Source organism: Alteromonas sp. 07-89-2 (assembly GCF_013113925.1).
Lineage (GTDB): Bacteria > Pseudomonadota > Gammaproteobacteria > Enterobacterales > Alteromonadaceae > Alteromonas > Alteromonas macleodii.
Map to the genome: position 1 here is coordinate 57672 of NZ_VTYM01000007.1, position 57671 is coordinate 115342.

Consider the following 57671-nt stretch of genomic DNA (forward strand, 5'->3'; position numbering starts at 1 on the left):
AATTCATAGCTCAAATCTTCCGTATCGCAATCAGGCAAAATTCTTAGAACATGGGAGTAGTTCAGTTCGCAAAGCGCCTGCATGGAAGGAAGATGAGGTACATATTTTCGTTGGTTGCGTTGAGTCACGATGTCTGCCACTGCTCCAGAAGTTGTGTTTTGTGCATAAAGAACCATTGTAGCGCAATTACCGCTGCGGCGTTGTCAATATGGCCATTCTCCAACCATTCAAGGGCTGTGTTCTCTTTAATGCGATGCACTTTAATATCTTCAGACTCACTTTCCAGGCCGTGCACACCATGCGCTTGGCTAGCGTCGGTCTTTGCAATAAAAATATGTAATCTTTCTGTGGTCCCGCCCGGACTAGACAAATAGCTCAATGCTTTCGTTAATTTATCTAACGTGATACCCGCCTCTTCCATAGACTCTCTATGGCATACCGCTTCAGGTGTTTCACCTTCATCAATCATGCCAGCAATAATTTCTATCAACCAAGGGCTTGAAGATGTGGCTAATGCCCCAATTCTTACTTGCTCGATTAGCACAAACTCTTGAAGAACTGGATCGTAAGGCAAAACGCCTACTGCATGACCGCGTTCAAATATTTCTCGCGTGACGGTATCACTCCACTCTCCATTAAAACACTTGTGCTTAAATTGATACTGATTCATGGTAAAGAAACCACGATACACTGGCTTAATGTCAGTGATTTCGACGTCATTTGAGGTAAATGAAAGGAATTCCTTGCTCATTTGCTGACACTTATGGTTCAAATAGATTTATCATACATAGTACATTTACACACCAACCATGTATATGCGTTAAAAATGCATAACGGGGTGTGAGCGAATAACAGAAAATCATATTACAAGTCGTCTATTACTATAATAATCGCGTGGGTAGATCACATATTCTGTTACAGTTAATCAAATACTGTTACGAGTTTGGACTTTCGGTTTGTGGTTGAATTTTCATACACTTGGTTTTATTAAGTCGTCCCTTAGAGCGAATGACGACGCAACTTGAACACAACAGGAAGACGTAAGCATGAAACGAACACTTCTGTCGCTGGTTATCGGAGTTTCGATGACAACGGGTGCGCTGGCCGATGACCTTATGCAGGTATATCAACAAGCACTGGCGAACGACCCATTGGTAAACCAAGCGAAAGCGCAACGTGATGCAGCGTTTGAAGGGATTAGTATTAGCCGCGCAAACCTTCTACCACAGATATCTGGCTCGGTAGGCTATACAACTTCTACAGCTGAACGTGCACAAACGTTAGGTGCTAATGCTGATGACCTTCAAATTGTGGTATTTGAAACAGACGTAGACACTATCGATTATGGTTTGCAGGTACAAATGTCACTTTACGACCACGCAAACTGGCTAGGGCTGGATCGCGCTGAAAAAGTGGCCGAGCAAAGCGACGCCCAGCTTGCCGCTAGCATGCAAGACGTTATTGTGCGTACGGTTACTGCTTATTTTGACGTACTACGTGCACGTGACAATGTTGAATTTGTGGGCGCTGAAAAACGTGCCATTGAGCGCCAGTTAGAACAAACTCGCCAGCGTTTTGAAGTGGGTTTAACGGCTATTACTGACGTACACGAAGCTCAGGCCAATTACGACAGCACGGTGGCGCAGGAAATCCAAGCAAAGAACCAGCTTGAATTTGCTCTTGAAGCGCTTCGCGTAATTACAGGTAAATATCACGATCGTTTGTTTGGGCTAAACACAGAGAATTTTGCCGCAACTATGCCTGTGCCAGCGGCTGTCGATGAGTGGCTAAAAACTGCGCAGGATAAAAACTTAGCACTTCTGGTTGACAGACTTGCTATGGATATCGCGAAAGAAGATATTTCAATTGCGCGCTCGGGTCACTTACCTACCCTTGGTTTAACAGCTAACGCATCGCGAAGCAAAGACGATATTTCAAACCCGTTCTTACAGTTTGAAACACCTTATCTTGATAGTCAGTCAGTTGCGGTTCAATTGAATGTGCCTATCTATCAAGGCTCTCGCGTTTCATCGCAAACCGACCAAGCTAAGTTTAACTATGTTGCAGCAAGCCAAGCAGCTGAACAGACTTATCGTCAAACTGTGCAGTCTATTCGCAGCTCGTTTAACAATGTAAAAGCGTCAATCTCAACGATTCGTGCTTTAGAGCAGTCAGTGGTCTCAGCAGACAGCGCCCTTAAAGCAACAGAAGCAGGTTTTGATGTAGGTACACGTACCATTGTTGACGTGCTAGACAGCACACGTAACCTGTTCGATGCACGTCGTAACCTTGCGGGCGCACGCTATGACTTTATTCAGTCAGTGGTTACGCTTAAGCAAGCGGCAGGTACATTGACAGGTGAAGATGTGGCTATGATCAACCGTGGTCTTAAGCCAGCAGAAACCAACACCAATGATTAGCATTGGATAGTTGAGCGTTTAGTACATGCTCAATAGTGAAAGAAAGGGTAGCCAGTGCTGCCCTTTTTTATGCCTGAGATAATATGACACCTGAAGAAATGCGATGCTGAGTCGCGAAAAAGGGCTATGTTAATGATGATTAAGTTGGCGATGTAGGTGTATATTTCTTAAGTGCGCTTAGCAGTTGGCGATATTCCATACGCAAGGCTTCTGCATTTTGCTTTGTGGGCGCGAAGTTAGACAAGCGTTCCGCTACACGATGCAATTTCTCTTGCAACAACCGTAATTCATCATCCATGATTATGCCCTTTATTTTTAAGCCTGTGTATTCGGCTTGATAAACGTTTAGGTAACGTGCGACGAGACAGGTTTAAAACGCCCGTTGTGCCCCTACATTTGTATGCAATAAGTGCGCGTACGCTGCACTTCTGATTATTTAGTATACAGCCAATGGCGCTTACCACAAGCCCTTTGGCTATTCGGTTTTTCTTTGAGTGATAAATAGAAATGCAAGCCTCTGAACTTCAAAATAAATTTGAGCGCATTCGAGCCAATAAATGGTTCGAAGCCTTTGTAATAAGCGTTATTGTTATTTCAGCGCTACTCGTAGGTGCCAAGACCTATGAACTGCCAGCTGGCATGTCGTCAGTAACACTATTTTTAGATTGGTTTATCAGTGCCTTCTTTCTAACAGAAATCACCATTCGTTTTTTGGCTGAAAAACGTAAACGCTACTTTTTCAAGAGCTTTTGGAACTGGTTTGACACACTGATTGTGGTTATTAGTCTCATTCCGGCAGACGATACCGAACTGGCACTTATCGCCCGTTTGGTGCGTGTGTTCCGCGTATTGCGTATGATTTCGATCATTCCCGAGCTCAGGATCTTATTAGTTTCTTTGGTTAAAGCACTGCCCCAATTAGCATATGTCATGCTGTTGATGTTTATCATTTTCTACATTTACGCAGCTATAGGCAGTACTTTATTCGAAACCATCAATCCCGTGCTGTGGGGCGATATCACTATCTCGATGCTAACGCTCTTTAGAATTATGACATTCGAAGATTGGACCGATGTAATGTACGAGACTCAGGAGGTTTACTCGCTAAGCTGGATTTTCTACCTTACCTTTATTTTCTTTACAGCGTTCGCGTTCTTGAACATGGTGATTGGGATCGTGGTGAACGTGATGGAAAGAGAAAACGAAAAAGCACGAGCAGAAAAAGAAGCCGCCTTACTTGAAGAGCAAATTGCCCAAGGGAACGTAGAGCCAACCCTTCAAGATGTAATGAAAGAACTACGAGAGCTGAAGGCACAGCTTGCCGCTAATAATCAAAATAGCACGGTAAACAAAACCAGCTAAGTGCGTTCTGTCCGAATAGCGCAATTGAAAAAGGCCACAGTGATGTGGCCTTTTTAGTTTCTCAAAAATGGTGATGCCTAGATTTAGGCTAAAGCAAGATACGCCCGGGCGAGTCTAAAGCCCGTATTGCTGCTTAAGTGACTCCGCTCTTTGCTTGGCTGCCTCTGACTTAAACTCTCGGCTTGCCAGCTTGCGCGAGGCGAGCGCCTTTTTATCGAGTTCAAGTAATACACTCACATAATTTAAATATACGTCGTCGTTCGCAATAGGACGTGCAGCGACTTCCTCGTACAGTTTAAGCGCTGCGGCTTTGTCGCCTTTAGCAATGTATATTTGCGCTAGCGTGTCCGCGGCGTCTGCGTTCTCACGCTGCAGTGATACGGCCTTTTTAGCGAGCTCTTCTGCTCGGGTAAGTTTTTTATCTTCCAGCGCCAAAAACGCCAGGTTATTTAATACGACAAAATTATCTGGCGTTTTAGCTAGCACCTGTTCATAAGTTTTAATGGCTGCTGCTCGGTCTTTGCCAATTTGACGCTCGGCTAACAGCATTGCACTTGGGATGTCGTTGCTGTGCATCTGAACGTGTTTTTCAAGGAACGTATGGGCCTGAGCTTTTTTATCCGACATCTCCAACGCTGCCGTTAATAACAAAGCATTGTCAGAGTTTGGCGTGGCGTCATAAGCAGCTTTTGCATGCTCTACCGCTTGCTCTGGCGCTTTATCAATAAGATACAAACGCGCAATCACACCTCTTACAAACGGCAGCGCTCTCACCTCTTCAGCGGTACTATTTATTATGTCCCACGCAGGTTTAGCCTGACCCAGACGGCTGTGGAAGTATGCTTTCAATAAAGTTAGCTGTGCGTCAGGACGTTTAGCTAATACCTTATTTATTAATGTTAGCCCCTGTTCAAATTGCTTTTGCGAATCAACAATTAACAATTTCCCCAATACCGCGTTTTTATCTTGAGGGTAAAACGATAGCCAGCGATCAAAGAATGCTGTCGCATCTTTCAAATTGTTAGTTGCGATGAGCGCTTGGCCTTTTAGATTCCAAAACGCTTGCGGTGACGCTTCATTCCCTTCTACATCAGCTAAAAGCGAAACCGTTTTATCAAGCTGATTATTAAGCGAATACATTCTTGCAAGTAAAAGCCTTAAATTCAGGTCGCCTTTTTTAGCGTTAAACTGTTGTTGGGTATGTTTAATTACTTGCTCTGCGTTACCTTTTTCAGTGGCTAACGCAAACCACAACGCCAGCGCAGGCACATCGGCAGGGTTCTTATCAATGAACGCGCGAAGAGAGGAAATCGCGTCGTCTTTTTTGCCTTCTGCTACCAGTAGTTTTGCGCGAGAGTATACCACCTCATTTTCAGCACCTTTCAGTTTGCTTGCCTTATCAAGGTATTGGGCGGCTTCTTGATAAGCTCCTTCTGCGGTAGCGATATTGCCTAAGTAGATAAGCGGCGCGGCGGTGTCAGGCGATTGTTCGTGCCACTCTTTGGCAGCACTTTTTGCCTTTTCAAGCTGACTAGTAGCAATGTAGGCGCGAAGTAATGTGGCTTGTGACGTCACAGACTCTGGCGACTGCTCTACGGCTTGTTCAAGATTAACTAAGCCATCAATATCATTTAGTGACAACTGCAAAACACCTAAACGAGATAAATCTTCTGCTGTGGTACTCACCGCTTCAGACTTTGCCACCATTTGCTGTGCACCGACCACGTTACCGTCTTTTAAAAGCTGATAACTCGCCTTAGAGAATAGTGCGGCATCAATACCTTGCTCGCCTTCTACCCTCGCTAATACTTCAAGCGCTTCATCATTTTCACCGAGCTGCAGCATGCTGTCTGCCAGCATACGAAGACCAGGGTGATTATCAGGAAGACTAGAAGCCACCATTGTCAGGTGACGCTGTGCCGCTTCAAAGTCTTGTATTTGATATGCACTGAAGCCCGCAACCAAACGCACGACCTGATCACTTCTTCCATTTTGAATGGCAATTTCCAAGTGTTCGAGGGCCTTAGCATAATTTTCGCTGGCCGACTCAATAATTCCTTTAAAGGTGTTAAGCAGCGGATGATTTTCATTAAGAGCTAACAAGTCATCAACAATAGGCTCTGCTTTATCGAGTTCTCTTATCTCAATCAGTAGTGCTGCATAGGCAAATTTGCTGGTTACGTCGTCTGGATACTGACTCACATACACGCCGTAGACCTCGGCAGCTTTACTCGGCTCACCTTTTTGAAGATAAATTTTTGCTAGCTGTTGTAGCACGTCTTTATTGGTGGGGGCTTGTTCTCGCAGCTTCTCGGTGGCGGCTAGCGCTCCATCCATGTCGTTGTCTAAAACAAAGGCATAACTGTCAATAAGGCCTTTGTAGACTGAGCTCGTATCTAGGGTTGATAAATCAGCCAGTAGCGTTTGAGCTTCTTCGTTTTTACCTAGCTGCATTAAAGCCTGTAGCTTATAAAAACCCACTTCGGCTGATTCAACTGCTGACATCCCTTCTGCGCGATAATCTACTTCGGCCAGCGCATTTTCTGCCCCTGACTGTTGGTAAGCGACCGACAATAAAGGAATGACTTGGCTAACAGGATGCCCAAGTTCCATTGCCTTGTTGAGTTCTTTTTCAGCAGCTGAAAAATTACTTTGCTGCAAGTACAGCTTGCCAAGTTCGAAGCGCGGTGCTGCGGCATCGGGCGCTTTTTGAATGGCATTTTTATATTCAACAATGGCGGCGTCGATTTGTTGAGAAGAGGCGTAGTTCCTTGCATCTGCCAAATGGCTCTCCATCGACTTTTCGCTACACCCTGACAAAAGAGCACTGGTTAACATTACTGCTAACGTCGTGCGTTTAATTAATGTATTAGTTCTATGCTTTGTCATTGTAATTCCTTGCCCTTCCTCAAATTTTTATTGTCACTTTTTTGCACATTGTAAAAAGCACCCACCATACTGCTTATTATTTCATCGAATTTGTGCAATTTCGTGGCAACCTTGCCATTATTCGAATATAATATTGTTTTTTGCAACACTGCTGGCAAGCATATCGCGAAATACGCTACGAATACGCTTCATAAACTCGCCCGAAAGGCCAGTTCATCGCTGTATAGCGTCTTGCGATAATAAACCGAAAAAGTACGGTTTAATCGTATGCCGCACCCTCCTTACTTAATGCACCAGGACCCTTAATGACCACAACTGTCGACATGACATTTAAAGACCTCAATTTACCAGAACCTATCTTACAAGCCCTTGAAAAAGTTGGCTACGAGAAACCGTCTCCTATTCAAGCAGAGAGTATTCCTCTTTTACTTGAAGGGCACGATCTACTCGGTCAGGCACAGACAGGGACAGGAAAGACCGCTGCGTTTGCCCTGCCTATGTTGGCAAATATCGATCCTGAGCAACGTAAGCCGCAATTACTGGTATTGGCCCCAACCCGTGAACTAGCTATTCAGGTTGCAGAGGCGTTTCAGGTTTATGCGAGCTTTAGTCAAAAAATTAAAGTACTTCCAGTATACGGCGGTCAGTCGTACGACAATCAAATTCGCCAGCTTAAACGCGGCGTTCAAGTGGTTGTGGGTACACCAGGCCGTATCATCGACCACATTAAGCGCAAAACGCTAGACTTAAGCGAACTTAAGTTCTTAGTGCTAGACGAAGCTGACGAAATGCTTCGTATGGGCTTTATCGATGACGTTGAACTTATTCTTAGCCACGCACCAGAAGAGCGCCAAACCGCACTGTTCTCGGCAACTATGCCTGGCCCAATTAAGAAGATCACTCAGCGATACTTGAAAGACCCTAAGCACGTTAAAATTGCGTCTAAGGTAAGTACAGCTAGCACCATTCGCCAGCGTTATTGCCAAATTGCACCACACCACAAGCTTGAAGCGCTAACGCGTATCATGGAAGTGGAAGTGTTCGACGGTATGATCATATTCGTACGTACGAAAACCGCTACGGTTGAACTAGCAGATAAACTCTCTGCTCGTGGTTACGACGTAGAACCACTAAACGGTGATATTCCTCAGGCTGCCCGTGAGCGTACTGTTGAAAAACTTAAACAGGGTAAGATCGACATTCTTGTTGCTACCGACGTAGTAGCGCGTGGTCTTGACGTTGAGCGTGTAAGCCACGTTATTAACTACGATATTCCTTACGACAGCGAATCTTACGTACACCGTATCGGCCGTACGGGTCGTGCTGGTCGTCAAGGTGATGCGATCCTATTTATCTCTCATCGCGAAAAGCGCTTGTTATTCTCTATCGAGAAAACTACCAAGCAGCCTATTGAAGCAATGCCAATTCCTTCAATTAGCGAAATTAACGAAACCCGTTTAAGCCGCTTCAAACAATCGGTTGCCGAAGCAACCCAAGACGATAGCATTGAGTCATTAATGCCAATCGTTGAGATGATTAAAGAAGAAAACGAAGCTTCTCCTGAAGTTTTGATGGCTGCACTACTTAAAATTGCGCAAGGTGATGAGCCGTTAATTCTTAAAGAATCAGATCGCCCTGATATCAACAGCAAGCCTCCGCGTGATAGCCGCGACAGAAACTCTCGTGACGGTCGTGAGAGAAAGCCACGAGTACCTCGTGGAAACCGCAAACCTGAAGAAGGCATGCAGCGCTTCCGTATTGAAGTTGGTCATGTTCACGGCGCTAAGCCTGGTAATATCGTGGGCGCTATTGCGAACGAAGCGAATATTAATTCGAAGCACATTGGCGCTATCGAAATTTATGACAACTTCAGCACGGTAGACCTTCCTGAAGGCATGCCGAAGGAAACGCGCGATACGCTACAGGGCACCCGTGTTGCTGGTCAGCGTTTAAACATTCGCGAATGGTCAGACACGCCGCCGGCTAAAGGTCGTGGCGATCGTGGTAACCGTGGTGACAGAGCGCCTCGCGGCAATCGTGAAGACCGCCCTAATCGCGGAGACCGCGAAAACCGTAAGCGTAAGAACTAAATAGCAATACATTCAGCCTTTATATAACTAATTGCAATATAAAGGCTGTTTTCGTTGTTTTCTAATTAAAAAGAATTGGCGCAAAATAGTGTCAGTTCTTTTTTTGTATTTGAAGCTAAGAAAACCTTTATGGATTACTTTCCGTTATTCCTAGACGCCAGAAAACTCAATGTTCTAATTGTTGGGGCTGGTGAAGTTGCTGCCCGTAAGCTAGAGCTTATTATGAAGACACCTGCGACCATCACCGTGGTGGCGCCTTGGGTTTGCGATACGGTGAAGCAATTGGCGCAAAATGAGAAAGTGACACTTATTGAACGCGAGTTTGAAAATAGTGATCTCACCCATAAAGATATGGTCTTCATTGCCACAGATAAAGGCGATGTTAATCAACATATTCACGACTTAGCGCGCGCTAACAAAGTGTTGGTGAACGTGGTGGACAATACGCCGCTTTGCCAATTCATCACCCCCTCTATTGTTGACCGCTCTCCTATCGTTATTGCTATGAGTAGTGGTGGTGTAGCGCCTGTTTTGCTTCGTTATTTACGTCAAAAGTTAGAGACTGTACTGCCTGCTAACTTAAGTCGATTGGGCGCGTTTTCTGAAAAATTTCGCGACAAAGTAAAGCAAACGCTTAATGGCGTTACCGCTCGTCGATACTTTTGGGAAGACGTGCTCGATGGTGACATTGCTGAAATGGTAGAAAAGGGCCAAGACAAAAAAGCCGATGATGCATTTGAATTAGCACTGCAAGCCGCCGCTCAAGACAAAAAAGTAGAAGGGCAAGTGTATTTAGTAGGAGCAGGCCCTGGCGACCCCGACCTTCTCACCTTTCGCGCATTGCGCTTAATGCAAAAGGCCGACGTGGTAGTCTATGACCGCTTGGTATCGCCGCAAATTCTTGAGCTTGTACGCCGTGACGCTGAGAAAATCTATGTTGGGAAAGCTAAAAGCAATCACACGCTTCCCCAAGACGACATTAACCAATTAATGGTTGATGAGGCTAAAAAAGGCAATCGTGTGGTGCGTTTAAAAGGCGGCGACCCATTCATATTTGGACGTGGTGGAGAAGAAATTCAAACACTTATTCAGCACGGCATCGACTTTCAGGTAGTTCCCGGCATAACCGCCGCAAGCGGGGCGTCTAGCTATGCTGGCATTCCACTTACTCATCGCGATCACGCACAGTCTGTGGTATTTGCCACCGGTCACCTAAAAAATGGCACTATCGACCTCAACTGGCCTGCCCTTGCACAGAAAAATCAAACCGCTGTGTTTTATATGGGTTTGACAGGCTTGCCGATTATCTGCGAAAAGCTCATTGAACACGGTCTTGATGCCAATACGCCTATCGCTTTAGTTCAATCGGCGACTACCGAAAAGCAGGCGGTACTAACAGGCACGCTGAGCAATATTGTGGCTAAGCAAGAAGAGGCGCAATTACAGCCTCCTACACTTATTATCGTCGGTTCAGTTGTTAGTTTACGTGACGAACTAAACTGGTACCAATAATCCCTTCCTGCCCCTTTGTGTAAATAAAGGGGCTCTGTACCAGCTTTGCCGTTTATGAACGTCGGCTTCTACTTACCTCCTCTTCAACATTGCTCTGCCGCAATTTCCCAACCGACTACCAACATCTGCCCCAATAATTTCCCTCTGTATTATTGGCAGTAAACAATGCTGCCTGTACTCGTAGTTAATTGCGTTATTTCCTGACTACCGACTAATTATGTAAACGTTTCCACTTACATTTAAGCCCCATTTAATATACATTTAAGAAAAACCAAATCGTTAACATTTTGTTTTCATAAAGTAGGCTTTGGGAAAAATATGCATCAAGCGAATAGCCCCCTTCGTCGTATTGTTGTTGTAGGTGGTGGTGCCGCTGGCTGGTTAACCGCTTCAATCATCGCTGTAACGCACAAGCACGATGACAATATTAGTGTCACCTTAGTTGAGTCACCAGATGTCAGTATATTGGGTGTAGGCGAAGGGACGTGGCCTACTATGCGCAGTACGCTTCTTAAAATTGGTATCAGTGAAGAAACCTTTTTAGCTCAGTGCAATGCGTCTTTTAAGCAGGGTACCAGTTTTCACAATTGGCGCTCAGACACCATTGAACATCAGTACTACCACCCTTTCAGCCTGCCATTTAGGTACTTTGAAAGCGACGTAGCAGCATGGTGGCAAAGCTACGCAGCAGAGCAAGATTTTGCACATGCTGTATGTTCCCAGGCCGCGTTATGCGACCATCACCTCGCACCCAAGCAGCGTCAAACGCCTGCGTATGCTGGCATTGCAAACTATGGTTATCACCTTGACGCAAACAAGTTTGCAGCCCTACTTCAAAAGCACGCGACAACGGTTTTAGGTGTTCAACATATTGTGGATGATGTGGTTGGCTCATCTTCAGAACCTATTGCTGCAATAGTGGGTCGTGAACACGGTAATATTACTGGTGATCTATTCATAGATTGTACAGGCTTTGCGGCAAGGTTAATTGGTCAGCACTATGGTGTCCCCTTAACATCTTGCTCCAACGTACTGGCCAACGACAGTGCTATCGCAATCCAAGCTCCCTACGTTGACAGCTCAGTTGATATTGCCTCTACCACACACTCAACAGCTCAAGACAGTGGCTGGATTTGGGACATTGGTTTGCCTTCGAGAAAAGGTGTGGGATACGTGTATAGCTCAGCGCATTGCAGTGAAGATGAAGCAAGAGCAACACTGGAGACCTACTTAAAGCACGACAAGAAAACCGCTGATGTGGATGTTAGCAAAGCGAGAAAGATCACATTCTCACCGGGCTACCGTAAAACGCTTTGGGTAGAGAATTGTGTCGCCATCGGCACATCTGCTGGCTTCCTAGAACCTTTGGAAGCGTCGGCGCTTGTCATGATTGAATTATCTGCCACCCACATAGCAAAACAACTGCCTAGAACATATAAAGAATGCCAAGCGGCTGGTCGACAGTTTAATCAGGCTTTCGAAAAAAAATGGGAAAGAATAGTCGACTTCCTAAAGCTTCATTATGTGTTGAGTGAACGTGAAGCTTCTGCGTACTGGCGTGATATGCGGAACCAAGAGAGCTGCTCCACCCAGTTACAAGATTGGTTAACCCTGTGGAAAAGCCGCAGTCCTATTTCATCTGATTTTGAACTTCGTGAGGAATTGTTCCCCGCGGCCAGCTATTTGTTTGTTCTATACGGCATGGGATTCAGGTCGCAGTACAATGATGTCTATCAAGCTAATTTACACACCCCTGAACAGCGGCAGGCCTACGCAAAACATGTACAAAGTATTCAGCAACAACTCAGTGGTTTACCCACTAATCGACAGTTTTTGAATCAAGTAGCACAATCCCAAGGCCTCTCAATGCACTATTGACGACCTCTGCTAGGGTAATGGGCTGGCACGACCCAAAGCAAAGGCTTCAAAATAGCCTTTGCCTTGTTTTTTTCATTTTCACGCGCATACTCACAAAATGAGTGATCAATTATTGAGTTAACCCAACGATAACAATGAAGCTTCACACTAACTCGAAAAAAAAGAACATTTGGCGCTTTATTGGCAAGGTAACGAGATACCTTGGTCTCGCTACGATCTCTGTGGTTTTCCATGTTCAGCATGCGCTCTCTGAACAACTCGAGTTCAAAAGAAAGAAGACTGATACCGGCATGCAGTTCTATTACGAATGGATTGACGGTGCGAAGCAGCGACATAACCTCAAGTTTGAAATTCCCTTTGAGTCAATTGAAGACTTGCCGCTAAGGCAAACTAATTACAAGCCCAAAATAGCACAGCGACACGTGACTGTTGCGTTGACCAAAGCAGCAAAGGCTATCGACCTCAAGGACGCAAAAGTAACAATCAAGCCCTTGAGAGAAGCCATTAATATTAAAGTGTCGGGGACTGACGAAGAGAAAATAGAAGACGTTCAAGCGCATTTACGTGACGTACAGCAAAACGCTTACGATAGCTACTTGCATGAACATTACTTCACGCGCTTTACGACTTTATTTAACCAAAGTGCCATAAAGCCAGACCACCTGCGTTACATCTCTGAGTCAGTAAAACCTTTGGTGTCCGTTTCTCAAGCGTTTTACGAGAAAGTCGCGTCTGAGTCAGATTCAAGAGCCTATTTTTCTTTAATTCTCAGTTGGCTGCAAAGCATCCCTTACGACACGTTAGAAGATAGAGTAGTGAGTAATGGCTCTGGGTATGCGCCGCCCATTAGTGTGCTTATGCAGAACCTAGGGGACTGTGACAGTAAAGCAGTGTTAGCGTCTTCAATGGTAAGAGCTTTTTTACCTACTACAAAGATGATTGTGCTTTACCTGCCCAACCACGCTTTGCTTGGAATTGCATTAACCCCCATGGCAGATGACCGAACCATAGAGCACGATGGCGACGTTTACGTGCTCTATGATCCTACGGGTCCGGCACTCATTCCCTTCGGACAAGTATCAGAAGATACAGAGCGCTACATTGTGACCGGGCGCTACCAGGTAGAAGTAGTAGAGTAAGTTTCATCTACATTTGCCTGTTATTCCCTGAATAGAACATCACTTCATTGCCAATCACACTGTTGGTAGATTTATCGATAATAACAAAGCTAACAGATTGCATGGTATTAGCCATTGGCGACAATGCTTCAACTGAAAACGGCACATTTCGCTTTTCGCCTGGTGCTACGTTTATAGTCGGTACGTTAATAAGCTGCATATCTGATGGCGTTTCTATAGCAATTTCATAGGTTTTGGCCACGCGGGATTTATTTAAAACGGTTAACGTATAAGTGTTTTCAATGTGTCCCGCGTTGTTCTCTCTGTAAAGCGCGTTGCGGTCACGGCTAATTGAAGCTTCGAAGTCCTGCCTGTCGATAGCCCACTCGCCCATTGCGAGCAGTATGGCAATGATTGCGGCGCCGTAAAGATAGTTAGTGAATTTACGCCCAGAATTCCTGCCGGCTCGCGAAAAATTGATAAGTTTGAGCGGATAGCCAAATTTGGCCATGACCTTGTCGCATGCGTCAATACACAGGCCACAGTTAATGCACTCGTACTGAATTCCTTCACGAATATCTATGCCTGCTGGGCAGACTTGAACGCACAAATTACAATCCACACAATCGCCCAAGTCTTTGTGCTGTGAAAAACGCTTCCTTGGCCCGCGACTTTCTCCTCTCGTTTCGTTGTAAGTAACCAATGACGTACTGTTATCAAACATCGCAGCTTGAAAGCGAGAATAGGGGCACATGTGCGTGCACATTTTCTCTCGAAGCCAACCGGCATTGGCATAAGTGCAAACGGCAAAGAACATTGTCCAGCCTGAAATTAACGCAGGCGCAGAGAAAGTGAAAAACTCCGTATAAAGACGAGATGCCGGATAGAAATAAGACATAAAAACCAGCGCAGTAATAAAGCTTAATGCCAACCATGCACTGTGTTTTGCCCCCTTTACGACTACTTTTGTTAGTGAGCTAGGCTGCTTATCTAAAGCCTTGCTTTGATTGTGCGTACCTTCAATACGGCGCTCTACCCAATTGAAAGCCAGAGTCCATACGGTTTGAGGGCAAGTAAAGCCACACCATACTCGCCCGTAATGACGGGTTACTAAAAACAAAACAAAAGCCGCAAGAATAAACAGTAAGGCAAAAATCATGAGGTCTTGTGGATACAACACCCATGTAAAAAGCGTGAGGGTTTGACGCCCCACATCAAACAAAATCGCCTGCTGTCCTTGGTATTGAATAAAGGGGAGCGCAACAAACAGCGTCACTAATACTATATTCAAGTATCGACGTATTTTTTGAAAGTGCCCAGTTTCCTCACGGATATAGATTTTTTTGCTTTCTACGGGTGTACAAGCAATGATGTCTTCTTGCCGAATTTTAACTGCCGTCATTAGCTTTCTCCGAAAATTTTGCGCTAATGGTAGGGATTTAAGGCCGTTAAAATAGAAACAGATTAGGGGTTTCTTTATGGATCAGTTGCAATAGTTTTTAAGGCGTAGATATTTAAGGTGTAGGCTTTGAAGTCGCAGATTTTTAAGGTGTATGTTTTTCTTGTTTCAAACCTGCGCCCTATACAGAATGTGCAAAAACTACGGTTTGCGTTACGCAGAGTGATAACACGTTATTTATGAAAGACTTTTTATAAATAGCGAAAGCTTAAGCAGTTGATTGCGCTTCGCTTCATTCAGAGCAAACGACGCGTTTAAACGAAAACAATGGTTAAACTCATTGGTTAAGCTAAACAGTTTTCCTGGCGCAATGGTGATGTGTAAACGCAACGCTTCTTTATAAATAGCCATTGCATCAACATGCCCCCGGCATTCCACCCACAAAAAATAGCCGCCGCTATGTGTATGAATAGTCGCAACGTCTGATAGAAGGTCGGTAAGCAGCGCCGTTATCGTCTTCTTACGAGCGATGAGTTTTTTTCGCAGCTGCTTTAAATGAGACTCGTAATTTTTTGTGGATAAATAGTCTACAAGCGCAAGCTGTATCGGCGCACTGGTTGCCAATGTACTCATAAGCTGCTGTTTTTGTATTTCAAGGGCACGCTTACCTGCGGCGACCCACCCTATTCTGTACCCTGCCACTAAAGACTTGGAGAACGATGAACACAACATACTATCTCCCTCTTTCATAAAATGCTTAATTGGCAGAGGTGAACGCTTATCAGCATAAAGCTCGGCATACACATCATCTTCAATAAGGGCAACATTATACTTATCCAGTAACGCGGCCACCTGCTGTTTTTGAACGTCACTCAATGAGTATCCAACAGGATTTTGAAAGTTGCTCATAAGCCAGCAGGCTTTCACATTATGATTTTTAAATGCGCGCTCAAGTGCAGCTACATCCAATCCAGTGTTGGGTGATACCGTTACAGTAATCGCTTTTAGACCTAAACGTTGAAGCGCCTGAAGCGTTCCATAGAACACCGGCGACTCGACAACCACCCAGTCTCCTGGTGTGGTGCATGCCTGCAAACTCAAGTTCAGCGCCTCTAGCGCACCAGCGGTAATAATGATTTCATCAGGCGATATATTCACGCCTTTGGCGGCATAGCGCTTAGCGATGATTTTTCTAAGGTCCAGGTTACCTGGAGGCAAGTTATCCATGGCGCTGGTCAAGGAAATTTGCTGGGCGGCAGCTGCAATAGACTTATTTAAATGTTGCCTTGGATAAAGGCTTGGGTCGGGGTAAGCAAATCCTAAACTGAACATGTGAGGGTCGCGAGAGGCCTGCAGCACTTCATATACAAAGTCGTTAATGCTGACGGCTTCTGTGGCCTGTACACGTTCTTTTGAGGCATTGCTCGCTTTAGCTGTTACCAGAAAGCCCGAACGTTCTTGGGAGCTGACTATGCCTTGGCTTTCTAACATCTGATAGGCGTGCAGCACTGTCATTAGGCTGAAGCCTGTTTGTGCTGCCTGTTTGCGAAGCGATGGGAGCTTTTCATTTTCTACCCACACGCCACGCTCAATCTGCTCTTTAAGTTGGTGAGCTAAAACTTCGTATTTAGCCACGTTATACTCCGATAGTTCCCACCAGCGGAGTATAACAGTGAGGACAGTATTCTGTTATAAAAACAATACTACCAATTTACGCGTTATCTTAGGTTAAAGATTTTCTTCAGCAAAACTTGCAAGACGACTTCTTACCACGCCGTCTAGGTTAATGGTGGCACTGCCCGAGAAGTCTTTAAATTTCTCAACCAAGTAAGTAAGCCCCGATGTCACTGCGCTCAGATAGTTACTGTCTATCTGCGCCAAGTTACCGCCCACTATCAGCTTTGTTCCTTCACCACAGCGTGTGATGATGGTTTTAAGCTGTGACGCGGTTAAGTTCTGCGACTCATCCAAAATCACAATCGCATTTTGAATGCTTCGGCCTCGCATAAAGTTCACCGACTTGTACTGAATGTTGGCTTTTTCCATGATGTAATTCATAGAACCTTTGGTATTTTCGTCGTGCTTGTGGAGTACTTCCAAAGAATCGGTAATTGCTGCCAACCAAGGCAACATTTTTTCTTCTTCCGTTCCCGGCAAGAAACCAATAGACTCAGCAATTTCCGGCGTGCTTCGCGTGACAATGATTTTGTCATACATGTTACGCTCTACCACCATTTCAAGGGCTGCCGCTAACGCAAGTAGCGTTTTACCACTACCGGCAGGGCCTGTGAGAATAACCATATCAATGTGTGGGTCTAGCAACGCATGGAGCGCCATGGCCTGCCCTATATTTTTGGGTGTAATGCCCCAGGCGTGACGACCCATCAAGCGTTCGTAACCTAAATCCAACACCTCTAAATGATCGTCGGTGATCTCTTCTACTAAACCTGCAAACTGTTTAGTTTCGTCGAGCAAAAACTCGTTTACATACGCTTCTGGCAACATAGACTTGGGGATAGTGTGAATGGTGTCGCGCCCTTCGCTGCGGCTATCCACGCTTTTTACGCTATCCCAAAAATTACCTTCAAAGGTATGAAACCCGCGAGATAAATATTTGATGTCAGTAATTAGCTGGTCGGTGCGGTAGTCTTCAACATGAGCGAGGCCTGCCCCTTTCGCTTTAAGGCGCATGTTTAAGTCTTTGGTAACCAACACCACTTTTTGCGGCGCGAACGTCTTTTGCAAGTGCAGCGCTACGTTAATAATGCGGTTGTCATTCTCGTTGCTGGTAAACACTTGCTGAGCCTCAACCATGTTGAGGTCGGCGAATATAGATAGACTCCCTGTAGGTGCCGTTTGACCCGCGCCCAACCCTTCCATCGATACACCCGCTAGCATATCTTCTGGCGTTGCGTCGTGGAGTAAATCCTCCATTGCCCGAATGGATACCCGTGCATCACGCGCCACGTCTTTTTTGCTGTCTTTGATGTAGTCGAGCTCTTCCAATACGGTCATTGGAATAACAACGTCATGTTCTTTAAAGGAGAGAAAAGCGTGAGGTTCGTGCAGCAGAATATTGGTATCGAGGACGTAAATCTTAGTATCGGTAGAATTTTTTCTTGGCATCCTTCACTCCGGTAAATAAAGCCAGGTTAGACGTATTGTTCATTTATGAACGCACGCGCTAACAAGCTACAGTTACGGTTGTAGGAGAATGCCGCTCGAAACAGGACTTCTTCCCCTACTCGCGTCGACTGAGAAGCAGTACTACTCTTTCTGCCTCAAAGGTTCGTTTGTTGAATTAGCGAACCCTTAATTCCACCATAATCCAGTTTTTGAGATTTAGCACTGTTTTTTCTTTTTTATTTTTCGTTAGAGCAAGTGATAAGCGAAGAGCAGTCCCTTCACGTGATATGAGATAGCACAGCGCTCCCATTCTGCATTAAACAAGAAACTGGCATACTTGGTTCGTAACAAATGCTCACACTTTAACTACAGTTAGCGCAGTTTTAGTTGCGTTTTTAATACCCAAATAGGCTAAGGTGTATTTGTTGAAGCGGTGAATTAAACACGGGTGCTAACCCAATGCCACAACACCTCAATAAAGTGGATGCGTTTAAATTAATAACACTCAGGGAAAGATCAGCTATGAATTGGCTTAACATCACAAAAATAAAAACGGCCATAAGCGTGACGTTAGCGCTACTGGCGTGCTTTAACGTTGAAATTGCATGGGCGAATAGCCAAGCGCTCAATGATTCTTCCCCTTCTACTATTCTAATCAAGGTTGAGAAAAGCACGGCTGACACGTCTGAAAAATGGGTAGTCACCTACACATTGACTACGCCAGCCAAAACGCTGGCTTTTGTTAGAAACCCAGATACATCAAGAACAACACGTTGGTTCGCGCAAGACAACGACATAGAAATCGTCTTTGATAACGTCAAACACCAAGAACTTGTACGTTCGAAGTCAGGCAAGCCCCTCTCTACCGTGTCATTTTTACTGACGCCCACCTATAAACACCTGGGTAAAGATTACGCACCATTTTCTCCTTTTTCTGATGGTGGAAATGCCTTTCACTCTGGGCGACTGTTTGCTTGTGCTAATACCTGTACTGAAGAAGATAATAAATGGCACCTGACACTCAATGTTCCCAGTGATGAACACATATTGTTGAATGGCAAAGTAATGAAAAGCAGCGTGTCGTGGACAGATAACAATGATGGAAGAGTCGTGTATGTGGGTAAGCAACAGCCAATTATTACCGATGATGTGGTTGCCCTAATTGATCCCGGGCTTCCTGAAAGCATTAAAGCTTCGCTAGAAGAAAATATACCCAACATGATGGCGTTTTTCTCCCATTCTCTTAATCCGCTTAAGGGCGAAAAGCCCATGTTATTTGCCTCTTATGCAAACGTAGACGATCACTCTACACAAGGTGGAACACTACCTAACCAGATATTTATGCATTGGAACAGACAAGACTTAAATGAGCAGGCGAATAACAGCAGCTTTGTTAACCAAACACTTTGGTTCTTTGCTCACGAAGTCGCCCATTTATATCAGCCTGGCAGTACCGAAGGTGTATCAGAGAACGAGGATCAGTCTTGGCTGCACGAGGGCAACGCCGACTACTTTGCGGCAATCGCCATGAACTTCCTCTACGAAGACGCCAATAGCTACGTTGAAAGCCGAATGACCCGCGCTTTCGAGAGCTGTACTGAAGGGCTGGCGCAGACAACGCTGGCTCGTGCTTTTAAAAACGGGCACTTCAATCTTTATTATTCTTGCGGAATGATAATGCACCGCGCCATCGATAGCGTGGTGCAACAAAAAACGTTAGGTGAAGAGTCGCTGTTCACCGTATGGAAGCGACTTCAAAAAGCAGTGAATAGTGGCATGCCGCCTGGCACAGCGACGTTCTTAACCTTGTTAGAACCCTACAATGCACCTGAACTTATCAAAGCCATCAACAATGCAACGAGCGATGATGCTTTCAAAGCCATTCAAGGAATTGAAACTTTGTACCAGTTACCTGAGTAGGCTACTTAATGAAGTAGCCTATTGCTTTATATTCGCCATCAACTTCCACCATAGAAAGGGTCTCTACTTTCATTGTGGTCTGGGAATCAAAGTCAGTGGTGAACGACAAAATTAGGTAGTTTCCTTTAGGCAATCCAGGCAGTGAAGTTGGCGCTTGTGCTAACGCGATTTCCCTCGACTTGGCTGCCCCCAATGGCTCCCTGACTAGCTGCATCGCCTCAGTCCATTTAGCTATTGAAATACCGCTTCTAAAAATAGCCCCACTCTCTTTCCAGCTTTGTTCATATTCACCGCTGTCGATAAGTTCCAGCCAACTTGTTGCATCTTCAAGGACTTCGCTACTGACATTAACTGGCTTGCCAGCTTCAATTACTTGGTTGCTACCATTGTTCGCATTGACCGTTTGCGCATAATAAATAGCAGCAAACAAACTGATGGCGAGCGCTAGCGTGATCCAAAAAACATGTTGGGGATTCAACGACGTTGGCCGGTCACCCTGCAGCTTAATTGAATGATGAGCTGCGGCATTCTCGCCCGCAGTAGAAGTTTGCGAGGTTGGCTGCCCTTGAGCATGACTTGTAGTGGCGTGGGTTTCACCCATTAAAAGCGCATCGGGCGTCGTTTCGAAAACTGAAGCAAGTGCGCCTATTGAATCGTGTGATGCAGATTGTGTTTTCTCAATTCGCTGAATAGTACGCAAACTCAATCCAGACACATCTGCCAGATGCTGCTGACTCCATGCCCTAGCATTGCGAAGTTGTATAAGCTTTTGACTGTCTACTTTCATATCCATCTCGCGCTTCCTCCTGTTAGCTGCGATTCACATACGTTAAAAACGTAACGCGGTTAACAGTAAGAAATATCCATGGTCAGTTATACGACAGTTTTACGCCAACCCTGTGACAAAGCAAGCCTGATGGGCACGTCAACGTTCTTATTCTTTTGCTACCAGCATTCTCGTTGTGAAGCAAAGAAGGCCTACTAGTGCTAATCGTCTTGTTAACGCAGGGCACAGGTACTCAATCCCCCCACCTGCAACCGCAAATCAAATGAGCTAGTATTAATGACTTATCACAACGCAATGCGTACAATACCGCCCCCCGAAAAATAGGTTGGTGATTTATGAGTTCAGATAGTCAATTTTCAGTTGGTCAGCGTTGGTTAAGCAACACAGAAATAGAGCTGGGGTTAGGTGTCGTTATTGGTAGCGACTTCCGTTCTGTCGAAGTGTTGTATCCAGCAACAGGCGAAGCGCGAAAGTATACTAAGCAAGATGCGCCGCTTACGCGACTAATTTTTGAAATTGGCGAAACGGTCAAAAGCCAAGACGGCTGGGAAATGACCATTACTGAAAAAGAAGAAAGCCAAGATCTTTTCATCTATCACGGGCTTCGCGAAGACACCAAAGCGCAAGCGCGATTACCTGAAACCATGCTAGACAGCCATATTCGCTTGAACCAACCTGAAAAGCGCCTGTTCAGTCAGCAATTAGACAACCCTAAATGGTTCGATTTGCGCGAGCGTGCTTTAGATCATCAATACGATTACTTACGTTCAAACACCATTGGTCTTGCAGGTGCGCGCATATCGCTTATTCCGCACCAACTCCACATTGCGTCAGAGGTAGGCGGCAGACACGCACCTCGCGTATTACTTGCCGATGAAGTAGGTCTTGGTAAAACCATTGAAGCCGCGTTGATTATTCACCAGCAGCTTAAAACAGGTCGCGCAGAGCGCGTGCTTATTTTGGTTCCAGACTCGCTCATGCACCAATGGTTAGTTGAAATGCTTCGCCGCGTTAACCTTCCTTTTGCCATTTACGATGAAAGTCGCTGCGAAGCCATAGAAAAGAGCGAAGGCTTAGAGAAGAGCGAAGGCTTACAAGATGACGAAACGTCTGGCGCGAGCGCTGTGAATCCATTTGAAAACGACCAGCTGGTACTTTGCAGTATCGACTTCCTAAGCAAGAGCGAAAAACGCCAGCAGCAAATTCAAGCTGCAGGATGGGATTTAATGGTTGTCGATGAAGCCCATCACCTTGCGTGGTCAAGTGAGGCTCCCTCTGCCGAATACTTGTGTGTGGAAGCGCTGGCAAACCAAACGCCAGGCGTATTACTGCTTACCGCAACGCCTGATCAACTTGGTCACGAAAGCCACTTTGCCCGCTTGCGCCTGCTCGACCCGGCTCGCTTCCATAGCTACGATGCATTCTTAGATGAAGAATCGAAATACAGCCAACTGGCCGATGCAGTAGCGCCATTACTTTCAGACGCCGAGCCTAACGACAAACAACGCAGCAAACTCGCAGAATTCGCGCCTGACGTAATGGAACATGCGGGTGATTTAAGCTCGCCGGAAAATCGCCATGCGCTGCTGCACCAACTTATCGATTGTCACGGCACAGGCCGTATGCTGTTTAGAAACCGCCGCGCCAATATCGAAGGCTTTCCGATGCGTAAATTAAGCGCTTACGAACTGGCTTTGCCTGAGGTTTATTCAGATGCCGTGAGCGGCGGCGACTTAACCTATTCACTGTATCCTGAACGTATGGCAAGCGTGGTTAACAGCTGGACCAAGCAAGACCCGCGCGTTGAATGGCTGCTTGATTTCATGCAAAGCGTTAAGCCAGAAAAGATTCTGCTTATTTGCGCAAGCGCCCGTACAGCGCAAGAGTTAGGTGAGGTTATTCGCACGCAAACCGGTATTCGCCACAGTGTATTCCACGAAGGCATGAGCATTGTGGAGCGCGACAAAGCGGCCCATTACTTTGCCGATGAGGAAGACGGCGCACAAATTCTATTATGTAGTGAAATAGGAAGTGAAGGACGTAACTTCCAGTTTGCACACCACTTGGTGCTGTTCGATTTACCTATTACGCCTGACCTGCTGGAACAGCGTATTGGTCGTCTTGACCGTATTGGACAAACCCAAACCGTACAAATTCACGTGCCATATTTGGCGAAAACCGCGCAGCACGTATTACTAGATTGGTATCACGAAGGGCTTAATGCCTTCGAGAAAACCTGCCCTACGGGCTCTGGCGTGTTCGACGATGTTAAGCCTTTGCTTATTGGTGCGTGCTTACACCCTGACGATATGAGCGCGCGTGACGAGCTAGTGAACATGAGTGTTACGCTTAATAGCCAGCTCGTAGCGCAGCTTGAAGCCGGTCGCGATCGTCTTCTTGAGCTTAATGCCTCGGGTGAAGGCCGCGTAGAACAACTGCTTGAAGACATTATTACCCTTGATAGCGAACAAGATTTGTCGCGCTTTATGGGTCGCGTTTTCGATGCTATCGGTGTTCAGCAGGATGAAAAAGGCAATGACTGCTTTATTCTTATGCCAACCGAGTCGATGGTGAGCCAGCTTCCAGGTCTTGACCCAGAAGGCATGACAGTCACTTACAAGCGCCGTGTTGCCACCACGCTAGAAAACGTGCAGTTTTTAAGCTGGGATCATCCACTTGTGCATACCGCCATGGACGTAGTACTCACCGACGTACACGGAAAGAGCAGCATGGGCTTCATTGCCGAGCCGTCTTTGCCAAAAGGCGCTTATTGGGTTGAGGCGTTGTTTGTGCTGCAAGCGCAAGCGCCTAAAGCGCTTCAGTTGGGTCGCTTCTTACCTCAAACGCCCGTGCGAGTGTGTTTAGATGCGCAAGGAAACCCGTCTGAATTGAGCTTCGACGTTAAGCGTAAAATTGGACGTAAGATCTCGGCTCAGCTTCTAAAAGCCTTGCAACAGCCGCTTGAGCTTGCCATTGAAAAGGCGCGTAAGCTTGCCCATCAGCAAGCTAACCAAAAGCAACACGACGCACTTAACAGCATGCACAGCACGCTTAACGAAGAAATACAGCGCTTGCGCGATCTTCAAAAGCGTAACCCAGCAGTACGTGACAGCGAAATTGAGTTTATTGAAACGCAAATGAACGCCCTTGATAAAGTTATTCAGGATGCAGATGTTCAGCTGGACGCCATTCGTATTGTGGTAAATAACCCGTAACCTCGAAAGGTTAAACATTCAAAAGCGACTGTGAAGTAACGAGTACATAATGGCGAACCCAAGTTTTGTTTATAACCCACCGATGACACCTTATCTTGATATTTTGTATCAAGATGAGGACATGGTGGTTGCGCATAAACCTAGCGGGCTATTGAGCGTTCCGGGCAAAGCATTGGAGCACCGCGACTCGCTAATTAGCCGGGTTAACCGAGTGTATCCCACCGCCACAGTAGTGCATCGCTTAGACATGGCGACCTCGGGTATTTTGGTGCTGGCGCTTAATAAAGACAGCCACCGCCATATCTCGAAACAATTTGAGTTACGTCAAACTAAAAAGCGCTACTTCGCCCGGGTTCATGGACATGTAGAACAAGACAGCGGAGAGGTTAACCTTCCCCTTATTTGCGACTGGCCAAACAGGCCAAAGCAAATGGTAGACTTCGAGCGCGGTAAAAAAGCCGTAACGCACTTTGACGTCATTGAGCGCACACTGGATGAAAAAGAGCGACCCTATTCTCTCGTTGCCCTTTATCCCATTACCGGTCGCTCTCACCAACTGCGAGTACATATGCTTGCTTTGGGTCACCCTATTTTGGGAGATAGACTCTATGCGCATGAAGAAGCGTTATCCATGGCGCCTCGTTTACAGCTTCATGCTGAAAGCTTGAGTCTTTCGCACCCGACACTTGGGCATTGGCTGCACTTTAATGTCGCCATCCCTTTTAGTCCGTTTTGCCCAAAGCCGCTCTCAGAAAGTTGTGAGTAGCGTTTTAACGCTATTCAACTTTATCAATAGACTCCATTTTAGTTTTAACGCACCCTGCCGATAACCTTCGTATACGCTTGATGTACGAATTAATTTGATGCTGTCCAGGCTGAATAGATCCAGATTAAGGTAAAGGCAAACCACATTTTATGAAAAGGCACGCTCTCCTTTTAACATTTGCTGTTATTGTTTCGCTATTGCCTATGACAGCTCACTGTGACTTTTTCACAGATGTTAGTCACGCCTATCTGCCTGGAGAAGTGAAACCTTTGATGATTGGAGAAGTTGAATCCCCAATTATTGAAATTGAAGCGCAAACACCATTACCTTTGGGTGTGGCTATCATACTCACCGAGCCTTTTCCCTCTAGCCTTACGCTCGCGCAGGGAAATAGCCTTGCCAACATGCTTGCTGAAAAAGGCTGGAATGTGGTGATAAGTCCGTTTAATTTGCCGGTCAATGTCACTTCCCAGCAGAACCTACCTGCTGAATCTACAAACACCGACATATCAGACGCTGAAACTACGTCTATGTCAGCCCAAAATATCCACCCCAGAAGTAATCAACTTACGCAGTATCTCAATTTTGAATCAGCAACTTCAGCGCTGAGTTTACAACTCAATGCATTGAATAATTATTTACAAGACAATTCAGGCTACCGTATGGTCATTGCACAAGGCATGCTGGCCACAACTTACTTGTCCGTCGTAGAGCAACAGCCTCAACTTCATCCAGACACTTTCGTAGCCATTTCACCTTTTTGGCCAGAAGAATCAACGAACACATTAGTTATAGATAATATAGCGCAGTCCAGCTTTCCAATATTGGATCTGTCACTAAGTGGATTTAACGACTGGGCGAACAGTACCACGCAAAAGCGAAAGATTAGCGCAAAAAACGCACTAAAGATGCACTATCGACAAATAATTATTCCCAGCAATTTATTAGCCTTTAGTATAAAGGAGTTTCAGAAATCCCCTCATATTCAGATAGTTGCAAATAGCACTATTGGTTGGACTCGCCACCTAGGCTGGTAATTCGATAATTAACCGATTACGCTAAATTAGTATCCAAAACAATTACCTAAATTTAATGGTGTAAATAGCAAGCCTCTGTCCTAAGCAGTAAGATTGTTATGAACTATAATACTTTTAGCAAACATAAACGGTTGAGTTACTTGTGAGTGTTCAAGATTTCGTAGATAACAAAGCAAAGCAGCTGTGTTTCTATTTGAGAGCATTTTGGCAAGGAGAGCTTCCTATCGAGGAGATCGAGCTATTCTTTTGGGATAGTATGGAAGAATGGGGGCAAATTGATTACACCTTAACGCAGCCCTACACACAAAAAGAACGAGTTTTTTGGCATTTACTTCACCAAGTGCATTATTGGAATGAAGACAAGCTAATTAACGACCAGTTTCTTGTAGATGAACTAAATAACTGCGTGAATTTCCTTGAAGGTTTGGGTCATTGCCCACTCGACTGCGTAGGCATTCGTCCATAGTAAAACTTTCACTTCAACGCGTTATTGCTTCTCACTGTGGTTCATGGCTCAATATGCTTTTGTATTCTTGCCTAAGGCCGCAGTTTTGCTCAACGCTTTAAAAACGTTTAACGACAAACGATACCTCAGTATATTTCTTTTCGGCATTTCCAGTGGCTTCCCTTGGATCATGATTGGTTCAGTGCTATCTGCTTGGCTCAAAGATGAAGGTTTGTCTCGCTCGGCCATCGGCTTATTCGGCATTATTTTCGCGACATACTCTTTTAATTTCCTCTGGTCTCCGCTTGTCGACAAAATCAAGCCCCCACTATTAGGTCAACGACGAGGTTGGATTTTCGCTATGCAAGGCTGTGTAGTTTTGCTGTGTTTAGTGATGTCTCAACTCACTGCAGACCAAGATTTGTTTTATGTTGCATTAGTCGGTTTGCTTATTGCTATTGCCTCAGCCACGCAAGATATCGCCATCGATGGTTTTCGCATTGACTGTATTGCCCAAGACGACAAAGACGGCATGTCAGCTGCGTCTTCAGTAGCCACCGCTGGCTGGTGGACAGGTTATGGCGGGCTTGGTGCTATCCCGTTCTTCTTGGCTGACATGACATCTTGGACTTGGCCAAACATTTATCTTTTACTCGGTGCTCTCATGGCTTTATTAATGTGCGCCACGTATTTAGCGAACGAGCCACAAATTGACCGCGAAGCCTTGCTTGAAAAGATAACAGCCAAAGATACAAAGCAGTCTCCCGTTTTTCACTGGATACAAACTACTCTGGTCACGCCATTCGCCGAATTTTTCAATCGAAACGGCGTTAAATTAGCGGCGTCGTTTTTACTGTTTATCTTTCTATTTAAAATCGGTGAAGCCTTTCTAGGCCGCATGAGTATCGTGTTTTATAAAGAAATTGGCTTTTCTAATAGCGATATCGCTACTTACTCAAAATTGCTCAACTGGTGGGTAACCATCGTGTTTTCACTGTTAGGTGGATTGGTTAACATTCGCTACGGTATTTACCGCGGATTAATGATTGCGGGTGTGGCCATGGCCGCGTCTAATTTACTATTTGCACTGATCGCGCAAACAGGCCCTTCCACATCTCTTTTAGCCATAACCGTTATTGTCGATGGCTTTACAGGGGCTTGGAGCACCGTTGCCATGGTCGCGTTTATCTCACTATTGTGTAATCGGGCGTTTAGTGCAACCCAATACGCACTCATGGCCTCCCTGAGTGTTGCGGGCAGAACCTTGGTCGCTTCTAGCAGCGGCTTTGTTGTAGATAGTCTTGAAGGCAATTGGAGCTTGTTCTTTATTCTCACAGCAGTCATGGTAATTCCCAGCCTTTGCTTTTTGTATTCAATTAGGCACCACATAAAGCGCGTTGAGTCACCGTAATTTTTTTCTACTTCCTTGCAAGTTAGCGTTAGTTGCCTACATTTAAGGTAGGTATCTCTACCGCATATTACTTGCAAGGATGAACGTGAGCTCAAACCAGGCTGGCCAGTCGCAGCGCAAATCATCATTAATTTCGCGGACATTCACTTTTTCAAAAGTGAGTGTTACAGCACTGTTGATCGCTATGGTTGTTATTGCGGTTTTAATCACGCTGATGAGCAAGCAACAAGCACTCATAACAGCCTTAAAGCAGCAGAGTTATTTAGAGGATAATATTCTTGCCACTGAGTCTAGTATCAATCAATTTACGTTTCGGATGGCGAGCAGCGCGTTTTCTGGACCCGCGAATTACACTATTTTAAAGCGCGAGCTACAGGTCACCGTTCAAGGTATATCTGAATACCTTCGCAGTAGTGCAGGCCAAGCAATCTCGCCCACAGTCTTATCCGAAAGAGACTTTGCAATAGCAAAAGAAGGATTGAATAGCGCGTCTGCACGGCAGGTCGCGCAAACCACACTAGATTTACTTCATACTCTTATTGAGTTGCCGATAGCCGACGCAACTCAACGTATTCAACAGCAATTTAGCCTGCTGCCTATGGTCAATGCCATGCAGGCGGAAGAAAACGCGTTGTTACTGCGTATTCAGGCGTTGCGCAATAAGATGCTTCTCACTACTATTTTGGGCGCAGTCGTCATTGTACTTTGGTATTTTATCGCATGGCTTTTTTACAAAAGTAACGCAAACAAATCGCCTAAAAAGTTTGGTAAATCGAAGTTGAGACTTGCCATGGTGGATGACGATAGAGATTTGCAAAACAAAGAGTTTTTGCAGCTGATTAGCCATGAATTCAGAGCGCCAATAAGTGCAATTATCAGTGCTCTTGAACTTATTCCTAACATGGAAGAGCAGCGCACCAGACTAATTCAGCAGGCTGAACAATCCAGCTATCGACTTCTTAATCTTACCAACAACCTTACCGATGTATTAACCAATAACACTGAAGACGACCTGCACTTTTCAGATGTCGACCTAATCAGCTTGCTCGACGAATGTATCTCGCCGTTTTCTGTACGCGTAAAAGACAAAAAAATCGAATTTAATATGCACTGTAGTCACAGTGTGCCCCATTACGCAGAAACGGATCCTGTCGCCCTTTCTAAAGTGGTAGTTAACATTCTTGATAACGCCGTTAAATTTACGGCTAATGGACTGATCGACGTCACCGTTACAACCTTGGTGAAAAACCAAGGGATTTTTCTCGTTATTATAATTAGTGATACTGGAATAGGAATTGATGAGGCGACGCAAAAACGCATGTTTGAACGCTTCTATCGCGGCGAACACTCAACTGGCCAACGTTTCCCGGGTGCAGGGATTGGCTTGTCTGTAGCTAAACGCAGCGTTGATAAGCTGGGCGGTGCACTACAGGTAACCAGTACAGTTGGAGTGGGTACAGAGTTTAAAATTTTACTGCCTCTGAAACCTATTGAGGATCTTCCCGCTACAAATTCAGCACCGTCTAATGCGACCTTCGCCGTAGTTGACGATTTAGAGATATCTAGGCTGCATTTACAATCAATTATTACCAAAGAGGGCTTTAGCGCACGCACGTTTTCATCTGGTGCGAACTTGCTCAATCTGCACGAAGAAATACTCCAGTTTTCAGGCATTATTGCCGATTTGTATATGCCGGGCATGAATGGTCTTGAACTAGTGAGGACGCTTAAGGCGATTTTTGGTGAACGGGTACCGCCCGTTATTGTGCTGTCAGCAACCCCAGATATTGCCAACATTATTGCAAACAGTGAACTGCCCATCTATCAAAGTTTTGTTAAACCCATCGATAGAAACCGCTTTGTAGATGCGCTCCATCACCTTACAGCAAGTAACGCAAGAGTTGTTGAAACAACAAAAAAGGCCAACGTGTTACTGGTAGAAGACGAGCCCATTAATGCAGAAATGGTGGAGTATATGCTTCAATGTATGGGCCACGAAGTTACTGTGAGTTACACCGGTGACGACGCTATTATTAGAGTGAGTGAAAATGCGTTTGACTGTGTGCTGTTGGATATCAACTTACCAGATATGAATGGTTTGGAAGTCGCTAAAATAATGAAAGAAGGTCACCCTGACCTTCCAATCATCGCCCTTACGGCCAATGCCCACAGAAGCGATAAAGAAGCGTCGCTGCAGGCAGGTATTCGATACCACTTAGTGAAGCCTGTCACCTTTCAAGAGCTCAAAAACACCCTACGCCTAGCACTATAACGCGCCAGGCGCTGCATAAATGCGATATTGATTTCGGCCGTTTTCTTTTGCTTCATAAAGCGCCTGATCGGCACACTCAAGCCATGCCATCGCTCCTTTAAAGTCAGGAGAGAATTGTGCAAGGCCTAAACTAACAGTGAAACTTATTGACTCACCTTCGTGTTCTACCACTAAACGCTGTGCTAATTGTCGGATACGTTCGGCCACTATCTTGGCATCTTCAACCGAAGAGTCATTCAGAATAATGGCAAATTCCTCGCCGCCGTAGCGCCCTGCAAGGTCGGTTTCCCGCACACAGCGCTTAATCAGCGCTGCTAACATCTTAATCACCTTATCCCCTGCCTGATGACCATAAGTATCGTTAATGCGTTTGAAATGGTCGATATCGAGCATAAGCGCAGTACTTGGCTTTTCTCGGCGCACACAAAGTTTGTGCATCTCATCAAAGCGTTCCTGCCAGTAGCGACGATTATATAGCCCAGTTAGACCGTCCACGCGGCTCGCAGTTTTCAACTCTTCGTTAAGATGCTCCATTCCACGCTTACCGAGCGCCTGCTCAGTGACATCGTAAACAAGCATACAAAACCGCTCTACGTTGCCGCGCTTATCAACAATAGGGAACATGGTCACATTTTGGTACATGAACTCTGCAGCGCTGGTTACAGGGCGATTACAACCAAACTTAAACAAGTAAGGACGCTGCTCCCAAATAATAAACACCGGGCTCTTCAAATTGAACACAGGGTCAACTTTGGTTCTCAGCCATTTTTCTTCTATTTCCGGGAAATGAGAAAAAAGACTGTGCCCAATGATTGCTTCCGCTTTCTTTGCACCGTGGTTTTCAAGAAACTTGTTCCACACTTGAACCTTGAAGTTGCGGTCTAGCACTGCTATGCCCACTTCAATGGAATCGAGAAGCTCTGCGGGTACTTGAGAAGAATTAACTAAAGCACCGGTGGAAAGTGCGTCTGTAGATGCATTCATAGACTTTCCTTGTCTTGTGTCACAGCGTCATCATCGAGCAGCCGAGAATAGATATGGTTCATGGCATCACCAGGAAATAGCAACAGCAGGTCAAAGGAAATATCTCTGGCCTTAATGGCATAACCTATTTCGATAGCCATGAGCTTGCCCCAACGCTGCACGTTATCACTTAAAAGCGTTGATAGTCCTTGGTGCTGCCCCAGTAACACCGGATGCGTGTGGCTAAAGGCGACATTTAACTGCTCTGACAAACCGTTTAAACAGGCCCCGATAAGAATATTGGAAACATCCATTAGTGCTTCTAGCGCTAGTTTGTCGGAGGAAGCCGACGGCGGATACTTTAATAGTTCAACGATGTTTTGAGAGTTTGTGTCGTTAAAAATAACCAGCGCTTCGCCGCTTATACCTTCACTAATAAAGCCTTTTGAAACTGCCGACACGCTGTCGTTACGGTTAATTTCCGCAACCGCCATAGACAGTTCGTTGCTTTCAATTAAGTTGACGTTTGGGATAGGCAAATCAATAAACTCGCCTAGCAGTTGAGCAAGATTCTCACCCGCACGCCCCATGGCAATATTGACCATTTCACGGCATGCGTCTAATTGATCTTCTTTACTCATCTGGCGCTTGGCTAAAACGGCATTTGAGTCGCTATCGTCTTGCGCTTTTTGTAAGCTCGCGCCAGAAGAATGCGTCTCGCCACTGTAAATCCCGTAAGAGGCTAGGATGTGGCTGAGTTTTTCGTTATCAATTGGCTTTCTTATGAAATCCAGGGCACCAAGAGCGAGCATTTTTTCTCGCGCTTGCGCTTGTACATCACCGGAAACGACAACCACCAAGCAAGGAAGATCCTGTTGGCGAATGGCTTCCATGGTTTGATAACCGTCCATTACCGGCATGTTTAAGTCGAGAAACACCACATCGCCTTTGCCTTCGCGAACAAGCGCGAGGGCTTGCTCACCATTCTCAGCAAACGAAATATCCACGTCCCACCCATCAGGTAAACTGCGCGCCATCTGGCGCCTTGCGAAACCTGAGTCGTCGCATATCAATATAGGAGTACTCATGGTAACTCCTTATATGGCAACAGGGGCTTTAATGTGTGGGTGTGACTGGTAATTTTTAAGCGTAAAGTCGTCGAAGGAAAACCCGAAGATATCTTTCACCTCAGGATTAATTTCCATAGTTGGGCGCTCGAAAGGCTCACGACTTAGCTGCAACTCTACCTGTTCAAGATGATTTGAATACAAATGCGCATCGCCTAGCGTATGAATAAAATCGCCGGGCTCTAAATCACACACTTGCGCCATCATCATGGTCAGTAAAGCATAACTTGCGATATTGAACGGAACGCCCAAGAAAATATCGCCGCTTCGCTGGTAAAGCTGGCAGCTAAGCTTACCGTCTAATACATAAAATTGGAAAAGTGTATGGCAAGGTGGCAATGCTTGTTTGCCCATCGCTGCATTTTCTTTAGGAGAATAATTGGTATCAGGGAGCACTGCAGGGTTCCAGCCGCTAACGATAAGTCGACGAGAATCTGGATTGTTTTTGATTTGCTCAACCACTTCGGCAATCTGGTCTACCGATGTGCCATCACCGCGATCCCAACTGCGCCACTGATGTCCATAAACCGGACCAAGCTCGCCTTCTTCGGTAGCCCACTCATCCCAAATACTCACACCGTGCTCTTTCAAATAAGCGATGTTCGTCTCGCCTTTAAGAAACCAAAGTAGTTCGTGAATAATGGATTTAAGGTGACACTTCTTTGTTGTCACCAAGGGGAAACCTTCCTGTAGATTAAAACGCATCTGATAGCCGAATACACTTAACGTACCTGTACCAGTTCGATCTTCCTTTTTCACACCCGTATCACGTACATGGCGCATTAGAGCGAGATATTCTTTCATCGTTATTCTTATATTTTTTGCTGTTCAACATGGTCTTTTCCGCGCATGTAAGCACGGACTATTAATCCTATTCCTAAAGCTATCATAGGTAAACAAAGAAGTTGCCCTTGGCTTAGTCCCATTTGATATAAGCCAATATGTGCGTCGGGCTCTCTGAAGTATTCAACGATAAACCGGAAGGTGCCGTAACCAAGTAAGAACAAGCCGCTGACCGCCCCTACTGGACGCTTTTTGGCAGAATATAGCCATAGGATAATAAAGAGTAGTACGCCTTCAAGCGCAAACTCGTAAAGCTGTGATGGATGACGAGGGATATTACCCGCGTTAGGGAAAATGACCGCCCAAGGCACATCGGTGCTACGCCCCCAAAGTTCAGCGTTTAAGAAGTTACCTATGCGTCCGGCACCCAAGCCAATGGGTACTAACGGGGCAACAAAGTCGCCTAGTCGAAGGAAGGTCGTGTTCATACACTTGGCGCGCCAGAATAAGGCTGTTAGCACCCCTAAAAGCCCGCCGTGGAAGGACATTCCACCAGCCCAAATTTTGAATAAGTACAAGGGATCGTCGAGGAACATACCAAACTGGTAGAAAAGCACATAGCCTATTCGTCCGCCTAATATTACGCCTACGAAGCTCCAGAAAAGCAGATCGCTTAATTGCTCACGGCTCCAGTTGGTTTGTGAAAGACGCTTTTGTGCCAATAGGTAAGCGGCGATAAAGCCCACCAAATACATAAGGCCGTACCAGCGGACACTTAACGGACCGACACTGAAGATAACGGGGTCGATACTGGGAAATACCAGATAACTGCTCTGTTCCATTACTTTATTCAATTCCTAAAATCATTCTAATGCTCACCAACACGAGTAAGCACGCCAACATCGCTTTTAACACACGAACATTTACTCGCTGCCCAAGCTTTGCACCTATGTTTGCGGTAAACATAGAGGTGGCAACAATACCAGCTGTTGCCGGTAAATACACATAACCTAAACTATGTTCTGGTACATCTATCGCATTGTAACCGGCCACGATAAAGCTCGTGGTACCAAAAACGGCAATAATAAGTCCGCAAAAGGCAGCACAGCCAATTGCCGCGCGTACATTAACACGAAACCATACCAGCGCAGGTACCAATAATGCACCGCCACCAATACCCATAAGTGCACTTAGTAAGCCAGCTCCACCACCAACAGTCGCAAGCGTACCTTTTGATGCGTCATTTTCTGAGGCTTTTTGCTTACCAAATATCATCTGCATCGCAATTAAAATAACCAGCACCGCAAACACATCTTTAAGCAGTTCACCAGAAATATGGCTTGCTACCTGAGCTCCGGCAAATGCGCCAAAAGCAATACCTAAGCCTGTGTAAAGCACAACATGCCTTTGAATATTACCCAGTTTGTAATGCGCGAAGGCCGACGACATTCCTGTGAATATGATGGTAGATAATGAGGTAGCGATAGCGACAGGCATTACGGTTTCAGTGGTCATTCCCATGAAATGTATAAGCAAATACGACAACACAGGAACGATGATAAGCCCACCGCCAATGCCCAGCATACCCGCCAGAACACCTACCACAGAACCTAAAATAAGGCAGCTAAGAACTATTACAACTAATGGATCCATTCCTTAAGCACCTGCTCGGATAAGGCCTCCCAGGCCCTTGGTTTCAAGATATTGATTCAAGTGCACAAAAACTTCTTCTTGGCTAACAGAGGTGAGCGCCAATGACAGTAACTGCTTACATTCATCCAGCGTGACTTTTCTAATAAGCCAGTTTATTTTTCTTAAGTTAAAGCCGTTCATACTTAGGCGGCGATAACCCATTCCCATTAGCAGTAATGCTCCAGCTGGCTCACCTGCAATTTCACCGCAGATAGTTACGGGCACTTGATTTTGATTGGCTTTTTGAACCACGTCGTAAAGCGCCCCTAATACCGCAGGATGATAGCTATTGTAGAGCCCTGCCACCCGCGTATTGTTTCTATCCACCGCGAGCAGATATTGGGTCAGGTCGTTACTGCCTACCGAAAAGAAATCCACGTGCTTTGCTAATTGAGGTAGCTGATAAAGTACCGACGGGACTTCTAGCATAATACCTAACTTAGGCTTGGTTAACGTTTGTCCTGACTCTGCAATCTCATCACAAATTTCATAATATGCCTGATTAATTAGTCGCTTAGACTCCTGCACTTCAGATACGGTGGAGATCATTGGCAGCATAATTTGCAAATTGCTTAGGCCTACACTTGCACGCAGCATGGCGCGAACCTGAACCAAGAAAATTTCTGGATGATCAAGGGTTAGGCGGATGCCTCGCCACCCCAAGAATGGGTTTTCTTCATTAATTGGGAAGTACGGTAGTGGCTTATCGCCTCCTACGTCGAGAGTACGCATAGTGATAGGCAATGAAGGCGCGGCCTCAAGCACTTGGCGGTACAGCTTTACTTGCTCTTGTTCTGAAGGAAAACGCTCGCGTAACATAAAGGGGATCTCGGTGCGATAAAGCCCTACACCCGCGCCAATTTGTTCAGCGTTTAGCTCGACTTCAGCTGAAAGGCCAGCGTTGATATAAAGAGACATTCTACAGCCATCAACACTTTCGCAAGGTTTATCAGCCTCGGCGTCAATTTTCTCTGCGATGGCCGACTCTTCTTCAATGAGCTGTATAAATTCAGACTTGATGTTACGTTCAGGCGATACAATGACCTCGCCTGAATACCCATCAAGCAAAATCTCTTTGTCTTCGAGTAGTGCTGGCGTGACGTTTTGACAGCCCATCACTGCAGGCACGCCCATGGCTCTAGCCAATATTGCCGCGTGAGAGTTATTTGAACCGCGAATAGAAATAATGCCTTTTAGCTTCCCTCTTGGAAATTCGGCAAGCATAGGCGCTGAGACTTCATCAGCTACGAGAATACTGGCTTCGGTTATCGTTTTTTCAGTAACCTTTTTGCCATTCGCTTCATACAAAATGTTGGCAAGAATACGGTCGGATAAATCGACAATATCAATGGCGCGCTCTTGCATGTAAGGGTCGTCCATTGCCTGAAAGCGCGCGGCATAGCTTTCTACAACCATTTTCAATGAAGACGCCGCATCCCAACCTTGGCGAATTTTTTCTTCTACTTCCCGCCCAAGGCTGTTGGCATCTAGCAGATGATGATACAACTGAAAAATGGATTTAACATCGTCGGGAATGCCGTCATCTAACCGCTTCGATAACGCATCGACATGACCTCGCGTAACTTCAACCCCTTTGCGATAGAGTTGAATTTGATCTTGAGGAGATTGCGTGCGCTTTACGACCCAGTTTTTAAGGTTTATAGATTTGTCTGGAGACACTCCCTTGCCAATAGCAAGGCCTGGAGAACCCGCAATACCACGCACATTTTTTTGCCGCGCAGTATTGTCGTTCGAATTTGACAGCGTCAAAGCCCCGCGAATATCAGCATTGGTTATTTCTAACGCGAGCTGCGCAGCAAGGGTGACTAAAAATGCTTCTTCGTCTTCACTGAAGCGGCGCATTTGTGATTGCTGAAGGGTAATAACACCAAGCACACGCCGTTGGTTGATAATAGGCGTACCTAAAAAGGCGTTATAGTTTTCTTCCTGAACTTCGGGGTAATGTTTGAATCGAGGATGGCTATGAGCATTAACGATATTAAGAGGCTCTTCCCGCTGACCTACCAGCCCGATAAGCCCTTCTGAGAAGCCAATGCGTACCTGCTCGACTGCATCGGGATGCAGTCCGTCAGTGGCTTTAAGGATAAATTCTTGGGTGTCGTAATCGGCAAGATAAATAGAGCATGAATCGACATCTAGGGTCTGTTTAACCCGCGAGGCTAGCCTAAACAACGCCGTATCGAGAGCAGGAATTTGATTCATTTCCTGCACGATACGTTTTAACGTGGTTAACATTGTTCCTTGCTGGCTCTGAGGGCTCACCGGTTTTTCCTTTTTTACTCGCAGTTTACTCGCTGCTTACTCCGCACACCGCAATATTGCACACCTCTGTTTAGCGTACCTGAACTTCGCATATGCTTATCCACGCCTGCGTTTCTTGCCACGTTTATGTGGCGCTGCGTTTTGGCGCTGTTGAGGCCGATGCTGCGCAGACATAACTACAGGCGAGAACTCTTTCATTACTCGTCTGTATACATCGCGCTTAAACGATACAACGTTTCTTATTGGATACCAGTAACTTACCCACCTCCAGTCATCGAATTCAGGATGACCTGTTTTAAGTACATTAACGTCTCGCTCGTTACAATCGAGCTGCAACAAGAACCATTTTTGTTTTTGCCCTATACAAACAGGGTTGCTGCCTTGTCGAATTAATCGCTTCGGCAGCTTATATCTAAGCCAGTTACGGGTAACACTTAAAATAGTGACATCTTTCGGTGTCAGCCCTACTTCTTCGTGAAGCTCGCGGTACATAGCTTGTTCAGCAGATTCCCCTTCATCAATTCCGCCTTGAGGGAACTGCCATGAATGTTGACCATAACGTCTTGCCCAAAATACTTGACCCATTTTGTTGCAAATCACTATGCCCACATTCGCACGGAATCCATCGGCATCTATCACATAGACTCCCGGGCACACTATACTGTTATATGTTTTCATTCTTCCACAAACTATGCTCCAATCATAGTCTTAATATTCGTACCCGCTTTTCAAACAGGAAATTAACCATATTTATGCAGCCACCAGCGTCTCCCCCGTCATCTCCAGATAGCCTTCTAGCCCGTTGCCATGCGATAGCAGGCTTGACGCTTGGAGAGCTTGCGGACATGGCAAATATAGCCATTCCGGCCAATTTACAACGTCATAAGGGGTGGCCAGGCATGCTGATAGAGAAGTGGCTGGGCGCGAGTGCAGGTTCGAAGCCTCAGCAGGACTTTCCTGAACTTGGCATTGAGCTTAAAACTATCCCCATCGACGCTAATTTTTCGCCTTTAGAAACCACCTACGTCTGTTTTGCCCCGCTTTTGATGACGCCCGGCATTACATGGGAAACGTCTAACGTGCGAAACAAACTACAGCAGGTATTGTGGCTACCTATTGAAGGTGACAGAGCTATTCCACTGGCCCACAGGCGGGTAGCAACAGGCTTTTACTGGCGACCGAATGAACACGAAGATTCGGTATTGAGACACGATTGGGAGGAACTGGTCGAGCAAATTGCAACTGGACAGGTCGAGTCGATCACCTCTCGTCAAGGCGAGGCCTTACACATTCGTCCTAAGGCGGCAAACGGGAAAGTGCTCACCGACGCGTTGGGGCCAGAAGGTCAGCGTATTAAAACCCGTCCTCGCGGCTTTTATTTACGTAAAACCTTCACCCATCAAATATTGATAAATGCATTTGGTGGCTAACGCGAACTCAACGTCTAGCACAATATTCTTGTTATCTTAGCGGCGTGGAGTTTAGGTGTTTAACCAAATACTCACTCAAAAACTTTTCTGAATTTATGCCCATGCGTTTTGCCACGGCTTCAAGTTTAGCGTCGCTGCGCAGCAGAACATTCTTGGCGTACTCTAAGCGGTAGTGGAAAATGAAACGTCTAAAGTTTTTCTTTTCAGTAAGTTGCAAGGCCAATGCGAGCGAGGTGGGGTCGATATCTGCCCCTTTACAAAACTCACTGAGGGTAAGGAAGCGAACCTTGTACGCCTTTGATTCTATGGTGTAGCGTTCTGCTTTAGAAATAATACTGCTAATTTCATAAGGCGTTGCCTTGCCTTCATCTAAGCGTTCGTAATCGAGTGGCGACGGAGACGTCCGTCGTATAAAGGTTAGTGAAAACAGTACAACTAGAATTGCCGTTCCAATCATCAGATGATGAAACCCTTCCCAAAAAGGAACAGGGAAGAAGCCGAATGTTGCGGCCGTCACAAGTAAAATACTCATAAACGCAACGCCAACCAAGCTGCCCATTACTCCGGCAAGCCTAGGCATTTTCAGTTTTTTTATATCCACCGCCTGCTCTGGTAAGTGCCTATGGTACATTTGAATATGCTCGGTAATAAGAATACCTATGAGCAACACGCTAAACCCCGTTAACAGTGATGCAATATAGGCAGGCCACAATAGCAGAGGCTGACCATGAGGAGACGATGAGAGCCATTGCTGCTTATCGTCTACGGGTATCAGGAGAATAGCGCACTGAAAAACGCCGGTCACTACTACCGGCCACCACAACCGCTTTCTTGCCGTAGGGTAAGCTAACAGCATGGGCTTTATTGCGCGGTAACAACACGTAATTGCGATAACAGCAAATACTTCTGATAACCCGTAGATATTAGCCAGTCCTGTGGCATTTGCCATACGAAGCCACTCATCCAGCATAAACACAGGCCAGCACAAAAATGCTGCCGTTAGCCAGTGTCCACTGCGTAAATTGACTTTTTGAACAAACAAACGCACAAAGCCAATGGCATAAATGCCAAGCAGTGCGTAAAGGAAATAGTCATTTATGGCTGAGGTCATCAGCGCCCTCCATCCTTGAGATTCGAGTTGCCTTTACCGTGCATGTTTACAGTAACCACATATACATAGAAAACAATTACCAGTAAACGTCACGTTGCATAGCCACTGTGCGAGTTCGTTCCATAATACGAATTAATGTACTGAGCTTTTCTGACGTCCATTTTCGCATCTCGTCATGAGAGTCTACTTCGGCGTCGTCTATCGACTGCTTTAACATAAGCAGCGCATTCAGCTCATCAATACCAGTGAGCAAATCTAACCACGGTGCGCGAAAATTACCCCGCTCTTCTACAAACAAGTCACCAAGCAAAAATCCACTCCATAATGTCTGCCTAAGCATCACTTCTACAGCGCTGTAATTAGCAGGCCCCATGGTTTTATTTAGCGGCATGCTTTGCTGTACAGTTTGCCAACCTTGCGACAGCCAGCCTTTTGCATGATCAAGCACCGGGTGATCAAAACCCGTTGCGACTTTTTGCCACGGCTTATTCTGAATAAGACTTATGGCGTGTAGCTTAATGTCTGTGGCATCGTTGTCGAAAAACAGCTTTTCGGGCTCATGAGCCTGCATTAAGCCTGTTTGTCGTCCTTGCAAATAGCTTACTACTGCAGGATGTTTGCTGAGTGTTTTGTTAAACATGCTCTTTTTAGAGAGCAAGTAACGCAAACTTTGTAAGTCGTCTTGCCAGCCCCACTTTTGCGCATGGGTGACCAGCTTTTTATGCAGGGCTAGTAGTTCAGGGCACTGCAGAACCGGCAAGTAAAGCGATACACTTTGAAGTAACAAGCGTACACTCTTGGCGACTTCTGCGAGCATTTTTATTGAGCCACTTTCGCAAAACACATGCTCGTGGTGCTGCCAATGCGCCAATGCAGTTTGAACCGCGTGGCTAAATGCTTCTTCCGTGGTGGTTGTGCCTTCAAGCGCAAGGAAATCTGGCAGGTGTCGAACTTTAGCGTTAAAACCGTGAAGTAATTGATATCCCTGCGCCGCTTTTGATACATCACTAAGGCGTACCGGCATGTTGTCGTTTATTAACACCGCCAACGTAAACAAACTGTTGATATCACCTGACATCAACTCAAGCTCTATTTCGTTGATTGGGGAACTGGCTTTTTCTGTACTTGCTTCGCCACAGTCCAGCACAATTTCAACCATACTTTCACCCACACTAACCACATAGGCATTGCGAGTAAAGTGAGTGCTAAACTGTTTAGATAGCCGCGTATTTTTTGCCGCCACATCCCAATCCTGGGGCCAAGCGCTGGCTTCAAATAGCGTGAGGTCGGGCCTCGAATTATCAAGGCTCACATTGTATTCCATGCGTTTGTGCAGACCACCGCTGACCACGCCGTTAGTCTTTAGCGTCTGTTCGTATTCACCATTGTTACCTCGAACACGAAAGCCCATTTTATTGTTTTGAAAATCGAGCTTATCTGTATCGTAATAGTCGTTCTCAAGGCGCATTTCACGATGAGAGTTAACCTGAATACTGTTTTTTTCGAAAAGAGGAAGTACACGTTGAGTAAACGCATGGTGGGCGTTGTCACCCGTTACAAATTTTAATTCTATTTCTGACATGGTTGCGCTAGGCACAGCTTATGATGCTGACACCTTACCTTTGTCGCTTACTTTTCGCAATGCTGGCGCCATGAAACAAGATGCTTTAATTAGACAAAAGTGGAACAAACTTGCCTTTATCGCGGTCAACCAATACCATCTTCACGTTTTAAATTCTAAAATTGGACTTCATATGATTCGAAAGTGGTTAGCAGCAGCCCTTATTGCATGCTCTTTTCAAGCATTTTCGCTACAAGATACCGCTGATTTAGAAGCGTCTTCTTCGCATTACATAAGAGATGACTTGTTTATCTTTATGCATACTGGACCTGGTCGTAACTACCGTATACTAGGTTCAATTGAAGCAGGCACACCTATTACTGTGCTTGCGCGCGATAACGATGCTGAATTCACGCAAATTACCGACAACGAAGGTCGTGAAGGCTGGGTGGAAAGCCGCTTTGTGTCAAATACCATGTCGCAAGCCGAGCAATTGCCAATCATAAGTGAGAAGCTAGCTGAGAGCCAAAGCGCACTGCAAACAGCGCAGTCTGAAAACGCCAGACTTCGCCAGCAACTTAACGATGCACGTCAGCAGGTATCGAAGCTTACAACAACTAGCGAGGAACAAGCCTCTGAGATAACTCGTCTTACCGCCAAAGTAGATCGCGCGAATAAAGATGAGCTGGTTACCTGGTTTACACGCGGTGGTATGGTAGCCGGTGTGGGTATATTACTGGGCGTAATGCTGACTTACCTTCCCAAGCGCAAACGCAGAAGCAGCGAGTGGATGTAGTGTAGGTTTTATAGCTATACGCTAAAAAACGAAAAAACGCCGATGTTAGCATCGGCGTTTTTTATTGGGCTCGTTTCGGTAAATTGAATTAGAAGTGACAACGTGCAAACACTTTGATGAGTTATATGCGCCTATTATCGTACTGTAAGCACCACTCTATACCCTCTTGTCATACGAGAAACATCACCTTGGTCATCATGTGAATCTCGGGCTGTTATCCTCTCATGTGTATAACCCCATTTTAGCTTCGCACAAAGCTTATCAATGAGTTTTAACCCTATTCCAAATCCGCCATCTAACTCACTGATAGTCGGCGTAGATAAAGTCGCTTGGCCTTTTTCGTTAAGCGCCTCTTCTTCAAGGCCGTCCTCTTCGTTGAGTACGGTGAGCGTTGCATCTGAAAGACTTATTGTGACTCTTCCTTGCTGCGTGTGCTGATAAGCGTTTCGAATCACATTTCCTATCACAATTTCGCTCGCCGTTTTCGCCAGCGTTAACTCACAATCGCTCAATTGCAGCTGCACACTCACGTCTTTTCCCGACAGCAAATACATTAAATCTTGGCTTAGAGCCTCAACCATTGCTTTAAGATTAACCTTTTCTTTGGGTAAAGCTGCTTCTTCATTTCTTCCTAACCAAAGTAGAGTTTCGGTCAAATCTGCCATGGTTTTTGAGGCATGATCCACCCGCGCAAGCGCGTTATTGCCTTTAGTATTTTCACTATCTATCACTCTGTGCAGTAATGCCGCGCTACTTCTAATGACGGCAATCGGCGTTCTAAGCTCGTGACTCGCATGGTTAACAAATTCCCGTTCTCGATTTAGGGTGTTGCGCACGTTTTGCAAACTGCCATGTATCATCCCTGCTAGCGCGTTAAGTTCCTTATAACGAAACTCCGGGATAGGCTTATCGAGCTCTTGTTCATCCAAAGACGCCGCCCACCTCTGCAATGACTCTATGGGGCGAGACACGCTGCGCATAAGAAAAAGCAAGGCGACAAAAAACGAAGCCAGTGCAACTACGCCCACAATGGCGCTGTAAATAACATGGTTAATTCTAAAGTGTTTTTTGCCGTCAGAAGGTGGCGCGACAAACACTTGGGTAACGTATCGCGGTTCTCCATTTTCTAACGGAACTAACACGGCAAAGTGAGCCGAAATAGGACGGGAAAACCAATCAGGTTTGTTGATATCTTTCATAAGTGAAAACGGTATAAAGCTCTCTTTGGAAAAGCTCTGCTTCACTTCGTCAGGCAAACTCTCGTAGTTCCCAAAAACATGTAAATCGAGAATTTGAGCATGCTTGTTGTCATCAAGCTCTGCGCTTTCTGCCGCCCGTATCATGGTATTTCTCAGCATGCCGTCCATACCATCGAAAAAGCTATCGCTGCTTTGTATTGAAAAGAGCACGATAACTACGGCGGCCAAACTTAATAGCGACCATAGGACGTAGCGTCTTAAGCTGATGCGAAGGCCATTTACCACTGATCGTTTCCTTTATTTGTACTTTTTGGTTCCGCGCTTGTACTTTGCACTGAACTCGACTGTTCTGGTTTTAACGTCACACAAAAGCCTGTGCCGGCTACTGCTTTTACCTCAATGCTAGCATTCGCTTGCGCCAGTGATTTACGCAAATTATGAAGGTGCACTTTAAGCGCATTGCTCTCTGGCGCATCTTCTCCCCAAACCGCATCGAGAAGACGCTCCCGTGGCATAACTTTTCCTTGTTGCTGTAACAATGCCTTTAGCAGCGTAAATGTTGTGGGGCTTAACTTTATAGGCACGTTTTCAACACTTACTACGTCGCTTCCCATTGCTAAACTTACGTTGCCAAAGCGCAGCTTTTTCACTTGTGATGAACGCCTGTGCGCCAGTGCAAAAACCCGAGCGACCAGTTCAGGCATGTCAAACGGCTTTACTAAATAATCATCGGCCCCTTTTTGAAAGCCTTCTAGCTTGTTTTCCAGCTGATCACGGGCGGTGAGCATAATAATAGGCGTATCGTTGCCGTCTTCCCGCACCCTCTCGCATACGCTTAAGCCATCAAGCCGCGGTAAATTAATGTCCAGCACCACAACATCAAACGGATGCTTTTGGATAAGAGACAGCGCGGCTACACCGTTTGCAGCGTGGTCACATACCATGTCTTCAAGCTCTAAATAGTCGATAATATTGCCCGCCAGGCCCATATCATCTTCCACTAGTAACACGCGGATCATTAGCCGTATTCTCCGTTAAAGGTTTAACCAAATGCTTTGCCATTAGACGGCTTACATCGTCATAAATTAACAGTAATGCGGGTATTAATAAAAGTGTGATGGCGGTGGCAAACAATATACCGTAACCCAGCGACGCAGCTGCCGGAATTAAGAACTGCGCTTGTACCGATGTTTCGCCCAATATGGGGTATAAGCCTCCAAAGGTGGTTATTGAGGTCAACAACACAGCCCGTAAGCGACTGGTACAAGCTTCGATCACTGCCGTTTCCACCGGCACACCTTCTTCTCGCAAAGCGTTGAATCGTGAAACCAACAACAAGCTGTCGTTAACCACTACGCCGCTAAGCGCCAATATGCCGTTCAGCGAGAGCAGACTTATCATTAATCCATTCGACCAGTGGCCGATAATGGCTCCGACTATACCAAAGGGGATGGCGGTCATAATAATAAGCGGCTGTACGTAGGATTTAAGCGGAATCGCCAACAACGCAAAAATAGACAACAAGGCTAATATAAACACGCTCTGCATGGAGCTTTGCGTTTCAGCTTGCTGCTCAGCCTCACCGGCAAAATAAAGCGATAAGTCCTGATACTGACGCGATAGCTGAGGAACAAACTCGTTGTTTAAGTAATTCACCAGTTCGGTTGAGGTGATAACATCGCTATCCACCGACGCGCTAACCGTTAGGGCGCGTAGGCCGTCTATACGTACCACCTGTTTTTCTTGCACATCTTGAATAACGTTAGCCACTACAGAAAGCGGTACTACGGTGCCATCGTCCAAACGCACTTGCGTGTTCATTACATCAGACGGATTCATTCTGTCTTGTTCAGGATAACGCACCCGCACTTTTACTTCGTTTTTATCGCGCAAATAGCGCTGAACAATTTCGCCACCAAATGCTTTTAACAGTTGCTGCGATAGGCTTTGCGTATTCAACCCCAACGCTCGTCCTTCGGGGGTAAGTTCAAAGCGCATCATGGCTTCGCCGGGTGTCAGCGAACTCTCAACTGCATATACACCATCGATATTGTTAAGTATTTCAATAAAGGCATCGTTAGCCGCCGTCAGGGTATCGTCGTTAATGCTTTTAATTTCAACGTTAAACCCGTCGACCATCTCTCGGCGTGAGCGTATTTTTAGACTTTTTACGCCTTCTAAATTGCCAGTTAACGCATTCCAGCGTGCCGACAATTCATCAAGAGAATAAGAGGAGTCTTCATCAAGTGAAATGGTGATTGTGCCGCTTTGATCGCCACTCGCCGTTACTTGCAAACTGCTAATGCCACTTTTATCTGCGCCGTTTTCTTGGGTTAATTGACGATCCGCCTCTAGCGCATTTTTCTCTAGCAGCATTAAGTTGCGTTCGTTCTGTCCATAGCTGGCATCGCTGTAAAGCGACATATTGGCCGAAACCGTGTCGGCCTGCATGCTGGGGAAAAAGCTTACTCTTACCGCACCAGTAAGCGGTAGGCTAACCACCATGACAAATAAGGCAATAAACAACAATACAGCGGCATAACGGTAGGCTACGGTGACTTTCAACAGGCGCTGATACACGTGGTAGTTAAACCACTGAAGTCCACCATCCGCTTTTTGCTGCACTTTGTTCCATACGCCACCTAAGCCCCTCCGCGCTTTTTGCTTGGTTGGCAAATGGGCTAAATGAGAAGGTAAGATCAGCTTCGATTCCACCACCGACAGCAACAAACACAAGGTAACGATAGTGCCGAACTGAGAATAAAGGGTACCTAAGCCACCCGATACGTTCGATAGTGCGAAAAAAGTGGCCACTGTGGTTAGCACACCAAACAGTGTGGGAACCGCCACTTTATGGGTACCTAAAATAGTGTTTTGAAGCGTATCGCCATGCTGTTTACGTGTGGCGTACACACTTTCCCCCACCACCACGGCATCGTCCACCACAATGCCAAGGGCCATGATAAAACCGAATGTGGTCATTTCGTTTAGCGTCATTCCCGTATAGCTGTCGGTCATGAAGTACAAGGTGCCGAAGAAGATAAAGGGCAAGCCTGCCGCCACCCAGAATGCCACGCGTAAATTTAGAAACACGGCAAGAGTAACAAATACCAACACAATGCCCATAAGCGCATTACTGGTAAGTAACGTCAATCGCTCGGTAATAAGCGTGCTTTTGTCATACCAGGTTTCAAGCTCTACGCCTTCAGGTAGCAAGCCTTTTTCGTGCCATGCGTCCACTACTTCGTGAGCCTGCTTTACCATTTTTGTTACGTCACCATATTCGTCCATAAGTACCTGAATACCATAGCCATTGGTACCGTTGTAACGTGACAAGTGATAGCTGTCATCGGCAAACATATCGCGCACTGTAGCAACATCGCCAACGGTGAGTATGACGCCATTGGTATCAGTAATGAGTGGGATGTTGGCAAAATCTTTCGCCCAGTAAGACTGTTCAGACGCTTTTAAACGAATCACTTTTTCTTTGTTGCGCAAGCTGGTTGTAAGCGCGGTATTCGACTCCTGGTTAACGGCATCAGCCACGTCTGACAGCGTTAATCCGTAGGCTTGAAGCTTACCTTCGTCTATTTCAATAGACATCATAGGGTCGACAAAGCTGCCTGCGCTGACTTCTCGAATGTCGTCTGTTGCCAGTAAATCTCGCTCTAATTGCTCACCCAAGTACTGAAGGGTAGCATGGTCGACGTCACCATAAAGCTGCACCCAAATAGCGTGGTCTTGTCGGCGTGCTTTGCTTATAACAGGGTTTTCAGCATCTGACGGGAAGTTAGAAATACTATCTACTTCGGTTTTGATGTCGTTGAAAAGCGTGTCTAAATCGTATTCGGTTTCCTTTTCTACCTGCACACTGGCGCCGCTGGCGTTCGAGGTAGAGGTAATTCGCTTAATCCCAGGGATTGCCTCCAGAGCAGTTTCAATTTTGATAGCTATCCCTTCTTCTGCTTGTTTAGGGTCACCACTATCGTATGTCATTGAAATGGTAACAAAGCGTGGCTCCATGCTTGGAAATGCCTCTTTGCGGATATCGTTCATGGACACCAAGCCAAGCACGATAAGGCTGACCATGAGCAAGTTCGCCGCTACTGAGTTTTGCGCAAACCAAGCGATAATTCCCCGGGAGTTATTCCCACCATTCCTATTGCCTTTCGGACTCTCGCCCCCGTCAAACGGTGCGCCGTTTCGACTATTTGTCATCAGCTTGCCCTCCTGTTTGTCCTTCCACTACAGGCAATACTTTGGTATTCACCAGATAGCTGTTTAAAGGGCGCGCAACCACCAGCGCTTGGCGTATTTCACCAACCTGTTCTGACATGCTGTTGCCACTAGCGTTACCCGAGGTTGTACCCGCAACATTACTCGCAATATCGCCCGTAACTTCACTGATTTTTGGTGGGGTGATGTAGGCATAACCTTCGCTTTCAAACAAAACCGAAGGCGTGAACTTTGCCAACTGCCCGGTAGATGGCATTACTAACCATACTTCTTGCTTTTGCGAGATAGCAGAAGCCGGCAGTTTCCAGACATTGTCGAGAGCTCTTCCTTCAATGTCTGCCTGCACAAAGCTGCCGAATAAAAGAGGCGTTGATTGCGCCAGCGGCTTCTCAACAACCGCTATGGCGTTACGCTGACGCGTTGTATCACTTTGATGCCATTCTGCGCGAACGATATTGGCAAACCAGGTATTTCCTGTAGTGGTATCGGTAAGCGTTACCGGCCAGTTAAGGGAGGCATCACCAGACAATTGCGTTTCATCACCAGAAGGTAGTTGAGCCCATTGGCTAGGTGAAAGGCCAATTGCCACTTCGGCAATATCTGCAGAATAGAGTGTGGCGACTGCACTGCCAGCTTGAACATAGCTCCCTAGCGCAATGTCACGGCTGACCACCAATGCATTAAAAGGTGCACGTAACGAGGTAAACGACAAATCTCGCTTGGCTGAATTTACACTTTGCTCGGCTTCATCCAACGTGGCCTGAGCCGCCTTTAGCTGTGGCTCACGCAGTACTAATGCCGATAAAGGTTCACCATCAAGCCCTGAACGTGTCCATTCATCTTTCGCTTGAATACCCTGTAATCGCTCTTCTTCTAGACTTACCACAGCCGCTTGATAGGTAGCATTTGCACTTGCTAACGCCTGTTGATAGTTGGTGTCATCAATACGTGCCAATACCGTGTTATTTGCCACTAGGGCACCAGTTTTAAAAGACGAAGATATATCAGTAACTTGACCACTAACCTGTGCGACTAAGCTCAAGCTATCTTGCGGAACAACCTGACCATACCCCCTCACCTTAGCGTTATAGCTGTCGGCGGTTACATCAATAACGCCTACTTGAGCCAGCTGAGTATTGCCGCTTTGTTCTCTCATTGGGCTGCGATTAGTGGTATTCACTGATGACGTGTCGCTTGCCTTGTTAAGCCTGTTCACACTGCTATCGGCTGTAGGTAATGCTGCTGGCCTTTCACCACCTGCAGGTTTCTTTGCCTGAGCGCCATTTTGTGGTTGCTCAGCATCAGCGGAAATTGCTGGAGACGTAGGCTTTGATTCGGTCTTCGGTTTTGCGCCAGGATGTTGGGCGCCCATATTCATCATGGTATACATAACCGCTAGCGCAATACTTGCAGCGGCGAGTAAGGTTACAATAATTCGTTTGTTTCTCATTGTGACACTCCAAGGCCAAGGGCTAGGCCTAAGTCAATTCGGTTTTGTAATTTCTGGGCGTGCAGCTCAACTGCCTGAGCTTGTAGGTTAAAGCGCGTGTCATATACGGAAAGTAAGTCCAAGATGTCAGCAAGGCCCTGTCGATATTGACCTTCAATGGTAGAGACGCTGCGCTCTGCATTTGCTAGCGCCACGTTGGTGTGGCTAATTCGAGCACTCAACGCAGTTTCGCTATCCAGCGCATTTTGGGTTTCCTGTACCGCCGTTAATAACGTTTCGCGATACTGCCACCAGGCATTGGCTGAGGTTAGCTTTGCATCTTCAACTTGCGCCCTTAAAGCCCCCCCTTGAAACAATGGCGCGGTCATCTGCCCAAGCAAACTCCATAAAGGGTTAGTAATCAAAGCTTGTGAGGGTGTAGAGGCATTATCAGAAAGTGATGCAGACAAGCTAATGCTTGGCAACAGGGCTTTGTAGGCCACATCGACTTCAAACTCTGTTGCTTTTAACGCATAAAAGGCCGCCTGAAGATCGGGTCTACGTGCCAGATCCTGTTTCGGTAAAGTTGTTAGCGGCAATAATACGTCAGGAAAACTAACTTGAGTGTTGAGTTCGTTTAGCGATTGGTTTTGCCTGCCTAAGAGTACGGCCAATGTGCGCTTTGCTGTTAAAAGTGCATTTTCATATTGGGCAATAGTAGCGCGAGTATTTGCACTGCTTGTACGCGCAGTATCTAAATCGTCTAGGCTTCCCAGCCCGGTGCTATAGCGCTTTAAAATAACGGCTTCGTTATTTTCTAGTACAGTTAACCGAGACTGCTCAATATTCAGTAATTGCTGCTGAGTGAGTACGTCGATATAGCTTCTTACTACGTTAGCGACCAGAGAATCTCTGGCAGACTGATAGCTGGCTCTGGCACTTGCTGCATCTAAGTTTGCTGCACTTATTCCATCGCTGATTTTTTGCCATAGGTCCAGCTCCCAACTGACATTCATGCTCGCGCTGTAGCTCGGACTGCTCGAACTAGAGCTCGTACTGGAGTTGGTATTTGAGCTGGTAGATGCACTGCTATTGGTGGTTTCACTTTTTGACGCAGAGAAGCTCGCGTCAACATTAAGGTTCCTATCCGCTTTTGCACTATCTATGGCTAATTGTGCTTTTCTAAGCGTTATTAACGACTGCTGCAGACTAGCATTAGAAGACAAGGCTTCATCAATTAAACCGGCTAAGTGAGGTAATTCTCTGATATCAATTACATCGGTTAACCTCGTGTCCGAATTCAGCAGCAAGGTTTGTGTTGATTCTTGTTGCCGTGCTTGAGACTGCCACACAACGTTGTTACCCGTTGACGACGATGCCGATTCGCTCAACGCTCTGTCATCAGTACTTGTGCATGCAGACAGCAAAATGCAAAGGGTAATGCTATTTACCGTCAGTTTTATCTTGCCCATGACTTGTGCCTATTATTTGGCGCACAGCTTACTTTCGAAGGTCTATGCGCAGCTTTTTTAAATTAACTGACACGAGTATTTCAAACGCAGGGTTAAGGTCCGGTTAAGGAAAGAGCAAGGAATTAGAAATAAATGAGAAAGGTAAGAATAAAGTATTAAAAAGGCCAGCTTAGCGCTGGCCTTTGAATGACATGTTGTGAAGATAGCTCTCAATTAAATCGCTATCTTGCCAAGTCGGTATTTACCGCAAGTATTACCGCTTATTCATCATCTTCAACTAGGGTCATCAACGATGTGTTACCACCTGATGCCGTAGTATCAATACTGATGGTTTTTTCGGTCATCAAACGCTGAATAAGGTTATCGTTATATTCCGCTGTGATAACCGGCAAAATAGCGCCTTCTCGAGATGACAGCATTGCTGTAATACGCGCAGTACGATCAGTACCTGAATCTACCACTACGCCCGACAAGTCTTCGTCCATTAGCAAGGTGTCTAGGTGTGCAAGACGTGCTACTTGGAATAATCCTTTTGGTGCGCCAGTTGATTCAAACTTGTTTTGAATTTCCACAGCTTCTTCGTAGAAAATTTCAGACACAACTGATACTACCGGGTTACCTGTTGATAGCGCGGTCACAATAGACAGCAACCAGTATTCGAAGGTTACTTCTTTATCGGCGAAACACACCAAGATTCCGCGAGGCTCTAAGTAAAGCTTGTTAGATTCACCTGTTGGGCCCGGCAAAGTTTGTGGCTTGGCAAGCTTGCGCTCAACGCTGGTTAGCTGCTGACGTGCCGTCGCAAGCGTGCGGTTCAAGTCATCAGCAAGCTCGTCAACAATGTCTACTTTCGCAATTTTTGCCAGAAGCTGACGTACCATAGAAATACGGTCATTCAACGGCGTATGACGCCACTGCACTTCTACCGCTTTCGCTTTATCCATCATTACGTGCGCACGCTCGGCAATCTTTTCATCACCGACAAGCGCTGCATCAGTACCGTCTACATCATCAATGTGCGAAGGCTTAGGTGTGGCACGTTCCATCATTAAGCGAGGCAGATAGTTAGGACCACCCGCTTTTGGACCTGTGCCAGACAATCCACGTCCACCGAAAGGCTGAACGCCAACAATAGCGCCAATCATGTTGCGGTTAATGTACACGTTACCCGCGCGGCTCTTCGCTGCTAGTTCGTTAGCACGCTCTTCAATACGCGAGTGAATGCCCATAGTTAGGCCGTAACCTGTACCATTGATTTGCTCTAGCACACTATCAAGGTCTTTCGACTTAAAGCGAACAATATGCACCACAGGGCCGAACACTTCTTTTTCAAGCACATCAATGTTCTTGATTTCATACAAGGTCGGCGCAAAGAAAGTACCGTTTTCAAAGCCTGCTGGCATTTCATTGCGATAAAGCAGCTTGGCTTTATCTTCCATGTACTCTTGGTGGTCGGTCAGGCTCTTAAGCGCCTTCTCGTCAATAACAGGGCCAACATCGGTAGCAAGCTGCGTTGGGTCACCAACGGTCAGCTCTTTCATGGCGCCAGTTAGCATTTCGATAAGATCATCAGCAATTTCGTCTTGTACAAACAATACGCGAAGTGCTGAACAGCGCTGACCGGCACTTTGGAAACCAGAGTGGATCACGTCATCAACTACCTGCTCTGGCAGTGCAGTTGAATCAACAATCATACAGTTTTGACCGCCCGTCTCTGCAATCAATGGCACCTGTTCGCCACCACGTTCTGCAAGTACTTGAGAAATTAACGTACCGGTTTGCGTTGAACCTGTGAACATTACCGCTTTAATGCGCTCGTCTGGCAGAAGGGTTTCGCCCACTTCTTTACCTGGCGATACAATAAGTTTCAATGCATCTTCTGGCAGCCCTACCGAGTGCATAATATCTACCGCACGCTGCGCAATAATGCTGGTTTGTTCAGCGGGCTTAGCAATAACAGTGTTACCTGTTACAAGTGCCGCTGCCACTTGGCCTAAGAAGATGGCTAGTGGGAAGTTCCACGGGCTAATACAAAGCACAACACCACGAGGAAGTAAGCGTTGATCTTCTGCAAGCTCTTCTGCGCGCACAGCATAGTAGCGGCAGAAATCAACGGCTTCACGCACTTCATCAATACTGTCTTGCGCTACTTTACCGGCTTCACGCATACAGATAGCGATAAGCTCAGCCATGTGGCGCTCAAGCGCATCTGCTGTTCGATTAAGTATTTCAGCGCGCTCGCTTACATCGCGTTTAGACCATGCTTCAAACCCAGCTTCGGCTTCATCTAGTGCTTTGCGCATATCATCAGGCGTAGCGTAATGGTGATAACCTACCACGTCGTTGTGGTTAGTTGGGCTAAGTACCGCTGTCGCACCTTCTGGCACTTCACCGGTCACTTTGTAGTAATCCTGCCAGCGCTCAAGTTCATGTTTAAGCGCCGTTACCGCATTGGTGTCGGTAAGGTCTAGACCACGCGAGTTATCGCGCTCTGGCGCATACAGCCCACGTGGGGTTTTGATTAACTTGTTATAACGTACTTTCAGGCGTTGTGTTTTCTCTACCGGATCTTCAAGCAAAGACTCAACCGGTTTTTCATCGTCAACGATAGCGTTTACAAACGACGAGTTCGCGCCGTTTTCAAGAAGACGACGTACAAGGTAGGCCAATAAGTCTTCGTGTTCACCTACAGGTGCATAAACACGGCACTGAATCTTATCCTGTGTTACCACCTGATCGTAAAGGGTATCGCCCATACCGTGCAGGCACTGGAACTCAAAACCTTCTTTGTCGTCACCAGCAAGCTCAACAATAACAGACGCTGTGTAGGCATTGTGAGTCGCAAACTGCGGGTAAATGGTGTCACGATACTCAAGTAAGCGGTTCGCACAGGCATGGTATGACACATCTGTTGACGACTTACGAGTAAATACAGGGAACTCTTCAAGGCCCGCTTGTTGAGTAAGCTTAATCTCAGTATCCCAATAAGCGCCTTTAACCAAACGCACCATTAGCGGACGACCTACCTCTAGGGTAAGTTCACGTAAGTGCTCTATAACGTGGATTGCGCGTTTTTGGTAGGCCTGTACGGCCAAGCCAAAGCCTGTCCAACCGTTCAGGTCTTCATCGCGAAATACAGCTTCAATAATATCTAGAGAAAGCTCTAGACGGTCAGCTTCTTCCGCATCTACGGTTAAACCGATATCGTATTCTTTCGCCATCATACACAGCGCTTTCAAGCGCGGCGGAATGTCTGCCATGGCGCGTTCGCGGTGAGAAAATTCAAAGCGTGGGTGAATAGCAGAAAGCTTTACCGAGATCCCCGGTGAACGCTTAGGACCGCGTCCGTTAGCCGCTTTACCGATTACTTTTATTGCTTTTACGTATGCATCGTAGTAACGCTCAGCGTCGCGCATAGTGCGTGCGCCTTCGCCTAGCATGTCGTAAGAATATACGTACCCTTTGGTTTCTTTCTCTTTGGCGCGATCTACCGCATCTTCAATGGTTTCGCCCATAACGAACTGACGACCCATAACGCGCATCGCAATGTTCATAGCGCGGCGAATAACAGGTTCACCTAAGCGGCCAAGGGTTTGTTTTAATAAGCCAAACTGTTCTTTCTTGCGCTTGTCGGCATAGTTCACCATGTTGCCCGTAAACAACAAGCCCCACGCCGATGCGTTAACAAATAACGACTCTGAATTCCCCAAGTGAGGTGTCCACTGTCCCTGAGACAGCTTGTCACGAATAAGCTCATCTTGAGTCGCTTTGTCTGGAACACGCAGCAAGGCTTCAGCCAGGCACATCAATACCACACCTTCTGCTGTTGATAGCGAGTATTCATTTAATAATGCGTCTACACCACCGTGTCCTTCTTGCTCTCGGCGAATTTGAAGCACCATCTTTCGTGCACGTTCCCATGCACGGCTTCGTGCACGTGGGTTTACCTCGGCAATGGGAAGAATTTGATCCACAGCCACCGACTCACTAATACGATAGTAGTCTCTTATACGCTGGCGTAGGGGTGAAGTTGTATGAAGTGTGTCGTTAATGAGCATTGCAACCCTTTCATAGAAATAGCTGTAACAAAAAGCGTTCCCGCCGTGTAAGACTGCTCACGGTTACATGGAAGCGGCTAAAAAACAAGCAAAGTCGAAACCCTGCGTTGACCTGTCGTTCTTCTTTTAACTTTATACTTTTGGATGAAGATCACGACAGTGCCAAATTTGCGCGGATGGTAGCACACAAAATCGCCCTGCCAAGCCCCTACCAGCAAAGTTTTTTTGATTATTTGTCAAGCTACGTATTCAGTGCGTTAGATGACATTTTTTAGCCTGTCGATACCGCATTAATTTTTAGTACAAAAGCGGTGAGCGATTTGCTTCTAAAGTCGAAGTAAAGCTCGTCTAAAATGGTGTTTTTTTAAACGTGATAAAAAGCGGTTAATAAAAAACCGTCTACACTTTAAAAAAACAAAAATACAAATAGATAGGTATTTGCCGATGTGGTTAAGAAAATTCAGTTTAATTCAACGTTTGGGCATTATCGTTGCCCTAATTGCGCTGTTATTCGTACTTCTTACTGCCGTTGTTTTAAACAGGCACTACGAAGCATTAAAGCAAAAGTCTTATGATGAAAATCAGCACCTGGTCGAGGTGGTTCATACCATGCTCAGTAGCTTCGCGGCGCGCACCGACGTAGACGAGGCAACCGCTAAGCAACAGGCGTTAGAGGCCGTCAAAGCGCTACGATACGACGGCAGCAACTACTTTTGGATCCAAGACCAAACGCCATCTATGGTTATGCACCCCATCAAGCCCGCCCTTGACGGTCAAGATTTACGAACCTTTAAAGACGGGAACGGCAAAGCCTTCTTTATAGAAATGGCGCAAAAAGTGAAATCGAAAGGTGAAGGTTTTGTCGATTATGTATGGCCGCTTCCCGGTGAAGAGTCACCTACCGACAAAATTTCCTACGTTAAAGAGTTCAAGCCGTGGGGATGGACAGTGGGCTCTGGTATCTACCTTACCAATCTTGAAAAAGAATTTGCTCATCTTCGCAATGTGATTGCGGTGTTTTGTCTGGTTAGCATAGTGCTAGTTGTGGTGCTTGTTTATGTGATTGGCGGCAGCATAGTGAAACCGGTTCAAGAAGTAAGTGAGCGAATGAAGGATATCTCACAAGGAGAAGGTGATCTCACCCGCTCGTTGCCTGAAACTGGCCAAGATGAAGTAACGCGTTTGGCACGCTACTTTAATGAATATACCGAAAAAATGCGCCATTCGCTGTTGGGGATCCGTGAGAATATTAATTCACTGACCCAGCAAGCAGAACTAGTGGAAACATCAAGTAAAAATAGTAACGCTCAGGCACAGACGCAGAATGAAAATATGCTTCAAGTTGCCGCTGCCATGGAAGAGATGACAACGCAGATAAATGAGGTGAGCAATAACGCAGATTCTGCAGAAAAAAGTACCAGCAGCGCGCGGGGTAACGTGCAAAACGGCGCCTCGGTTGTGGATAGTACCGTAAACGATATACGCTCTCTTACCTCTGATATTGAAAGCGTAAGTAACGCTGTTACCGAACTTGCTGCGCAGACTGAAAGCATTGGTGCTGTACTTGATGTAATCCGCGGCATTGCCGAACAAACTAACTTACTGGCGCTTAACGCTGCTATAGAAGCAGCGCGAGCTGGCGAGCAAGGACGAGGTTTCGCCGTCGTAGCTGATGAAGTGCGTACACTGGCAAGTCGAACCGGACAAAGTACCGATGAAATCCAAGCGATGATAGAAAAGCTGCAAAGTAATGCCAAAAGCGCAGTAGATGCAGTAAAAGTAAGCCAGTCAGCGTCAACCAAAACGGTAGACAACGCTATACAGGCGAATCAAAATCTGCAAGAAGCTGATCGCTTAATGACTGAAATTGCAGATATGAGTAGCGAAATAGCGCGGGCTACCGAGCAGCAAGCGGAAGCCGCTACCGAAGCGAATATGCGCATCAATGCACTGTCAGGTGCTGCTGATAGTAGCTTGAGAACGGCAGATGAATTAGCAGCTGCGAGCCAAGCGTTACGCGCAAGCTGTATAGCAATAATGGACATTGCGAACCGCTTTAAGCTTTAACGTATTTTACATTTCAACGAGCCTGCTGCGCTTTGCTGCAAAGCATTGAGAAGCAGGCTCACTTTACTGCTACCACTCCATAGCTCACGGTAATTTTCTTTTAAAAAAAGTAAACTTTGCCGAATTTTGCTTCTCTTACGTCAAGTTGTTTAAAAGCTCACATGGTTTAATCAATACACCTACCTTCTGCGTATGGAAGAAAAGACCTGAGTGCATTACACTCAGAGGCACCATAAGTGGCGGTTAATCGATTACTTTTTATTGAGCGATATACTAGCCACCAAAGTAGTGACTTATGCGCAATAAAAGCCAGACGCGCAAAAAATCAAGGAGTTGAATATGAGCAGTGGTTCAAAGGGTAAGCCTATTTTATTATGGGTTGTCGGTTTTTTCGTGTTGCTATTTTTGGTGTATTTCCTGTTCGCCAATACCATCATCAAATCTATTCTTGAGTCCAAGCTGGGCGAATCCTATGGAGCAGAAGTGAATATCGACGAGTTCGACCACTCTCTTTTTCCAACAACTGTTACGCTGAAAGGTATTGCACTCACCAACCCCACAAAGCCTACTCACAACCAAGTTTTTGTAGGCGAAGCTCATGCAGACGTTGAGCTAAAGCCACTGTTAGATGATCAAGTTATCGTAAACAATCTTGATTTACTGAAAGTGCAGTTCGATACACAGCGCGAGTCTGAAGGTGAAGTGTATCGCGTTCCAGAACGTTCTCTGTCATTTGACGAAATTAAAGCAAAAGCCAAAGAAGCCGTGCCTACGGTTGACGAACTTCTCGCCCGCAATCCACTAAAAACCACTGCTGCCATTGAAAATGCAAAGTCTGCCTACGAAACCTATGGAAAAGGTTTGAAAGATGACTATGAATCTTTACCTGATAAGTCGCGCATTGAGTACTACAAAACGCAGGTAGCCCAGCTTAAAGAAACGAACTACAAAGACCCTCAAGCCTTGGTACAGGCAAAGTCTTCATTTGATAAGTTGAAAGAAGAAATACAGGCAGACCGCGCGCTTATTAGCAATTTCACGGAAAAAGCGAGCGATGCCAAACAAGCCCTTAGTGAAAGTGTTGAAGCACTTAAGAAAGCGCCACAAGAAGATTACGCGTTGCTGAAAGGGGTAATTGCAGGTGACCAAGCGGCACTTTCTCAAGTCACTTACTTTGTGTTTGGTGACAAAGCGGCGGAATACACTGAGTACCTTATGGCAGCAATGCAAATTGTTATGCCGCTCATTCAAGGTGAAGAAAAAAGTGAAGCACCGACTGAAGTACCATCGATTTTGGTGAAAGAAGCCAATGTATCAGTGCTTTGGCAAAATGAATCTATCACCAGCAAATGGAACAACATAACAAACGTTCACGAAGTATTCGGCAACCCCACCACGTTTACTATTGAAGCAGCGGGCGAGTTACTAAAGTCGTTTACTTCCAGCGGTGAATTCTGGATTGACGGCGACGGTGTTGATGCCAGTCAAGTCTGGCAGCTAGCCGGCGTAAATATGTCTGACATTTCATTTAGCGGTAATGAAACACTAAATGCGGTGCTTAAATCAGCGCTGATGAAAACCAATGGATCGATGAAAGTCACTGATAACATGCTTACTGGTACGGGCGAAGTTGACCTTCAGCAGCTCGTTATGGAAGCAACTGGCACCAGTGATATCACCAGTGCTATTGCGCAGGCACTGCAAACGTTAACCAGCCTAAACATGACGATGCTGCTGGACGGCACGCTTTCAGACCCTGGCTTTAACATTAAGTCTGATCTGGATAATAAGCTGGCTAAAGCGGCGCTTTCACAGCT

40 protein-coding genes (2 of these 40 cut by a window edge) are annotated in these 57671 nt (G+C 46.0%); 17 read left to right on the forward strand and 23 right to left on the reverse strand.

Going from position 1 to position 57671, the window contains the following annotated elements:
• Together F0261_RS06800 and nudF are read right to left on the reverse strand one after the other, a co-directional pair.
• Positions 1-83, reverse strand: the 5' portion of a protein-coding gene (locus tag F0261_RS06800) for a DUF1249 domain-containing protein (protein WP_014978277.1). 313 nt of this gene lie to the left of the window's left edge; only the first 83 of its 396 coding nucleotides appear in the window; its start codon is at positions 81-83; the stop codon falls past the left edge of the window.
• Between the two features lie 41 nt (positions 84-124).
• The gene (gene nudF, locus F0261_RS06805; RefSeq protein WP_049587314.1) at positions 125-751 is read right to left on the reverse strand and encodes an ADP-ribose diphosphatase; all 627 of its coding nucleotides are present in this window, start codon (positions 749-751) and stop codon (positions 125-127) included.
• A gap of 295 nt (positions 752-1046) precedes the next feature.
• Between nudF and tolC the strand changes: the two genes are divergently transcribed.
• On the forward strand, positions 1047-2420 hold the full coding sequence (tolC, locus tag F0261_RS06810) for an outer membrane channel protein TolC (RefSeq protein ID WP_171337536.1): 1374 nt from the start codon (positions 1047-1049) through the stop codon (positions 2418-2420).
• A gap of 139 nt (positions 2421-2559) precedes the next feature.
• On the opposite strand, the gene F0261_RS06815 is transcribed toward tolC, so the two are convergent.
• Positions 2560-2718: a hypothetical protein gene (locus tag F0261_RS06815; RefSeq protein ID WP_014997260.1), complete on the reverse strand. Its 159-nt coding sequence runs from the start codon at positions 2716-2718 to the stop codon at positions 2560-2562.
• Positions 2719-2927: 209 nt separating this feature from the next.
• Between F0261_RS06815 and F0261_RS06820 the strand changes: the two genes are divergently transcribed.
• Positions 2928-3782 (forward strand): ion transporter, encoded by an 855-nt coding sequence (locus F0261_RS06820; RefSeq protein ID WP_061439458.1) that lies wholly within the window; start codon positions 2928-2930, stop codon positions 3780-3782.
• 114 nt (positions 3783-3896) lie between these two features.
• Here F0261_RS06820 and prsT read toward each other — a convergent pair whose 3' ends face one another.
• Positions 3897-6671: an XrtA/PEP-CTERM system TPR-repeat protein PrsT gene (gene prsT, locus F0261_RS06825; protein ID WP_171337537.1), complete on the reverse strand. Its 2775-nt coding sequence runs from the start codon at positions 6669-6671 to the stop codon at positions 3897-3899.
• 305 nt (positions 6672-6976) lie between these two features.
• Here prsT and F0261_RS06830 point away from each other — a divergent pair, with 305 nt between their 5' ends.
• The 4 genes from F0261_RS06830 to F0261_RS06845 all read left to right on the forward strand — a co-directional run bounded on the left by F0261_RS06830 (position 6977) and on the right by F0261_RS06845 (position 13290).
• Complete coding sequence (locus tag F0261_RS06830; RefSeq protein ID WP_171337538.1) at positions 6977-8761, forward strand: DEAD/DEAH box helicase; 1785 nt, start codon at positions 6977-6979, stop codon at positions 8759-8761.
• A 129-nt stretch (positions 8762-8890) separates the two neighbouring features.
• Entirely contained in the window at positions 8891-10273 is a 1383-nt protein-coding gene (gene cysG / locus F0261_RS06835; protein WP_069943717.1) for a siroheme synthase CysG, read from the forward strand.
• Positions 10274-10591: 318 nt separating this feature from the next.
• Positions 10592-12151 (forward strand): tryptophan halogenase family protein, encoded by a 1560-nt coding sequence (locus F0261_RS06840; RefSeq protein WP_171337539.1) that lies wholly within the window; start codon positions 10592-10594, stop codon positions 12149-12151.
• Between the two features lie 134 nt (positions 12152-12285).
• Positions 12286-13290, forward strand: coding sequence for a hypothetical protein (locus F0261_RS06845; RefSeq protein WP_216600738.1), 1005 nt, complete (start codon positions 12286-12288; stop codon positions 13288-13290).
• A 7-nt stretch (positions 13291-13297) separates the two neighbouring features.
• On the opposite strand, the gene ccoG is transcribed toward F0261_RS06845, so the two are convergent.
• The 3 genes from ccoG to F0261_RS06860 form a co-directional block, all read right to left on the reverse strand.
• Positions 13298-14671 (reverse strand): cytochrome c oxidase accessory protein CcoG, encoded by a 1374-nt coding sequence (ccoG, locus tag F0261_RS06850; protein ID WP_171337540.1) that lies wholly within the window; start codon positions 14669-14671, stop codon positions 13298-13300.
• Between the two features lie 234 nt (positions 14672-14905).
• Positions 14906-16303: a PLP-dependent aminotransferase family protein gene (locus F0261_RS06855; protein WP_069943713.1), complete on the reverse strand. Its 1398-nt coding sequence runs from the start codon at positions 16301-16303 to the stop codon at positions 14906-14908.
• Between the two features lie 93 nt (positions 16304-16396).
• The gene (locus tag F0261_RS06860; protein WP_014978266.1) at positions 16397-17794 is read right to left on the reverse strand and encodes a PhoH family protein; all 1398 of its coding nucleotides are present in this window, start codon (positions 17792-17794) and stop codon (positions 16397-16399) included.
• Between the two features lie 522 nt (positions 17795-18316).
• On the opposite strand from F0261_RS06860, the gene F0261_RS06865 reads away from it, so the two are divergent.
• Complete coding sequence (locus F0261_RS06865) at positions 18317-19714, forward strand: hypothetical protein (protein ID WP_171337541.1); 1398 nt, start codon at positions 18317-18319, stop codon at positions 19712-19714.
• 1 nt (position 19715) lies between these two features.
• Here F0261_RS06865 and F0261_RS06870 read toward each other — a convergent pair whose 3' ends face one another.
• A complete protein-coding gene (locus F0261_RS06870; RefSeq protein WP_171337542.1) occupies positions 19716-20507 on the reverse strand; it encodes a DUF4019 domain-containing protein in 792 nt (263 codons plus the stop codon).
• A gap of 329 nt (positions 20508-20836) precedes the next feature.
• Between F0261_RS06870 and rapA the strand changes: the two genes are divergently transcribed.
• The 6 genes from rapA to F0261_RS06900 all read left to right on the forward strand — a co-directional run bounded on the left by rapA (position 20837) and on the right by F0261_RS06900 (position 29647).
• Positions 20837-23716 (forward strand): RNA polymerase-associated protein RapA, encoded by a 2880-nt coding sequence (gene rapA / locus F0261_RS06875; protein ID WP_171337543.1) that lies wholly within the window; start codon positions 20837-20839, stop codon positions 23714-23716.
• A gap of 49 nt (positions 23717-23765) precedes the next feature.
• Positions 23766-24482, forward strand: a complete 717-nt coding sequence (gene rluA / locus F0261_RS06880; protein WP_171337544.1) for a bifunctional tRNA pseudouridine(32) synthase/23S rRNA pseudouridine(746) synthase RluA — start codon at positions 23766-23768, stop codon at positions 24480-24482.
• Between the two features lie 149 nt (positions 24483-24631).
• Entirely contained in the window at positions 24632-25519 is an 888-nt protein-coding gene (locus tag F0261_RS06885) for a DUF3530 family protein (RefSeq protein ID WP_171337545.1), read from the forward strand.
• 142 nt (positions 25520-25661) lie between these two features.
• Positions 25662-25985, forward strand: a complete 324-nt coding sequence (locus F0261_RS06890) for a hypothetical protein (protein ID WP_014948188.1) — start codon at positions 25662-25664, stop codon at positions 25983-25985.
• 43 nt (positions 25986-26028) lie between these two features.
• The gene (locus tag F0261_RS06895; protein ID WP_171337546.1) at positions 26029-27375 is read left to right on the forward strand and encodes an MFS transporter; all 1347 of its coding nucleotides are present in this window, start codon (positions 26029-26031) and stop codon (positions 27373-27375) included.
• 79 nt (positions 27376-27454) lie between these two features.
• Positions 27455-29647, forward strand: coding sequence for a response regulator (locus tag F0261_RS06900; protein ID WP_216600739.1), 2193 nt, complete (start codon positions 27455-27457; stop codon positions 29645-29647).
• Here F0261_RS06900 and F0261_RS06905 read toward each other — a convergent pair.
• The 7 genes from F0261_RS06905 to rppH all read right to left on the reverse strand — a co-directional run bounded on the left by F0261_RS06905 (position 29642) and on the right by rppH (position 37134).
• Positions 29642-30631: a sensor domain-containing diguanylate cyclase gene (locus F0261_RS06905; protein WP_014978257.1), complete on the reverse strand. Its 990-nt coding sequence runs from the start codon at positions 30629-30631 to the stop codon at positions 29642-29644. The genes F0261_RS06900 and F0261_RS06905 overlap by 6 nt on opposite strands.
• Positions 30628-31698, reverse strand: a complete 1071-nt coding sequence (locus tag F0261_RS06910) for a response regulator (protein ID WP_039224447.1) — start codon at positions 31696-31698, stop codon at positions 30628-30630. Before F0261_RS06910 ends, F0261_RS06905 begins: the two co-directional genes overlap by 4 nt.
• Positions 31699-31707: 9 nt before the next feature.
• Positions 31708-32541 (reverse strand): thymidylate synthase, encoded by an 834-nt coding sequence (locus tag F0261_RS06915; RefSeq protein WP_014948183.1) that lies wholly within the window; start codon positions 32539-32541, stop codon positions 31708-31710.
• 8 nt (positions 32542-32549) lie between these two features.
• Positions 32550-33362 carry a prolipoprotein diacylglyceryl transferase gene (lgt, locus tag F0261_RS06920; protein ID WP_014978255.1) on the reverse strand — a complete coding sequence of 271 codons (813 nt, stop codon included), beginning with the start codon at positions 33360-33362 and terminating at the stop codon, positions 32550-32552.
• Positions 33363-33366: 4 nt separating this feature from the next.
• Positions 33367-34173, reverse strand: a complete 807-nt coding sequence (locus tag F0261_RS06925) for a sulfite exporter TauE/SafE family protein (RefSeq protein WP_014975612.1) — start codon at positions 34171-34173, stop codon at positions 33367-33369.
• Between the two features lie 3 nt (positions 34174-34176).
• The gene (ptsP, locus tag F0261_RS06930; RefSeq protein WP_039224899.1) at positions 34177-36468 is read right to left on the reverse strand and encodes a phosphoenolpyruvate--protein phosphotransferase; all 2292 of its coding nucleotides are present in this window, start codon (positions 36466-36468) and stop codon (positions 34177-34179) included.
• A gap of 123 nt (positions 36469-36591) precedes the next feature.
• Entirely contained in the window at positions 36592-37134 is a 543-nt protein-coding gene (rppH, locus tag F0261_RS06935; protein WP_014948179.1) for an RNA pyrophosphohydrolase, read from the reverse strand.
• A 113-nt stretch (positions 37135-37247) separates the two neighbouring features.
• On the opposite strand from rppH, the gene mutH reads away from it, so the two are divergent.
• Positions 37248-37925, forward strand: coding sequence for a DNA mismatch repair endonuclease MutH (gene mutH, locus F0261_RS06940; RefSeq protein ID WP_014978252.1), 678 nt, complete (start codon positions 37248-37250; stop codon positions 37923-37925).
• A gap of 31 nt (positions 37926-37956) precedes the next feature.
• On the opposite strand, the gene F0261_RS06945 is transcribed toward mutH, so the two are convergent.
• Together F0261_RS06945 and F0261_RS06950 are read right to left on the reverse strand one after the other, a co-directional pair.
• Positions 37957-39036 carry an AraC family transcriptional regulator gene (locus F0261_RS06945; RefSeq protein WP_014978251.1) on the reverse strand — a complete coding sequence of 360 codons (1080 nt, stop codon included), beginning with the start codon at positions 39034-39036 and terminating at the stop codon, positions 37957-37959.
• Between the two features lie 76 nt (positions 39037-39112).
• Positions 39113-40618, reverse strand: a complete 1506-nt coding sequence (locus F0261_RS06950) for an inorganic triphosphatase (protein ID WP_041449807.1) — start codon at positions 40616-40618, stop codon at positions 39113-39115.
• Between F0261_RS06950 and F0261_RS06955 the strand changes: the two genes are divergently transcribed.
• Complete coding sequence (locus F0261_RS06955) at positions 40581-41393, forward strand: TIGR04211 family SH3 domain-containing protein (protein WP_253819234.1); 813 nt, start codon at positions 40581-40583, stop codon at positions 41391-41393. The genes F0261_RS06950 and F0261_RS06955 overlap by 38 nt on opposite strands.
• Before the next feature lie 134 nt (positions 41394-41527).
• Here F0261_RS06955 and F0261_RS06960 read toward each other — a convergent pair whose 3' ends face one another.
• From F0261_RS06960 to putA, 6 genes are all read right to left on the reverse strand, one after another.
• Positions 41528-42877 carry a HAMP domain-containing histidine kinase gene (locus tag F0261_RS06960; RefSeq protein ID WP_171337548.1) on the reverse strand — a complete coding sequence of 450 codons (1350 nt, stop codon included), beginning with the start codon at positions 42875-42877 and terminating at the stop codon, positions 41528-41530.
• Entirely contained in the window at positions 42871-43611 is a 741-nt protein-coding gene (locus F0261_RS06965) for a response regulator transcription factor (protein ID WP_171337549.1), read from the reverse strand. Before F0261_RS06965 ends, F0261_RS06960 begins: the two co-directional genes overlap by 7 nt.
• Positions 43583-46810, reverse strand: a complete 3228-nt coding sequence (locus F0261_RS06970; RefSeq protein WP_171337550.1) for an efflux RND transporter permease subunit — start codon at positions 46808-46810, stop codon at positions 43583-43585. The genes F0261_RS06965 and F0261_RS06970 overlap by 29 nt, the downstream gene beginning before the upstream one ends.
• Positions 46800-48278 (reverse strand): efflux RND transporter periplasmic adaptor subunit, encoded by a 1479-nt coding sequence (locus F0261_RS06975; RefSeq protein WP_171337551.1) that lies wholly within the window; start codon positions 48276-48278, stop codon positions 46800-46802. Before F0261_RS06975 ends, F0261_RS06970 begins: the two co-directional genes overlap by 11 nt.
• Positions 48275-49729, reverse strand: coding sequence for a TolC family protein (locus F0261_RS06980; RefSeq protein WP_171337552.1), 1455 nt, complete (start codon positions 49727-49729; stop codon positions 48275-48277). The genes F0261_RS06975 and F0261_RS06980 overlap by 4 nt, the downstream gene beginning before the upstream one ends.
• 260 nt (positions 49730-49989) lie before the next feature.
• A complete protein-coding gene (gene putA / locus F0261_RS06985) occupies positions 49990-53787 on the reverse strand; it encodes a bifunctional proline dehydrogenase/L-glutamate gamma-semialdehyde dehydrogenase PutA (RefSeq protein ID WP_171337553.1) in 3798 nt (1265 codons plus the stop codon).
• Positions 53788-54231: 444 nt separating this feature from the next.
• Here putA and F0261_RS06990 point away from each other — a divergent pair, with 444 nt between their 5' ends.
• Both F0261_RS06990 and F0261_RS06995 read left to right on the forward strand, forming a co-directional pair.
• A complete protein-coding gene (locus tag F0261_RS06990; protein WP_171337554.1) occupies positions 54232-55854 on the forward strand; it encodes a methyl-accepting chemotaxis protein in 1623 nt (540 codons plus the stop codon).
• A gap of 339 nt (positions 55855-56193) precedes the next feature.
• A protein-coding gene (locus F0261_RS06995; RefSeq protein WP_171337555.1) for a TIGR03545 family protein crosses the window boundary here: on the forward strand, positions 56194-57671 show its 5' portion. It continues 238 nt past the right edge of the window; only the first 1478 of its 1716 coding nucleotides appear in the window; the start codon lies at positions 56194-56196; the stop codon falls past the right edge of the window.

Coding starts and splice junctions, on each gene's coding strand:
- F0261_RS06970 (WP_171337550.1), bottom strand. CDS start 46,810: ATGACAAATAGTCGAAACGGCGCACCGTTTGACGGGGGCGAGAGTCCG.
- F0261_RS06820 (WP_061439458.1), top strand. CDS start 2,928: ATGCAAGCCTCTGAACTTCAAAATAAATTTGAGCGCATTCGAGCCAAT.
- F0261_RS06975 (WP_171337551.1), bottom strand. CDS start 48,278: ATGAGAAACAAACGAATTATTGTAACCTTACTCGCCGCTGCAAGTATT.
- ptsP (WP_039224899.1), bottom strand. CDS start 36,468: ATGTTAACCACGTTAAAACGTATCGTGCAGGAAATGAATCAAATTCCT.
- F0261_RS06900 (WP_216600739.1), top strand. CDS start 27,455: ATGAACGTGAGCTCAAACCAGGCTGGCCAGTCGCAGCGCAAATCATCA.
- F0261_RS06815 (WP_014997260.1), bottom strand. CDS start 2,718: ATGGATGATGAATTACGGTTGTTGCAAGAGAAATTGCATCGTGTAGCG.
- F0261_RS06980 (WP_171337552.1), bottom strand. CDS start 49,729: ATGGGCAAGATAAAACTGACGGTAAATAGCATTACCCTTTGCATTTTG.
- F0261_RS06885 (WP_171337545.1), top strand. CDS start 24,632: ATGAAAAGGCACGCTCTCCTTTTAACATTTGCTGTTATTGTTTCGCTA.
- F0261_RS06895 (WP_171337546.1), top strand. CDS start 26,029: ATGGCTCAATATGCTTTTGTATTCTTGCCTAAGGCCGCAGTTTTGCTC.
- rluA (WP_171337544.1), top strand. CDS start 23,766: ATGGCGAACCCAAGTTTTGTTTATAACCCACCGATGACACCTTATCTT.
- F0261_RS06840 (WP_171337539.1), top strand. CDS start 10,592: ATGCATCAAGCGAATAGCCCCCTTCGTCGTATTGTTGTTGTAGGTGGT.
- F0261_RS06965 (WP_171337549.1), bottom strand. CDS start 43,611: ATGATCCGCGTGTTACTAGTGGAAGATGATATGGGCCTGGCGGGCAAT.
- prsT (WP_171337537.1), bottom strand. CDS start 6,671: ATGACAAAGCATAGAACTAATACATTAATTAAACGCACGACGTTAGCA.
- F0261_RS06950 (WP_041449807.1), bottom strand. CDS start 40,618: ATGTCAGAAATAGAATTAAAATTTGTAACGGGTGACAACGCCCACCAT.
- F0261_RS06990 (WP_171337554.1), top strand. CDS start 54,232: ATGTGGTTAAGAAAATTCAGTTTAATTCAACGTTTGGGCATTATCGTT.
- F0261_RS06925 (WP_014975612.1), bottom strand. CDS start 34,173: ATGGATCCATTAGTTGTAATAGTTCTTAGCTGCCTTATTTTAGGTTCT.
- F0261_RS06910 (WP_039224447.1), bottom strand. CDS start 31,698: ATGAGTACTCCTATATTGATATGCGACGACTCAGGTTTCGCAAGGCGC.
- F0261_RS06830 (WP_171337538.1), top strand. CDS start 6,977: ATGACCACAACTGTCGACATGACATTTAAAGACCTCAATTTACCAGAA.
- mutH (WP_014978252.1), top strand. CDS start 37,248: ATGCAGCCACCAGCGTCTCCCCCGTCATCTCCAGATAGCCTTCTAGCC.
- lgt (WP_014978255.1), bottom strand. CDS start 33,362: ATGGAACAGAGCAGTTATCTGGTATTTCCCAGTATCGACCCCGTTATC.
- tolC (WP_171337536.1), top strand. CDS start 1,047: ATGAAACGAACACTTCTGTCGCTGGTTATCGGAGTTTCGATGACAACG.
- putA (WP_171337553.1), bottom strand. CDS start 53,787: ATGCTCATTAACGACACACTTCATACAACTTCACCCCTACGCCAGCGT.
- F0261_RS06905 (WP_014978257.1), bottom strand. CDS start 30,631: ATGAATGCATCTACAGACGCACTTTCCACCGGTGCTTTAGTTAATTCT.
- F0261_RS06845 (WP_216600738.1), top strand. CDS start 12,286: ATGAAGCTTCACACTAACTCGAAAAAAAAGAACATTTGGCGCTTTATT.
- F0261_RS06870 (WP_171337542.1), bottom strand. CDS start 20,507: ATGGATATGAAAGTAGACAGTCAAAAGCTTATACAACTTCGCAATGCT.
- cysG (WP_069943717.1), top strand. CDS start 8,891: ATGGATTACTTTCCGTTATTCCTAGACGCCAGAAAACTCAATGTTCTA.
- F0261_RS06865 (WP_171337541.1), top strand. CDS start 18,317: ATGAATTGGCTTAACATCACAAAAATAAAAACGGCCATAAGCGTGACG.
- ccoG (WP_171337540.1), bottom strand. CDS start 14,671: ATGACGGCAGTTAAAATTCGGCAAGAAGACATCATTGCTTGTACACCC.
- rapA (WP_171337543.1), top strand. CDS start 20,837: ATGAGTTCAGATAGTCAATTTTCAGTTGGTCAGCGTTGGTTAAGCAAC.
- nudF (WP_049587314.1), bottom strand. CDS start 751: ATGAGCAAGGAATTCCTTTCATTTACCTCAAATGACGTCGAAATCACT.
- F0261_RS06945 (WP_014978251.1), bottom strand. CDS start 39,036: ATGACCTCAGCCATAAATGACTATTTCCTTTACGCACTGCTTGGCATT.
- F0261_RS06915 (WP_014948183.1), bottom strand. CDS start 32,541: ATGAAAGAATATCTCGCTCTAATGCGCCATGTACGTGATACGGGTGTG.
- F0261_RS06860 (WP_014978266.1), bottom strand. CDS start 17,794: ATGCCAAGAAAAAATTCTACCGATACTAAGATTTACGTCCTCGATACC.